The 57,671-nt window shown below is 44.1% G+C and carries 45 protein-coding genes and 3 pseudogenes (1 of these 48 running past the window's edge); 16 read left to right on the top strand and 32 right to left on the bottom strand.

Annotation, left to right across the window (positions count from 1 at the left end):
- Together NI455_RS10290 and NI455_RS10285 are read left to right on the top strand one after the other, a co-directional pair.
- On the top strand, nt 1-453 hold the end of the coding sequence (locus tag NI455_RS10290; RefSeq protein WP_253114014.1) for a type II toxin-antitoxin system HipA family toxin. Its footprint begins 852 nt before the window's first position; only the last 453 of its 1,305 coding nucleotides appear in the window; the start codon falls outside the window, past its left edge; its stop codon occupies nt 451-453.
- The gene (locus tag NI455_RS10285) at nt 446-727 is read left to right on the top strand and encodes a helix-turn-helix domain-containing protein (protein ID WP_004280265.1); all 282 of its coding nucleotides are present in this window, start codon (nt 446-448) and stop codon (nt 725-727) included. Before NI455_RS10290 ends, NI455_RS10285 begins: the two co-directional genes overlap by 8 nt.
- A gap of 204 nt (nt 728-931) precedes the next feature.
- Here NI455_RS10285 and NI455_RS10280 read toward each other — a convergent pair whose 3' ends face one another.
- From NI455_RS10280 to NI455_RS10270, 3 genes are all read right to left on the bottom strand, one after another.
- On the bottom strand, nt 932-2,380 hold the full coding sequence (locus tag NI455_RS10280; RefSeq protein WP_253114037.1) for an NAD-dependent succinate-semialdehyde dehydrogenase: 1,449 nt from the start codon (nt 2,378-2,380) through the stop codon (nt 932-934).
- Nucleotides 2,381-2,396: 16 nt separating this feature from the next.
- Nucleotides 2,397-3,659: a 4-aminobutyrate--2-oxoglutarate transaminase gene (gene gabT / locus NI455_RS10275; protein WP_180087025.1), complete on the bottom strand. Its 1,263-nt coding sequence runs from the start codon at nt 3,657-3,659 to the stop codon at nt 2,397-2,399.
- A 347-nt stretch (nt 3,660-4,006) separates the two neighbouring features.
- A complete protein-coding gene (locus tag NI455_RS10270; RefSeq protein ID WP_253114035.1) occupies nt 4,007-5,278 on the bottom strand; it encodes a Glu/Leu/Phe/Val family dehydrogenase in 1,272 nt (423 codons plus the stop codon).
- A gap of 328 nt (nt 5,279-5,606) precedes the next feature.
- Between NI455_RS10270 and pdxR the strand changes: the two genes are divergently transcribed.
- The 4 genes and pseudogenes from pdxR to NI455_RS10250 all read left to right on the top strand — a co-directional run bounded on the left by pdxR (nt 5,607) and on the right by NI455_RS10250 (nt 10,603).
- On the top strand, nt 5,607-7,109 hold the full coding sequence (gene pdxR / locus NI455_RS10265; protein ID WP_253114012.1) for a MocR-like pyridoxine biosynthesis transcription factor PdxR: 1,503 nt from the start codon (nt 5,607-5,609) through the stop codon (nt 7,107-7,109).
- 417 nt (nt 7,110-7,526) lie between these two features.
- Entirely contained in the window at nt 7,527-8,981 is a 1,455-nt protein-coding gene (locus NI455_RS10260) for an amino acid permease (protein ID WP_004280273.1), read from the top strand.
- Between the two features lie 369 nt (nt 8,982-9,350).
- On the top strand, nt 9,351-10,220 hold the full coding sequence (locus NI455_RS10255) for an SDR family oxidoreductase (protein WP_253101466.1): 870 nt from the start codon (nt 9,351-9,353) through the stop codon (nt 10,218-10,220).
- A gap of 213 nt (nt 10,221-10,433) precedes the next feature.
- Nucleotides 10,434-10,603 (top strand): annotated as a pseudogene (locus NI455_RS10250) (hypothetical protein).
- An 82-nt stretch (nt 10,604-10,685) separates the two neighbouring features.
- Here the strand turns inward: NI455_RS10250 and NI455_RS10245 are convergent.
- From NI455_RS10245 to NI455_RS10220, 6 genes are all read right to left on the bottom strand, one after another.
- A complete protein-coding gene (locus tag NI455_RS10245) occupies nt 10,686-11,747 on the bottom strand; it encodes an enoyl-CoA hydratase/isomerase family protein (RefSeq protein WP_253114010.1) in 1,062 nt (353 codons plus the stop codon).
- Nucleotides 11,748-11,767: 20 nt separating this feature from the next.
- Nucleotides 11,768-12,541 (bottom strand): enoyl-CoA hydratase, encoded by a 774-nt coding sequence (locus tag NI455_RS10240; protein WP_174894412.1) that lies wholly within the window; start codon nt 12,539-12,541, stop codon nt 11,768-11,770.
- A gap of 19 nt (nt 12,542-12,560) precedes the next feature.
- Nucleotides 12,561-13,688 carry an acyl-CoA dehydrogenase family protein gene (locus NI455_RS10235; protein WP_253114008.1) on the bottom strand — a complete coding sequence of 376 codons (1,128 nt, stop codon included), beginning with the start codon at nt 13,686-13,688 and terminating at the stop codon, nt 12,561-12,563.
- Nucleotides 13,689-13,734: 46 nt separating this feature from the next.
- Entirely contained in the window at nt 13,735-15,384 is a 1,650-nt protein-coding gene (locus NI455_RS10230) for an AMP-binding protein (protein ID WP_253114006.1), read from the bottom strand.
- 86 nt (nt 15,385-15,470) lie between these two features.
- Entirely contained in the window at nt 15,471-16,361 is an 891-nt protein-coding gene (mmsB, locus tag NI455_RS10225; protein WP_253114003.1) for a 3-hydroxyisobutyrate dehydrogenase, read from the bottom strand.
- 11 nt (nt 16,362-16,372) lie between these two features.
- Nucleotides 16,373-17,902: a CoA-acylating methylmalonate-semialdehyde dehydrogenase gene (locus tag NI455_RS10220; RefSeq protein ID WP_253114001.1), complete on the bottom strand. Its 1,530-nt coding sequence runs from the start codon at nt 17,900-17,902 to the stop codon at nt 16,373-16,375.
- Between the two features lie 177 nt (nt 17,903-18,079).
- On the opposite strand from NI455_RS10220, the gene NI455_RS10215 reads away from it, so the two are divergent.
- A complete protein-coding gene (locus tag NI455_RS10215; protein WP_253113999.1) occupies nt 18,080-18,964 on the top strand; it encodes a LysR family transcriptional regulator in 885 nt (294 codons plus the stop codon).
- 171 nt (nt 18,965-19,135) lie between these two features.
- On the top strand, nt 19,136-19,813 hold the full coding sequence (locus tag NI455_RS10210; RefSeq protein ID WP_253113997.1) for a type 1 glutamine amidotransferase domain-containing protein: 678 nt from the start codon (nt 19,136-19,138) through the stop codon (nt 19,811-19,813).
- 110 nt (nt 19,814-19,923) lie between these two features.
- On the opposite strand, the gene aliA is transcribed toward NI455_RS10210, so the two are convergent.
- The 4 genes from aliA to NI455_RS10190 all read right to left on the bottom strand — a co-directional run bounded on the left by aliA (nt 19,924) and on the right by NI455_RS10190 (nt 24,426).
- A complete protein-coding gene (gene aliA / locus NI455_RS10205) occupies nt 19,924-21,591 on the bottom strand; it encodes a cyclohexanecarboxylate-CoA ligase (RefSeq protein WP_253113995.1) in 1,668 nt (555 codons plus the stop codon).
- Nucleotides 21,592-21,644: 53 nt separating this feature from the next.
- The gene (aliB, locus tag NI455_RS10200; RefSeq protein WP_253113993.1) at nt 21,645-22,802 is read right to left on the bottom strand and encodes a cyclohexanecarboxyl-CoA dehydrogenase; all 1,158 of its coding nucleotides are present in this window, start codon (nt 22,800-22,802) and stop codon (nt 21,645-21,647) included.
- Between the two features lie 12 nt (nt 22,803-22,814).
- On the bottom strand, nt 22,815-23,597 hold the full coding sequence (badI, locus tag NI455_RS10195; protein ID WP_253113992.1) for a 2-ketocyclohexanecarboxyl-CoA hydrolase: 783 nt from the start codon (nt 23,595-23,597) through the stop codon (nt 22,815-22,817).
- Between the two features lie 64 nt (nt 23,598-23,661).
- Nucleotides 23,662-24,426 (bottom strand): glucose 1-dehydrogenase, encoded by a 765-nt coding sequence (locus NI455_RS10190; RefSeq protein WP_253113989.1) that lies wholly within the window; start codon nt 24,424-24,426, stop codon nt 23,662-23,664.
- A 503-nt stretch (nt 24,427-24,929) separates the two neighbouring features.
- On the opposite strand from NI455_RS10190, the gene NI455_RS10185 reads away from it, so the two are divergent.
- Nucleotides 24,930-25,421, top strand: a complete 492-nt coding sequence (locus NI455_RS10185) for a MarR family winged helix-turn-helix transcriptional regulator (protein WP_253113987.1) — start codon at nt 24,930-24,932, stop codon at nt 25,419-25,421.
- 68 nt (nt 25,422-25,489) lie between these two features.
- On the opposite strand, the pseudogene NI455_RS10180 reads toward NI455_RS10185, so the two are convergent.
- A pseudogene (locus NI455_RS10180) lies at nt 25,490-26,435 on the bottom strand (IS30 family transposase).
- A gap of 109 nt (nt 26,436-26,544) precedes the next feature.
- Nucleotides 26,545-27,800, bottom strand: a pseudogene (locus NI455_RS10175) (MFS transporter).
- Nucleotides 27,801-28,156: 356 nt separating this feature from the next.
- On the opposite strand from NI455_RS10175, the gene NI455_RS10170 reads away from it, so the two are divergent.
- Complete coding sequence (locus NI455_RS10170; RefSeq protein ID WP_253113985.1) at nt 28,157-29,380, top strand: CaiB/BaiF CoA transferase family protein; 1,224 nt, start codon at nt 28,157-28,159, stop codon at nt 29,378-29,380.
- A 70-nt stretch (nt 29,381-29,450) separates the two neighbouring features.
- Here the strand turns inward: NI455_RS10170 and NI455_RS10165 are convergent, their stop codons facing one another.
- The 8 genes from NI455_RS10165 to NI455_RS10130 form a co-directional block, all read right to left on the bottom strand.
- Nucleotides 29,451-31,133 (bottom strand): AMP-binding protein, encoded by a 1,683-nt coding sequence (locus tag NI455_RS10165; RefSeq protein WP_253113982.1) that lies wholly within the window; start codon nt 31,131-31,133, stop codon nt 29,451-29,453.
- A 76-nt stretch (nt 31,134-31,209) separates the two neighbouring features.
- A complete protein-coding gene (locus NI455_RS10160) occupies nt 31,210-32,706 on the bottom strand; it encodes a flavin-containing monooxygenase (RefSeq protein WP_253113980.1) in 1,497 nt (498 codons plus the stop codon).
- A 12-nt stretch (nt 32,707-32,718) separates the two neighbouring features.
- Nucleotides 32,719-33,558, bottom strand: coding sequence for an alpha/beta fold hydrolase (locus tag NI455_RS10155; RefSeq protein WP_253113977.1), 840 nt, complete (start codon nt 33,556-33,558; stop codon nt 32,719-32,721).
- Between the two features lie 128 nt (nt 33,559-33,686).
- Complete coding sequence (locus tag NI455_RS10150) at nt 33,687-35,489, bottom strand: acyl-CoA dehydrogenase C-terminal domain-containing protein (RefSeq protein ID WP_253113975.1); 1,803 nt, start codon at nt 35,487-35,489, stop codon at nt 33,687-33,689.
- Nucleotides 35,490-35,699: 210 nt separating this feature from the next.
- Nucleotides 35,700-36,680, bottom strand: coding sequence for an NAD(P)H-dependent flavin oxidoreductase (locus tag NI455_RS10145; protein WP_005096900.1), 981 nt, complete (start codon nt 36,678-36,680; stop codon nt 35,700-35,702).
- 11 nt (nt 36,681-36,691) lie between these two features.
- Nucleotides 36,692-37,480 (bottom strand): enoyl-CoA hydratase-related protein, encoded by a 789-nt coding sequence (locus NI455_RS10140; protein ID WP_253114028.1) that lies wholly within the window; start codon nt 37,478-37,480, stop codon nt 36,692-36,694.
- A 37-nt stretch (nt 37,481-37,517) separates the two neighbouring features.
- Nucleotides 37,518-38,441: a 2-hydroxyacid dehydrogenase gene (locus NI455_RS10135; protein WP_253113973.1), complete on the bottom strand. Its 924-nt coding sequence runs from the start codon at nt 38,439-38,441 to the stop codon at nt 37,518-37,520.
- Nucleotides 38,438-39,193, bottom strand: coding sequence for a class II aldolase/adducin family protein (locus NI455_RS10130; RefSeq protein WP_253113971.1), 756 nt, complete (start codon nt 39,191-39,193; stop codon nt 38,438-38,440). The genes NI455_RS10135 and NI455_RS10130 overlap by 4 nt, the downstream gene beginning before the upstream one ends.
- A 110-nt stretch (nt 39,194-39,303) precedes the next feature.
- Between NI455_RS10130 and NI455_RS10125 the strand changes: the two genes are divergently transcribed.
- Nucleotides 39,304-39,741 (top strand): PaaI family thioesterase, encoded by a 438-nt coding sequence (locus NI455_RS10125; RefSeq protein ID WP_004730966.1) that lies wholly within the window; start codon nt 39,304-39,306, stop codon nt 39,739-39,741.
- 120 nt (nt 39,742-39,861) lie between these two features.
- Here NI455_RS10125 and NI455_RS10120 read toward each other — a convergent pair whose 3' ends face one another.
- The 3 genes from NI455_RS10120 to NI455_RS10110 are packed head-to-tail and all read right to left on the bottom strand — an operon-like array spanning nt 39,862 to nt 43,395.
- A complete protein-coding gene (locus NI455_RS10120) occupies nt 39,862-41,073 on the bottom strand; it encodes a 3-oxoadipyl-CoA thiolase (RefSeq protein WP_004730968.1) in 1,212 nt (403 codons plus the stop codon).
- A 25-nt stretch (nt 41,074-41,098) separates the two neighbouring features.
- The gene (locus tag NI455_RS10115; RefSeq protein ID WP_253113968.1) at nt 41,099-42,619 is read right to left on the bottom strand and encodes a 3-hydroxyacyl-CoA dehydrogenase; all 1,521 of its coding nucleotides are present in this window, start codon (nt 42,617-42,619) and stop codon (nt 41,099-41,101) included.
- 2 nt (nt 42,620-42,621) lie between these two features.
- Entirely contained in the window at nt 42,622-43,395 is a 774-nt protein-coding gene (locus NI455_RS10110; RefSeq protein WP_253113965.1) for an enoyl-CoA hydratase, read from the bottom strand.
- Between the two features lie 454 nt (nt 43,396-43,849).
- On the opposite strand from NI455_RS10110, the gene NI455_RS10105 reads away from it, so the two are divergent.
- The 3 genes from NI455_RS10105 (at nt 43,850) to NI455_RS10095 (ending at nt 47,745) form a co-directional block, all read left to right on the top strand.
- The gene (locus tag NI455_RS10105) at nt 43,850-45,148 is read left to right on the top strand and encodes an MFS transporter (RefSeq protein ID WP_253113962.1); all 1,299 of its coding nucleotides are present in this window, start codon (nt 43,850-43,852) and stop codon (nt 45,146-45,148) included.
- A gap of 114 nt (nt 45,149-45,262) precedes the next feature.
- The gene (locus NI455_RS10100) at nt 45,263-46,528 is read left to right on the top strand and encodes a DcaP family trimeric outer membrane transporter (RefSeq protein WP_253113960.1); all 1,266 of its coding nucleotides are present in this window, start codon (nt 45,263-45,265) and stop codon (nt 46,526-46,528) included.
- Nucleotides 46,529-46,545: 17 nt separating this feature from the next.
- A complete protein-coding gene (locus tag NI455_RS10095; protein WP_253113958.1) occupies nt 46,546-47,745 on the top strand; it encodes an MFS transporter in 1,200 nt (399 codons plus the stop codon).
- 173 nt (nt 47,746-47,918) lie between these two features.
- On the opposite strand, the gene NI455_RS10090 is transcribed toward NI455_RS10095, so the two are convergent.
- The 6 genes from NI455_RS10090 to NI455_RS10065 all read right to left on the bottom strand — a co-directional run bounded on the left by NI455_RS10090 (nt 47,919) and on the right by NI455_RS10065 (nt 55,996).
- Nucleotides 47,919-50,498 (bottom strand): bifunctional diguanylate cyclase/phosphodiesterase, encoded by a 2,580-nt coding sequence (locus NI455_RS10090; RefSeq protein ID WP_253113956.1) that lies wholly within the window; start codon nt 50,496-50,498, stop codon nt 47,919-47,921.
- 206 nt (nt 50,499-50,704) lie between these two features.
- Nucleotides 50,705-51,364 carry a 3-oxoacid CoA-transferase subunit B gene (locus NI455_RS10085; RefSeq protein WP_005100324.1) on the bottom strand — a complete coding sequence of 220 codons (660 nt, stop codon included), beginning with the start codon at nt 51,362-51,364 and terminating at the stop codon, nt 50,705-50,707.
- Complete coding sequence (locus NI455_RS10080; RefSeq protein WP_005100322.1) at nt 51,364-52,035, bottom strand: 3-oxoacid CoA-transferase subunit A; 672 nt, start codon at nt 52,033-52,035, stop codon at nt 51,364-51,366. The genes NI455_RS10085 and NI455_RS10080 overlap by 1 nt, the downstream gene beginning before the upstream one ends.
- Before the next feature lie 40 nt (nt 52,036-52,075).
- On the bottom strand, nt 52,076-53,356 hold the full coding sequence (locus tag NI455_RS10075) for an MFS transporter (RefSeq protein ID WP_004646972.1): 1,281 nt from the start codon (nt 53,354-53,356) through the stop codon (nt 52,076-52,078).
- 254 nt (nt 53,357-53,610) lie between these two features.
- On the bottom strand, nt 53,611-54,810 hold the full coding sequence (locus NI455_RS10070; protein ID WP_004646973.1) for an acyl-CoA dehydrogenase: 1,200 nt from the start codon (nt 54,808-54,810) through the stop codon (nt 53,611-53,613).
- A gap of 31 nt (nt 54,811-54,841) precedes the next feature.
- Entirely contained in the window at nt 54,842-55,996 is a 1,155-nt protein-coding gene (locus tag NI455_RS10065; protein WP_004730987.1) for an acyl-CoA dehydrogenase family protein, read from the bottom strand.
- 504 nt (nt 55,997-56,500) lie between these two features.
- On the opposite strand from NI455_RS10065, the gene NI455_RS10060 reads away from it, so the two are divergent.
- Both NI455_RS10060 and NI455_RS10055 read left to right on the top strand, forming a co-directional pair.
- A complete protein-coding gene (locus NI455_RS10060; RefSeq protein WP_004280319.1) occupies nt 56,501-57,337 on the top strand; it encodes an IclR family transcriptional regulator in 837 nt (278 codons plus the stop codon).
- Nucleotides 57,338-57,562: 225 nt separating this feature from the next.
- The coding region (locus tag NI455_RS10055) for an FAD-binding protein (protein WP_253114026.1) at nt 57,563-57,671 on the top strand (109 nt) is incomplete at its 3' end.

The raw sequence follows: 57,671 nt of genomic DNA, 5'->3' as shown, positions 1-57,671 counted from the left end.
ATCTGTAGCCTGTTGATGCAATGCTGTACTGAACCAAAACAGGAAATCTTTGAATATTTGAAGCGTGATCTTGCCAATGTCGCTTTAGGCAATAAAGACAATCATACCCGTAATACAGCGATTCAACGTTTCAATAATGGAATCATTCAACTAACCCCATTATTTGATTTTGCGCCGATGTGGCTCCATCCAGATGGTATTGCCCGAACTACACGTTGGGAGCGAGATGATCATGGTGGCATGCCAATTTGGCATTCAGTCATTGAACAGATCGCCGAAAGCACGATGATTGATCCACAAGAAATCAAAGCGGTATTAATCGAACAATTACCACTTTATCAGGGGTTACTCGAGCACATGCAACATCTGCAATTGGCACCTGAAATTCTGGAAAATAGCCAGTATCGAATTGATAATATTTGCCAACAATTGGAGGAGCTGAATTATGGATAAACGCTTCAAGCCACTGACTCCGATTCAACAGATGCAAAAGAGATTGTCTGTACTTGAAACCGTCAGTAACAATCCTGACTGGCCTTTTCATCAGGTTGCTCGCTTCATTCGTACCGAGTTGCACCTCACACTCAACGATATGGCTAAAATTACCAAGATTGCTCCCCAGACTCTACAGAAAATGGAACAACCTGAAGGCAATCCAACACTCAAGTCTATGCAGAAATTACTGGATGCTTTTGGTTTAAAGTTAGAAATCAGGGTTAAATCCTGATGATAATCTGATGCTTTAATTGATATTTAGGGGAATTTTAGAGAAGAAGAATGACTTAACAACTGAAAATATGCCCTCCTCCAATCTGTTTATTGAGTCCTTGCTCCATCGCAGGAATCCCGGTTTAAATTAAACACGGGATTCACTGGAGGCTGATATTTTCTCATCAGTTTTTTAATGAATAAGTTTACTTTTTAAACATCATTATGAAGAAATATCAACACAGAGATATTTCATTTCAAGGTATTCATCCATACCGAATTTAGACCCTTCACGGCCTAACCCTGATTGCTTGACTCCACCAAATGGCGCAACTTCATTAGAGATGGCTCCGGTATTAATTCCCACCATGCCGTATTCTAAGGCTTCGCCTACACGCCACTGACGTGCTGTACTTTGGGTAAATACATACGTGGCCAGACCGAATTCTGTATCGTTCGCCATCTGAATCGCTTCTTCTTCAGTCTTGAAGCGGAATAACGGCGCCAACGGTCCAAAAGTTTCTTCTTTTGCTATACGCATCTGCTGGGTAACTTCAGTCAAAAGCGTAGGTTCGAAGAATGTACCGCCCAGATTTGAACGCTGTCCACCGGTTTTCACCTGTGCACCTTTGCTCAATGCATCGGCAATATGTGACTGCACTTTTTCAATCGCAGCCTCATCAATTAATGGACCCTGAGTAGAGGCTTCATCACGGCCATCACCCACTTTCAGCTTGGCAACGGCAGCCACCAGTTTTTCTACCATTGCATCATAAATACCATCTTGTACATAAATCCGGTTCGCACAAACACAGGTCTGTCCACTGTTCCGGAATTTACTGGCCATGATGCCCTGTACAGCCTGTTCAATATTGGCGTCATCAAAAACCAGAACCGGTGCATTGCCACCAAGTTCTAAAGACAGTTTTTTGATGGTGGGCGCACACTGCTGCATCAGGATACGGCCGACTTGAGTCGAACCGGTAAAGCTTAACTTTTTCACGGTTTCGCTTTCACATAAGACCTGCCCCACTTCAACTGCATCACCACTGACATGCAGCAATACATCTTGTGGTAAACCTGCGCGCAAGGCCAAAACCTCAAGCGCATAGGCGGTTAAAGGCGTTTGTTCAGCTGGTTTAACCAGCATGGAACAGCCAGCAGCCAGAGCTGGCGCGGCTTTACGGGTAATCATCGCCGCCGGAAAATTCCACGGTGTGATCGCAGCTGTTACCCCAATCGCCTGTTTAATGACCAATAAACGTTGATGGGCAAGCGTTGGCGTCAACACGTCACCATCAATACGGCGCGCCTGCTCGGCAAACCAGCGGATAAAGGAAGCGGCATAACCAATTTCACCACGCGCCTCAGCCAGTGGCTTACCCTGTTCAGCAGTCAGAATCTGAGCCAAAGATTCTTTATGTTCCTGCATCAGATTGAACCAGGCCCAAAGCACATCCGCACGTTCGAGGGCTGTCTTGGTTTTCCAGGCTTTTTGGGCTTGCTGAGAACGAGCTATCAGCTGTTCTACAGATGTCCGGTCATGGGATTTTACCCAGGCCAAAGTGGCTTGGGTTGCTGCATCGTTGACTTCAATATATTCACCCGTGGCAGGCTGATCGAAGCTGATATCAGGATGCTGTAATAAATCTCTATATTGCGCTTGAAGCATGATCATTACTCTTTCATTAGGCTGCAACAGACATTGCAAACCCTTGTTTCAAGATAGCCAATCCCGCACGGAACTGTTCTGCCGGAATCGTGAGCGGGTATAGGAAACGGATTACATTACCATAACGACCGCAGGTCAGGATTAACAGACCATTTTGCATGGCATGGTTTTGTACAGCTTTTGCCTGTTCCGCAGTTTCCAGCTCAACCGCCACCATTGAGCCCAGTGCACGAATATCTTTGACCATGCTAGAAGACATTTTCAGTTCATGTAAAACATCAACCAGTTCTGCGCCTAGATCATTCGCTCTTTCACAAAGACCTTCTTCTTCAATGATATCCAGTACCGCATGGGCAGCCGCAACAGCAACCGGGTTACCTGCATAAGTGCCTCCCAATCCACCCGGATTTGGTGCATCCATCACTTCAGCACGACCTACAACACCTGAGATCGGGAAACCGCCACCCAGACTTTTTGCCATAGTGATCAGATCTGGCTTGGTCTCATAATAATCCATCGCAAACAGTTTACCTGTACGCGCAAAACCAGACTGTACTTCATCAGCAATCAGTAAAATGCCGTTTTGATCGCATAATACACGCAAGCGTTTCAGGAATTCTGCTGGCACCACATTAAAACCGCCTTCGCCTTGTACAGGTTCAAGCACAATTGCTGCTACGTCATGCGCAGCAATATCTTCTGCGAAAATGTCTTCGATGCTTTGCATTGCATCATCTACGCTAATGCCTTTGGATTCCACCGGGTAACGGGCATGGAAAACACCACCAGGCATCACCCCAAAGTCGCGTTTATAAGGTGCAGTTTTACCGGTCATAGCCATCGTCATAAATGAACGGCCATGAAAACCATTACCAAAAGTCACAATGCCATGACGGCCAGTATGGGCACGGGCAATTTTAACTGCATTTTCGACAGCTTCAGCACCAGTCGAAAAGAATGAGGTTTTTGCAGCACCTTGGATGGGAGCGCGTGCATTGATACGTTCTGCCAGAGCAACGTAACTCTCGTATGGTACAACCTGATAAGCCGTATGGGTAAATTTGGTTAATTGTTCAGTGACCGCAGCAATAATTTTAGGGTGACGATGGCCAGTATTCAGTACGGCGATTCCGCCCGCAAAGTCAATATATTGATTGCCTTCTGCATCCCAGATGGTCGAGTTTTCTGCTTTCTCTGCGTACCATTGACACATGACCCCAACACCACGTGGTGTTGCCTGCTGTTTACGTGCATTCAGTGCTGAGTGTTTACTGTCCATTTTGTATCCTCATTCTTGATTCATACGTTGTAAATTTTGCTATCCGGATCTTGGGATAGAAATTTGCCAAAGACTGGCTGATATGGTTCATTTTGCGCTTTTATATGTATGAGACGAGAGCCACTTTGCAGCAGATGGAAGGAGCCAATTGGCCTAGTTGAAATGAGTAAAAGAGTCAAAATATAAAATTATTTTATTTATAAACAAATATTTATAATTTTAATAAAAATTGGCTCCTTTTTAAATAAAGAAGCCAATTTAAAAATCCATTGCAAAAATTTAGGATAGGTCATCATGGATTAAATCCATTCATTTTTATGGATTAATCCATCTTGCAAAAACTTCGCTTAACCCGGATAGATGCCGCGTTCCTGACGCGCCATTAAAATCCGCTCACAGGCCAGAATATAAGCGGCTGTACGCAAAGAACATCCGGCCTGGACTGATTTTTGCCATACATCCTGTACCGCATTTTTCATGCTGGCATCCATACGCTGATTAATCTCTTCCTCGGTCCAGAAATAACTGGCCAAATCCTGAACCCATTCAAAATAGCTGACCGTCACGCCACCCGCATTGCAGATTACATCTGGCACCACGGTAATATGACGCTCACTCAGAATTTCATCCGATTCAGTCAAAGTGGGACCATTGGCACCTTCCAGAATCATTTTGGTCTGAATATTTTGCGCGACCTGAGTATTAATCACACCTTCCAGCGCTGCCGGAATAAAGACGTCGGCAGGAATGGTCCAGAAAGCTGATGCAGAAATTTCATCGCTGGTAGAAAATCCCTGAATTTTATGGTGGGCATTTGAGTATTCAAGCAGCTTTTTAATATCAATCCCCTCTTTCTGATACAGGGTGGCAGAATGGTCCTGAACACAGATCACTTTGCTGCCATTTTCCTGGAAAAGCAGCGCAGCTTCACTGCCCACATTACCGAAACCCTGTACACAAACCCGAGCATTTTTTAAATCCAGACCGATTTGCTGGGCAACTTCACGACCGCTAATAAATACGCCGCGACCTGTAGCTTTACTGCGGCCTAAAGACCCCCCTAAATGAACCGGCTTTCCGGTCACTACACCAGTAATCGTAGAACCCGCATTCATGGAAAACGTATCCATCATCCAGGCCATGATTTGCGGATTGGTTCCAACATCCGGCGCCGGAATATCTTTTTGCGGTCCAATAATTAAATTGATTTCTGCCGTATAACGTCGGGTCAAGCGTTCCAGTTCGCGCTTGGAAAGCTGGCTCGGATCAACTCGCACACCGCCTTTGGCACCGCCAAAAGGTAAATTTAGAGCAGCACATTTGATCGTCATCCAGGCCGACAGAGCCATCACCTCATCTAAATTGACATCTGGATGAAAACGCACGCCGCCTTTGCCTGGACCGCGAGTTAAATTGTGCTGAACACGATAGCCTTCAAAATGCTGAACCGTACCATCATCCATGATGACCGGAACATCGACAATCAAACTGCGCTTTGGGCGTCGCAGCATGTCCAGTCGTTCACTCAGCTCACCCAGATAAGGCGCTACTTTATCCAGTTGCTTAAGATAATTGTTCCAGGCCGTTGTACCTTGCTCGGTATAGGTCAATCCTTTCATCATCATGTTCATTCTATGATCCTTTTGTTATATGCAGTCGTATGTCCTGGCGGCTGCAACACATCTCTATTCGGCTGTTATGGCAATCATTGCTTGATTCAGGTCTTAGTTCAGCGAGCTCCAAACAAAATCAGTGTCTAGATTTTCCGCTTTAGTTTTAATCGGTATCTGTGTATATTGCCTGCCCGCCTGTATGCTCGCATTCAAGCCGCAGGTACATGATCAAAACGCATACAAGACACTTTACAATGACTGCCTGATCAGACTATTTTGCACCTAGCAATACCGCTCTCACGAGAGCCATTTCAAATTTGTAGGAGAGAGCCAATTGCGTAGCTTGCTTGGAGATTATTTACTGCAGCGATTGCAGCAAGATGTCACAGGAACATTACAGATGCGCCTGTTCCGCTGCTTGCGTAACGCGATTATTGATAGCGTATTGGCTCCCAAAACCCGCTTGCCTGCATCACGTGATCTGGCTAAAGAGATTCAGGTATCGCGTAATACGGTGTTAAATGCCTATGAACAATTACAGGCACAGGGTTATGTTGATGCCCGTACCGGTCAAGGCACCTGGGTAGTAGAGAAATTACCTGAGTCCTTTTTGGTGAAGGTAGAACAGAATTCTCCTGCCGTTGCAGAAAAAAAAGCACAGCAAAATTACAATCTGTCGCAACGCGGTTCCTACTTGCTCGGCTATTCCGCGGCCTCGCCTTATCAATGGGGAGCCTTTGTACCGGGCGCACCCGATGTAACCGAATTTCCGCATCATATTTTCAGCAAAATCCAAACGCGTTTGAGCCGTGAACCTCAAGTTAATAACCTGATTTACAGCAATGCCGGTGGCTCCCTGGAACTGCGTCAGGAGCTGGCGGAATATCTGAAAATTGCCCGTTCAGTGCAGTGCGATGCTGATCAGATCATTATTACCGAAGGCACCCATCAGGCGATTGATCTGGTCTCGCGTACTTTAAGCGACATTGGTGACGAAGTCTGGATCGAAGATCCGGCCTATTGGGGCGCGCGTAATATTTTACGAATTAATGGCGTCAATCTGCGTTCCTTACCGGTCGATCAGGAAGGGATTATTCCCGATCTGCATCCTAAAAAACCGCCTAAGCTGATTTTTGTGACGCCTTCTCATCAATATCCCTTAGGTTCACACTTAAGTTTGGAACGGCGCAAACAGTTAATTGCACTCGCACGCCAGCATAATAGCTGGATTGTTGAAGATGACTATGACAGCGAGTTCCGGTTCTCGGGCCAGCCTTATCCTTCTTTACAAGGTTTGGAGCCGGATTCTCCAGTGATTTATATGGGGACGTTCAGTAAGACCATTTATCCAGCCCTGCGCATTGGCTATTTAGTGGTACCAAAACAACTGTTTTCTTCGTTGCGAATTGTAGCCTCGGAACTTTATCGCGGTGGTCACTTAATCGATCAGCAAACACTGGCTGAATTTATCCGTGAAGGACATTATGAAGCGCATATCCGACGGATGCGTTTATTGTATGGCAAACGCCACGCTTTTTTAATTGACCTGATTCGCCGACATTTAGGTGAAGATTTTCTGCATGAATACAATACCGCCGCCGGTTTGCATCTGATTTTAAAATTGCCGAGCAGCAGTGATGATGTCTTGATTGCATCCAAAGCACTGGATCAGGGCATCAAGGTCAGAGCCTTGTCGCAATACTATACCAAACATTATTCCACCCGGCAGAAAGGATTATTACTGGGCTTTGCCTGTGTGAGTGAACAGGAAATTCTGGTGGCTTTCGGGATATTGTTAAAGTGCTTGCGCGAGCATGGGATCCGCACTTTAACTTAGTAAAAACTCAGGGATCAATACAATTATATTTTTAAAATCAAAAAGCTTTTAATTTATTTTTAAAGGGAACGTAAACCTGCTTTTAGCCTGATATTTTAGGTAAGCTTTATTTTTCTGTAAATATTGCCTGCTTATATTTTTTATCTCTTAAGCCAATTGGCTCCTTTGAATTGCTCAAAAATGGCTCTCGTCACTTTACAACAAAAAAGAGAAATTAACCGCATACATGAACAGCATGTAACCGTACTTTAATCAAAGTGTGATCCTGTCTATAGGGCTACAAGGATTCATTTTATTAAGATTAACTTAATATTGGTCAAGCACTGATGAATTCGGTTACAGTTTCAAAGGATAAGATAGCGTAAGCCAAATAAGGAATTTTATTGCCGCTACGCTATTGATATTAAGGGAAATTATATGGCAGAACATCAACATTTCTCCAATTCCGAATCATCAAACGGCTTAAAAAACGGACTTAAATCACGCCATCTCACCATGATTTCAATTGCCGGTGTCATTGGTGGAGCACTCTTTGTCGGCTCCGGTAATGTCATCTATTCTGCAGGACCGGCTGCACTCATTGCCTATACTCTAGGTGGAATATTAGTTTTACTCATCATGCGTATGCTGGGAGAAATGGCGGTACTGAATCCCGACAGTGGTTCATTTTCAACCTATGCGGATCGTGGAATCGGGCGCTGGGCTGGATTTTCTATCGGCTGGTTATACTGGTCTTTCTGGACGTTGCTCATGGGCTGGGAAGCCTTTGTTGCCGGGAAAATCCTAAATAGCTGGTTTCCATTTATCCCGATCTGGGGCTATATGCTTCTGGTCACTGTAGCACTGGTCTGGATTAATCTCCGTGACGTAAAAAACTTTGGTGAATTCGAGTTCTGGTTTGCCCTGATCAAAGTTATTGCCATTGTACTGTTTCTGGTGTTTGGTAGTTTGGCCGTGATGCACCTGTGGCCTTGGGGCGATGCCTCTATGCTCGGTGGTACAACTCATCTAACCGCTCAAGGCTTTATGCCTAATGGGTTTTCATCGGTGATCACGGCCTTATTGGGTGTAATGTTTGCTTATATGGGAGCAGAGATTGTCACCGTAGCAGCAGCTGAAACCAAAGATCCAGCCAAGGAAATTCGTAAGGCCGCTAATTCAATTGTATGGCGTATCATTTTATTCTATGTCGGTTCAATGCTAATTACGGTTTGCCTGATTCCACACAATAATCCTTTATTGAAAGATCCGACCTGGGGTACGTATAGCGTAGCGCTTACTGCACTCGGTATTCCAGAAGCACGCCATATTGTTAATTTTGTCGTGCTCACCTCGGTATGTAGCTGCTTTAACTCCGCACTTTATACCTGTTCACGCATGGTCTATTCCCTCTCGAAACGTGGAGATGCACCAAAGAGTTTCGGTTTAACCAACCGCAATAACAGCCCATGGGTAGGTGTCATCTTTTCAAGCCTGTTTTCTTTCGTGGCGATTTATCTGACTGCCACCGAAAGTATGAATATTTATGATGTCTTGATGTTAGCGACTGGTACCGTATCTTTATATGTCTATCTTGCTATTGCCATTTCTCAGCTTAAGTTACGTAAAAAACTGGAAGCTGAAGGACAAAATATTCCATTCAAGATGTGGTTATTCCCATGGCTCACTTATCTGGTCATTATCTTTATTGTCGGCGCTTTAATTACCATGATTATTGAAGGAACCTATTTTAAAGAAGTGGTTTATACCAGTGTGCTTGCATTATTTATTGTGGGCTTAGGCATCTGTGCACAAAAGTTTAACTGGGGTAAAGCCTCAGCCAAAAAGGAAAAGGCAGCACAGGCCAGAATTAATTTAAGTGATAATCTTTAATTTATTTCTATAGAAATTTTTTAAACACATCAGAATGAATAAATAAATGGAGAGTTAGCAAGCTCTCCATTTTTCTTATATATTTCCAGAAAGAGATGCTTATGTATGTCTAGATTTTAAATCTCCGTTGATACCTCACCTTTCCTAATCAAATTTCACCTTTCAAGACCACCTCAGCTATCAAAGTGTAGCCAGAAGCTGTTTCATCAGCTTTTTCTGTTCTGGTTGCTCAACCTGATCCGTTTCAACGAATAATTGATAAATCTCGAATACATTCTGTTATGAAATGTTGAGTCCAGCCTCATTTTGCCCAAAAGCTTCTAATATATTTTTTCTTATATGGCCACAATCATTGGAATTGGAAAAGATATGAATCATTATCCTGAAACCCCAGCTTCAACTGAAACACAAGACCATCAACCGGGTGTGCAAACCAAAATGGACCCTGCACCGGAAATTATTAAACCGCATTATAAAGGCAGTGAAAAATTAAAAGGCAAAGTTGCCTTGATTACCGGTGGTGATAGCGGGATTGGCCGTTCTGTATCGGTCTTATTTGCCCGCGAAGGTGCAGATATCGCCATTTGCTATCTGGATGAAGATCAGGATGCACGGGACACCAAAAAAATGGTGGAAGATGAAGGCCGCTGTTGTCTGCTGATTCAATGTGATTTACAAGATCAAGATGAAATCAAGAAAATGGTGGAAAAGACCCTTCAGGAATTTAAAACGATTAATATTCTGGTCAATAATGCCGGGGTTCAATACCCTCAAGAAAGTATTGCCGATATCTCGCCCGAGCAATTACTTAAAACATTTAATGTTAATATTCTGTCGATGTTCCACCTGACTCAGGCGGTGATTCCGCATATGCAAGAAGGTGACAGTATTATCAATACCACCAGTATCACCAGTTATCATGGACATGACCAGTTGATTGACTATGCAAGTACCAAAGGTGCCATCACCACATTTACCCGAAGCCTTTCCACCAATTTATTGAAAAATAAAACCGGCATTCGTGTCAATGGAGTCGCGCCAGGTCCAATCTGGACACCATTAATTCCAAGTAGTTTTGATGAAGAACAGCTCAAAGATTTTGGTAAAAGTACCCCAATGGGCCGCATGGGCCAGCCAAGTGAAGTAGCACCGGCGTATTTATTTCTGGCCAGTGAAGAAGCCAGCTATATTTCAGGTCAGGTGATTCATGTGAATGGCGGCAGTATTATTAACGGCTAATCAAGCAAAGAAGATGATGGTTCTAGATGACCGTTATCTTCATCTCCTTGATTTTAGGCCCATATATTTTTAAGAAATATTTTTAAAAATCAATGTATAAAACATTTTCTAGATTCTATTTTTCTTTTATAAAATAAGTCAAACAAATACTTACCTGCATAGAAACCAGCCCTTGTTATAGTAATTTAAGCCAAACCTGATGAGGATATTAAGATGCCTAGAGGTGACAAATTAGCCTATACCGATAAGCAAAAACGGCAGGCCGAACATATTGAAGAAAGCGAAAAAAACGTGTTCATTCTGAGGAAGAAGCCGAACGTATTGCCTGGTCGACGGTCAATAAACAAGACGGCGGTGGCAAGAAAAAGAAAACGTCCCACTAAATAGAATTCATGTCGATGAAAGTATGGGACAGATACAAAGACCCTCTATAATTAAATTATGGAGGGTCTTTTAGCATCAAGTTTAAGTGATATTTTCGATACGCTGCTGAGTCCATGCTGGCCAGATCTTTTGCAAGGTCTTTTCAAATTTTGCATTTTCGGTTCGCCATTGTGGATTTTTGTCCTTATCAATAATCAGCGCACGAACCCCTTCAATAAAATCGCCCTGCTCTAACCAGACATCCTGCAAGTCCCGTTCTAGCTGCATACATTTTTCTAGCGACAAATTCTGTCCGGCTTGCTGTAACTTCAGGCTGGTCTGTTTTGCCATCACCGGACGCTGCTGCAAGATCGTCAACATTTTCTTCGCCCAGTCCTGATCTGTGAGATCGATGGCATGTGCCAGACTCTGTTCAATCTCATCCAGGTTTGAATAGCCAAAATGCTGATTAATCAGATCTGCACGTTTTTGCAGCTCACTTTCCACCGGATGCGTAATATAACCACTGATAATTTTCTGGATTTCAATCGGATTTAATACAGGCGCTGCAGTCAATGCTGCTTCTAGTTCAGCAAAACGTTCACTCGGCACATGATAATCGACCAGATCCAGATACAGCGCATCACTGCTACTGATCTGCTCCCCGGTCAATGCCATATAGACACCAACTTCATCCAGTCGGGACAGAAAATGGGTCGCTCCAACATCCGGGAAAAATCCAATCGCAGTTTCTGGCATGGCAAAACGTGATTTTTCACTGGCGACTTTGATATGACAGGCTTGAGCGAGGCCAAAGCCTCCGCCCAGTACATAGCCATCCATCATCACGATCACGGCCTTTGGAAAATTACGCAAGGTGCTCAGCATCTTATATTCAGTGGCAAAAAAATCCTGATATTGGGTATTGCCGGCCTGATAGCTGTCATACAGATAGCGGATATCTCCTCCAGCACAAAACGCCTTGGGACTGTTGGAATTGATCAGGATGGCTTGTACTTCTGGATCATGGCACCATTGATCGAGTTGCGCCTGAATACCCTGAATCATCGGGAGGGTTAAGGCATTTAAATGGCTGGTGCGGTCCAGGCTGATAATGCCCAGACCCCCTGCGACCCGAATCGCTAAATTATTTTCATCACTCATTTTATTTTCCTATTTTTGTTTTATTGATGGGTAAATTTGGCTGGGCGTTTTTCTACAAAGGCCTGCATGCCTTCTTTTTGATCGGAACCGGCAAAAATCGAATGGAAAACCCGGCGTTCAAAGCGCAGGCCTTCAGCCAGGCTCACTTCAAAGGCCCGATTAATTGATTCTTTAATCATCATCACGGCAGTAAGCGACTTTTCAGCAATTTTCTCGGCAGCTTGCAGGGTTTGTTCCAGCAATTCTTCCTTGGCAAAAACCCGAGCGACCAAACCACTTTGTTCCGCTTCCTGCGCCCCCATCTGCCGTGCAGTCAGGCACATTTCCATGGCTTTGGCCTTACCAATCGCCAAGGTTAAACGCTGGGTCCCGCCAATGCCGGGCAACACGCCTAAGGTAACTTCAGGCAAACCAAATTTTGCATTATCAGCGCAGTAAATAAAGTCGCACATCAATGCCAGCTCGCAACCACCACCCAAGGCATAGCCGCTCACTGCGGCAATTAAAGGTTTACGACGCTGCGCAATTCGATCGGCCAGACTAAAAAAATCGTCCAGATAAATTTGCGGAAAATTCAGATCTGCCATTTCTTTAATATCGGCACCAGCGGCAAAGGCTTTTTCCGAACCGGCAATCACAATACAGCCAATTGCCGGATCTTTTTCCAGCTGATCCAGTGCCTGATTCACTTCAACAATCAGCTGGTTATTCAGTGCATTTAAAGCTTGCGGACGATTTAAAGTAATCAGCCCGACACCATTACGTTGTTCTAATAAAATTGTTTGCCACTGCATGAAATAAGTCCTTTTAAAATTAGAGGCTGCGTGCAATCACCAGGCGCTGAATATCGCTGGTGCCTTCATAAATCTGACAAATCCGCGCATCACGATAAATGCGTTCGATTGGAAAATCTTTAAGATAACCGTAGCCGCCAAAAATCTGCAGCGCTTTGGAACAGACCCGTTCTGCCATTTCTGAAGCAAATAGCTTGGCCATGGAGGCTTCGCTTAAACAGGCTTCACCGGCTTCTTTTTTGCGTGCTGCAAAATGCACCAGTTGCCGTGCCGCTTCAATTTCAGTCGCCATACTGGCCAGCCTGAACGAAATCGCCTGCTGTTCAAAAATCGGTTTGCCAAAAGCCACGCGGTCGTGCGCGTAAGCAGTGGCTTCTTCTAAAGCGGCACGCGCCAAACCAACCGCCTGTGCCGCAATACCTATCCGTCCGCCTTCCAGATTGGCCAAGGCGATTTTTAAACCTTCGCCTTCTGCACCGAGTCTTAAACTTTCATGAATGCGGACATCAGTTAGGGCAATCTGACAAGTATCCGAAGCATGCAGGCCGAGTTTTTCTTCCACCCGTATGACTTCATAGCCAGGTGTGTCTCGCGGCACTAAAAATGCACTCATGCCTTTTTTGCCCGCGTCTGGATCAGTCACGGCAAAGACAATAATCATCCCGGCATTGTGGCCTGAAGTAATAAACTGTTTGGCGCCATTCAGAATGTAATGATCGCCGTCCTTGACCGCCCGAGTTTTAATGGCAGCGGCATCCGATCCGGTATGCGGTTCGGTCAGCGCAAAGGCCCCAATCATTTCACCTTGCGCTAAAGGCTTTAAAAATTGCTGCTTTTGCTGTTCCGTGCCGAACTTGAAAATCGGCACACAACCCACCGAGTTATGTACGCTCATAATCGCGGATGTTGCGCCATCGGCCGCAGCGACTTCTTCTAAGGCCAAGACATAAGCCAGCGTGCCTGTGCCCGAGCCGCCCCATTCTTCCGGAATCAGCATGCCTAAAAAACCCAGCTCTCCCATTTGGACCAAGGCCTGTTTAGGAAAAATGCCTTTTTGATCCCACTCGCCGGCAAAGGGTTTAATCTGTTCCTGGGCAAAGCTTTTAGCCATATCCTGAATTAGTTTTTGCTCTTCCGTTAGTTGCATCGATGCTTCCTTCAATCTTCTTATTTAATCTATTGGCTTTATGAGTTTATGCAGTTTTGGATTGCTGTTTGTTGATTTCCTGATTGCGCAGTAAAAAGCGTTGAATTTTACCGCTTGGGGTTTTGGGCAATTCGGTCACAAATTCAATCAGGCGCGGATAGGCATGTGCAGACAAACGCTTTTTCACAAATTGACCCAGTTCTTCTTCCAGATGGGTCGAAGCTGCAAAATTATTCGCCAGAATTACAAAGGCTTTAATCACTTCAGTACGCTCGGGATCAGGCACACCAATGACTGCTGCTTCAATCACGGCATCATGTTCCAGCAAGGCACTTTCCACATCAAATGGGCCGACCCGATAACCTGACGTTGTAATGACATCATCACTACGCCCAACAAAGCTCATACTGCCATCTGCATGAATTTCTGCGGTATCCCCAGTTAAGTAATACTGTCCGACAAATGGAGATTTACGGCTTTCTTCATAGCCAGAGAACCACATCATTGGGGACTGGCTGATATCCACTGCCAAGATGCCCGGGACGTCAGCTGCTAATTCATGCCCCTGTTCATCGACAACGGCAATCCGGTAACCCGGGCTGGCAAAGCCTGCCGAACCTGAACGGACCGGATGTTCCAAGGCATGATGATTACACACCACCATCCCGACTTCGGTCTGGCCATAATGGTCATAAATCGGCACATCCAGTACCTCTTTAAACCAGCGGATCACTTCCGGATTTAACGGTTCTCCCGCACTGCTGACAACACGTAACTTACCGCGTAGTTTTGCCATTTGAGCAGGATCGGCTGCCATCATCATGCGGTAAGCGGTCGGTGCACCGGCCAGATTGGTAATGCCATATTCCTTAACAATTTCGCAGACACTTTCCGCATTAAAACCGCCTTCATAAAACAAGGTCGAGTGTCCAAGCATTAAGGGACCAGTAATCGCGTAATACAATCCGTAGGCCCAGCCGGGATCAGCAATATTCCAGAATGCATCTTCAGGAGTCAGACCAATGGCATTTTGCATATAGCTTGCAAAAGCAATCAGCGCTTTCAACGGGACTTTAAGTGGTTTCGCCAGTCCAGTGGTGCCCGAGGTAAACATCAATAAAAATGGATCATCAACATTCAGGATCTCCAGCTCACAAGCTTCAGCCTGACGGTTTAATACCGTCCAGAAGCTAAGATCGTACGGATAACGTTCCGCTTCGCTTTCGGCATGTACGGTGACGATCTTGGGACAATCGGCAAGATCGGATAATTTCTCTCGATTCGCCAGATCAGTCACCACCAGCTTGCTTTGCGCCAGCTGAATGCGATGTTCAATAGCTTTGGGCCCAAAGGCCGTAAATAAGGGTTGATAGACAGCACCAATCCGCCAGGTCGCTAAAATGGTAATGATCAGCTCTGGGGTACGTGGTAATAGTCCGGAAACACGATCACCTTTACCAATGCCTTGAGACTTTAGAAAGTTGGCAAACTGGCTGGAATATTTTTTGAGCTCGGCAAAGCTATATTGTTCTTTACGGCCATCTTTACCATGCCAGTACAAGGCAATGGCATCGGAATTGGCATGACGGTCACAGCATTCATAACAGGCATTTACTGCCTGCATTGAACCGGAGAGATACTGACTTGCAACCGCATCTAAATCAAAGTTTTGAACTGTTGTTTGATAATTTAACATGTTAAACCTCAGCCTGAATTTATCGTTATTACTGACAAGGTGTAATTATTGAAGCGAATCCTTGCTCCATCTGAATCTTTTAAGTTTTAAGCAGGTGGCGTGGTGTATTGATGCATGATGCTGGAGAAGTCCAGATGGGCATCGCCTTCCTGACACAGTTGTTGATAGAGTTTTTGTACCATGCTGCCCAGAACCACCGGCTGATCCACCTGTTGCGCTGCATCGACAGCCAGGCCCAAATCTTTAAGCATCAGCTGTGCTGCAAAACCATCGGTATAACCCCGTGATGACGGTGCATTGGCACAGATATCCGGCCAAGGATTATAGATTTCAGAACTCCAGCAACGTCCGGTGGAACTATTGATTACCCCGGCTAGTGCTTGCGGATCAATTCCCAGTTTGGCTCCAAGTGCCATGCCTTCTGCAACGGCGGTCATGGAAATACCCAGAATCAGGTTATTGCAGATTTTTGCGACCTGTCCTGTTCCTACAGCGCCACAATGCACCAGATTTTTGCCCATACAGCTGAGAACAGGTTTAACGGCCTCAAAGGTGGCATCATCTGCGCCGACCATAAAGGTTAAAGTGCCATCTTTGGCACCTAAAGTACCGCCGGATACCGGTGCATCACAGACGCGAATCTGCTTGGCCTGAGCTGCTGCAGCAACCTCCTGAATGGTTTGCGGATCAATGGTGCTGCTGTCGATACATAAGCTGCCCGCTTGAAGCACCTCCAGAATACCGTGTTCACCCAAATAGACTTCACGCACATGCTTGGCTGCAGGCAACATGCTGATCACGATCTCCGCCTGCTTCGCGGCAGCTTGTGGACTGTCGCAGACGATACCGCCAGCTTCTGCAAAATGCTGTAAAGCCACTGCACTTAAGTCATAACCAAAAACCTGATGACCGGACTTGAGCAAGTTTTGCGCCATGGAACCGCCCATGTTGCCTAAACCAATAAATGCAATCTTCATGCTGATGCTCCTTAACGCAGACTGATCGTGGTATTGACACCGGTGGTTTCCTGGTCATCTTCAAACCATCGGCTGGTAACGGTTTTGGTCTGGGTATAGAACTGCACCGCCTGTTTGCCATAAGGACCGAGATCACCCAGTTTTGAACCGCGTGAACCGGTAAAACTGAAGAAAGGCACAGGGACAGGAATTGGAATGTTAATGCCCACCTGACCGATATCAATCTGGTTCTGGAAGGTACGTGCCGTATTGCCATTTTGGGTAAACAGTCCAACGCCATTACCAAACGGATTGGCATTAATCAGTGCAATCGCCTGTTCCAAAGTATCGACATGCATGATCGCCAGTACCGGACCAAATACTTCTTCTTTATAAATGCGCATATCGGTCGTGACCTGATTAAAAATCGTTGGTCCGACAAAATTACCCTGTTCATAGCCTGGAACCTGCACATCACGGCCATCCAGCAGCATTTCAGCACCCTGCTCAACACCACTGTTAATTAAATCGATGACACGCGATTTGGCACGGGTTGAAATCACTGGTCCAACATCGGTATTCGGTTCATGCCCGGCATTTACCTTTAAGGTTTTGGTTTTATTGACCAGTTCATCGACCCAGTGCTTGGTCTCACCGACCATTACCGCCACGGAAAGTGCCATACAACGTTGACCTGCTGCGCCAAAAGCTGCACCGACCAAGGCATTTAAGGTCTGTTCTTTATTCGCATCTGGCATCACCACCACATGGTTTTTGGCGCCCATCATCGACTGCACACGCTTGCCGTGTTGGCCTGCAAGGTTATAGACATGCGTGCCGACTGCAGTCGAACCGACAAAAGAAATCGCCTTGATATCGCGGTGGGTACACAGTAGATCGACCACTTCTTTGCCGCCATGCACCACATTCAGTACGCCTGCCGGTACGCCGGCCTGAATCGCCAGTTCAACCAGCATCATGGTCGATAGCGGATCTTGTTCTGAGGGTTTTAATACAAAGGTATTGCCGCAGACAATCGCCATCGGGAACATCCATAGTGGAATCATCGCTGGGAAGTTAAACGGCGTAATTCCTGCACAGACACCCAAGGGTTGCTGCAAAGTATAGGTATCGACACCGCGTGCCACACCTTCAATATACTCACCCATTTGTAGTGAACCGATCGAACAGGCATGCTCCACCACTTCCAGACCGCGCTGAATATCACCTTCGGCATCGGCCAGAGTTTTCCCCTGTTCTGCTGTTAAGACCTGGGCAATACTTTTTAAATTGGTACGAATCAGATCCTGCAGTTTCAGCATGATTCGCATACGGGCCTGAATCGGGATCTGGCGCCAGCTGGCAAAGGCATTTTGCGCAGCCGCAATCGCTGCATTGACTTCTTCAGCAGTGGCAAAAGGCACTTGGCCCAAAACTTCCTGAGTGGCAGGATTGATAATATCTTGCCAATGGCTAGTTTTTGATTCGACAAATTCACCATTAATGAGAAGTTTTGCGGTGGTGAATCCGGTACTTTGCTGTGGATGAGAAATGGCGTTCATGGTCGCTCCGTGCTGGTTTGTTATTGTCGTTGTATCTGCCTTTACTGGCTTTTATTTAACGTATAATTTTTACGCTGTTTCAGCAGACTAACAAAGAACACTTTGACCACCAATAGAAATTGGTGCACGATGGTTGTGCAAATATGCACAGGAATTTAACAGGATGTTAAATAAAAAATGAAAGTGGATTGGGATCATTTACGTTTTTTTTTGGTTTTAGCGCGTGCTAAAACGCTCACCAATGCAGCACGCTTAATCGGAGTTGAACACAGTACCGTAGCGCGGCGAATTCAGGCCTTGGAAAATACTTTAGGTACGCAATTGTTTAAGCGTGAAGCGACCGGTTATGAACTGACCTCGGAAGGTCTGGCACTGGTGCCGCGTGTGGAACAGATGGAACAGTCCTTTATCCAGATTGACAAGCGCCACGACCCTTTGCAGGGTCGGGTCCGGATTGGTGCGCCAGAAGGTTTTGGTACGGCATTTTTAGCCCGTCTTTTGGCAGAATTTTCCCAGCATTATCCTTTGTTGACCATTGACCTGATTCCGGTGCCGAAGGCGATTAAACTTTCACATCGTGAAGCCGATATTGTGATCGCGATTGACCGGCCCAAATCTGGGCCCTATATCATTACTCGTTTGTCTAATTACTGTTTAAAGCTATATGGCAGCCAGCATTATTTACAGCAAAATCCGAAAATTAAAAAACTGGAAGACCTCAAACAGCATCGTTTTGTCGATTATATTGATGATCTGGTCTATAGCACTGCACTGTATTCGCTGGAGCGTCTTCCCTTGCAGGTCAGTGCCTGTTTTCGCAGTAACAGCATTCTGGCGCAGGAAATTGCCGTTCGTGCAGGGGCCGGACTGGCTATTTTGCCGAAATTTCTGGTCAATGATAAAAGCGAACTCAAAGAGGTTTTGGGCGATCAGGTCAGTTTTACCCATACTTTCTGGATGCTGACGCTGGTCGATCTGCAACATGAACCAAAAATTAAACTGGTCTGGGATTTCTTGCGTAAACAAGCCGATCTTCAGCAAGACCTGTTAATGGGCAGATGAATATTGAACACACTGTTCACTTTGCAAGGCTACGTACTTTAGTTAAATCAACTGAAACAACAACGTATCGATACAGCAAATGAACGTATCACAACATTCCTGACGCTCATGACTTGTTAAATTAACAGTCGATCATTCGCGATGTTTTTTAATGAGCTACAGGAAAATAATATGAAAATCTTGATGGTACTGACTTCACATGACCAGCTGGGCGATACTGGCAAAAAAACTGGCTTCTGGTTGGAAGAGCTAGCTGCGCCTTATTACACCTTTGTCGATGCAGGCGCAGAGGTAGTTTTGGCTTCTCCTGCAGGTGGTCAGCCACCATTAGATCCAAAAAGTAATGAGCCGGATGCGCAAACCGAAACCACCAAACGCTTTGAAGCAGATGAGGTGGCCATGCAGGCTCTTGCCAATACACATAAGTTGAGTGAAGTCTTAAATCAGGATTTTGATGCCGTGTTCTATCCGGGTGGTCACGGTCCATTATGGGATCTAGCCAAAGACCAGAATTCTATTTCTTTAATTGAGCAGACTTTACAGGCAGATAAACCTGTTGCGCTGGTCTGTCATGCACCGGGTGTCCTGCGTGATGTGAAAGATGCCGAAGGTCATTCGATTGTAGAAGGCAAGACAGTCACCGGTTTTAGTAATACTGAAGAAGACGGCGTAGGCCTAACCGATGTTGTCCCATTTCTAGTGGAAGACATGCTGAAAGAAAAAGGTGGGGAATATTCCAAAACTGAGGACTGGCAGGTATACGTGCAACAAGATGGTCTGCTCATTACTGGACAAAACCCCGCCTCTTCTGCTGCAACGGCTGAAGCTTTATTAAAATTATTAAAGTAGAAGTTAATCTAAAATTCGTATTAACCTTTTAGATCGCTTCTTTTTGAATAAGAAAAACCCTGAATAAGGCAAGATTATTCAGGGTTTAATTTATCTATTTATTCCCAGATTTAGTTCGCTTCAACTGCCGTTGAGGCAATATGCTGAGCCAGTAATTCTCTGAGTTTAAACTTCTGGATTTTTCCCGATGGGGTCATCGGAATATCCTCCCAGATTTCCAGGCGTTCCGGCAGATACTGCATAGCCAGATTATGGGTTTTCAGGAATTCTATCAGCTCATTAAAACTTAACGGTTGTGTCTGATCTTTCAGCTTGATGATTGCACAGGCACGCTCGCCCATTCGCTCATCTGCATACGCGACTAAAGCTACTGTTGCAATATTCGGATGTTTATATAGTAATGATTCAATTTCTGCGACCGGAATATTTTCTCCGCCACGGATAATTACATCTTTCTTGCGGCCGCAGATCCGGATATAGCCCCGCTCGTCCTGATAGGCAATATCGCCAGTATCAAACCAGCCTTCGGCATCCGTATCATTCAAATGTGGACGTTTTAAATAACCGCCAAAATTTGAACAGGTGCGGATCATCAAACGCCCGGATTCATTCAGGGCTTTGGTCTGACCTTTTTTATCCACGATCTTGATTTCCACACCTGGTAAAGCGATGCCATCAGTATTGAAAGAGCGCTCATCTTCATCTTCAGGTCGAGTCAGCGTCACCGCACCACATTCGGTCATACCCCAGGCTGATATGACTTTAACACCCAGAGTTTCCCGGGCTTTTTGTACCAGTGGTCCAGGAATTGGCGCACCAGCACAAAGGAAAATTTTCAGTGAATCAACTTTGTCATGCTGTTCAGCCACAGTATTGGACAGGTCATTCAAGAATGGTGTGGAAGCCATGGTGAAATTCACCTGATGCTGATGAATCAGATCGACTGCTTTGGATACATCCCAGACATCCTGTAATACCACTTTGGTATTGAGCTGAATTGGCATCATCAGTCCATACATAAAACCGGTCTGGTGTGCCATCGGTGAAGCCATGAGCACCACATCATTTTCAGTTAAATGTAGTCGCTCTGCATAAGGCACAATATTGGAAAACAAGGTATTAGCGGTATGCATCACGCCTTTCGGTTCACCTGTGGTGCCCGAGGTAAAGATCAGTTGGGTAATGTCATCCGGGCCAGATTCCAGTCCATCTAGTGCAGCAACAGCTGCAGCATTCTGTTCCAGACTATGATTGAGCAACAGGCGATCAAAATTATTCTCGCCATCCCCATTAACTACAACTACGTGTTTCAGGGTGTCCAGCTTGTTGTGTAGCTGATTGGCCAACTGTTCATGGCTAAAATTGCGGAAAGTTTTAGGCACAACAAAAACTTCAGATTCATCATGTTTCAGCATGAATTCCAGTTCACGCTCACGGAATATCGGCATGAGTGGATTCAATACGGCGCCAATACGACTACAAGCCAGATACAGCAAGGTAAATTCCCACCAGTTCGGTAACTGGCAAGACACCACATCATTTTTCTCGACACCCAACTGTTTTAAGCCCAGCGCAATTTTATTGGTCATGTCCCAAAGCTGCTGGTAGCTGAAGGTCTGTTCAGTTTGATTCTCGACCTTAAAACTCACTAAAGCGGTTTTGTCCGGATTTTTTTCTACCGCGCTGCGTAAAAAATCGAGAATTGTTTGATTGAGCCAGTGTCCCTGTTTGAGCATGGCCTCTTTTCTTGTCGGGATCAGAACCGCATCGAAATCCATTCGCTTATTCCTCATTTTTTATAATAGTCTTCTTTTGGCGGGACGTACTTTTCTTAAGCCGGTACAGCCTTACGTCCTGCCTTATGCCGAGCGATAATTGTTTTCATGATCTGTGCTGTGCCATCGCCAATCTGGAAGCCCAGTACATCACGCATGCGCTGTTCCATCACACCACGGTCATAACCGGCATGACCAAAGGTCAGCAGGCATTGATGAATCACATCATAGGCCAGCTTTGGTCCCCACCATTTACACATGCCAGCTTCAGAGGTATGTGGCAGATGATTGTCTTTGAGCCATAAGGTTTGCAGACAAAGTAAGCGTGCAGCTTCAACCTGCGTTTCATATTCTGCCAGCGGATGGGAAACACCCTGGAAAGCGGTAAGCGGCTGACCAAAGGCTTCACGTTGCGCCGCATATTCCCAAGCCTCATCCAGACTGACGCGTGCAACCGCCAAAACTTGCAAACCAATCAGGGCGCGCGAGAAATCAAAGCCTTGCATGACTTGAACGAAACCTTTGTTTTCATCACCTAAACGGTGATTTACCGGTACACGGACATTGTCAAAGAAGATCGAACCACGACCAATCGCACGCTGGCCGTGACAGTCAAATCGTATGGTGCTGATGCCCGGTAAATTCATTGGCACCAGTAAGGCGGTTACGCCATGTGCGCCACTTTCATTTGAACCAGTGCGACCGAAGACCACTGAAGCATCGGCCTGATCGGCTGCTGAAATCGAAGTCTTTTCACCGTTAATGACATATTCATCGCCATCACGTTCGATCTTTAAACGTAAGTTGGCAGCATCTGAACCACCACGCGGTTCGGTCAGCGCAATTGAGAAAATCGCTTCACCAGCGGTCAGTTTTTTTAACCATGGCTCCACCACTTCAGGCTGTCCATGTTCTGCCAGAATCTGACCATTTAAAGAAGCCAGCAAGTTGATATAGGAAAAACTTAAGTCTGCTTTGGCAATGGCTTCATGGATAATCCCTGCCGCCAGTCGGCCCATGCCCTGACCGCCGTATTGTTCCGGCAGTTCTGGTGCAATAAAGCCCATTTCACCCATCTTTTTCACCAGATCACGATCAAAGACTCGGCTTTGGTCGCGCTCCAGAAATCCCGGAGCCACATATTTCTGGGCAAACTTTTCTGCCGTTTCAGCTAAAAATTCTAGATCTTCGGCGATATAAGGATTCTTTTTCATTAATGAGTCTCCTTATTTGGCATATTTACGGAATTCAGGCTGACGTTTTTCCTTCAATGCATTCACGCCTTCACGAGACTCTTCAGTATCGTAATAAAGTTTTAGCGCATACATGCCCATGCCAGCGATCCCTGCCTGATGTGCGGTATCCATATTGAAACTGCGTTTGGCAATCGCGATTGCGGTCGGACTACGCTGACAGATTTCTTCGCCCCATGCCTGAACTTCTGCATCGAGTTGATCTGCCGGCACACATTTATTGGCCAAGCCAATTTCAACCGCTTCTTGACCAGAATAACGGCGGCACATATACCAAAGTTCACGGGCTTTCTTCTCACCCACGACGCGCGCTAAAAATGCTGTGCCATAGCCTGGATCAACTGAACCCATCTTTGGTCCGACCTGACCGAAAATAGCTTTGTCTGAACAGATCGTCAGATCACAAATGGTGGCCAGTACATTACCTCCCCCAATTGCATAACCTTGTACACGTGCAATCACTGGTTTTGGTACGTCACGAATGGCGGTATGCAATTCTTCCATCGGTAAACCAATGGTACCGCGACCGTCATAATTGCCATCATGCGCAGACTGGTCACCACCGGTACAGAATGCTTTTTCACCCGCACCAGCCAGTACAATCGCACCAACGTTACGGTCATAACCAGCTTTGTTTAAGGCCTTAATCAGTTCGTCACAGGTTGTACCACGAAAGGCATTCATTTTTTCTGGACGGTTAATCGTGATCCAGGCTACACCGTTTTTAACTTCATATAAGATATCTTCAAAATTCATGTTCATTACTTCCTGTACTATTTTTATCTACTGATTTAATTATTTAGGACTATTCAATAACTATTTAACCGTTCATGGTTAGACCGCCAGAAACACTGAGCACCTGTCCGGTAATAAAGCTGGCATCTTCGCTCAAGAAAAAGGCAATTGCAGAAGCTAAATCATCCGGTTGACCCAAACGGCCCAGTGGAATGGCACGAACAAAGGCTTCACGTAATTTTTCTGGATTTGATGCACCTTCAGTCACGCCTGCAAGTAAAGCTGTATCGGTTGGTCCTGGGCAAATCACATTAATTTTGATGTTATGGCGTGAATGTTCGCGTGCCAGAGTTTTGGAGAAAGATAGCAATCCTCCCTTACAGGCGGCATAAACTGCTTCGCCTGAAGAACCAACACGAGCTGCATCTGAGGCAATATTAACAATGCTGCCAGCATTATGCTCGACCATGCCTTTCAGCACAGCAAAGTGCATATTCAGCATACCAACCAGATTGATCTGGATGAGTTTTTGCCATTCATCAGGCGTACTTTTGATGAAAGGTTTGAAAATGTCCCATCCGGCATTATTCACCAGTCCATCGATCGGACCCAATTCATCTTCTGTTTTTTGAACCGCCTGTTCAACGATGTCACTTTGGGTAATATCACACTGAATTGCTAACGCCTGACCGTATTGATTAATTTCATTTGCCAGCTTCTCGGCAGCTTCCAGATTCATATCAAAAATGGCAACTTTTGCGCCTTCTTCAGCCAGACGTCGGCAGGTTGCGGAACCAATTCCGCCTGCACCGCCTGTCACAATCACGACCTTATCTTTTAATCCTTTCATTGCTCATCCCTACGCTATTTTGTTGTCGAATTTAATTGGCTGTTGTTTTAATTCGGTGTGTTTTATCTAAAATAGAAAGAGATTGAATTTATGTCAATGCATTTACATAAAATAATAATTATAAATTATTATTTATATATTTATCATTAACTTAATATTTTTAATTATTCAATGTATTGACCTACATTGTTTTTTGGCTTTAGATTAATTTGAATCCGACTTCACTCTAGGGCCAAATTATGTCTTTTGCATGACAGATAATTTATTCCTTTAAAATTAGGAAGAAAACCTTAGATATTTGACGAGTGAGCGCAATGGAAGTGAGGAGAAAAAGAGAGATTTCCAAACCATAAAACTGATTGACTCAGAATTTAAATAGGAAAATTTCTGCAAAAACACTATGATTTTTAAATCAAATTATAATAGAAACTGGTTTGTGCGAAAAAGCGATAGGTTATACTCTGCGCGGCTCGGCTATTTCAGTTTTGAGGATGTCCAATATTGTGAGTGATACGTTGTCAAAAAAATATGATCAATCCTTATATTCTGCTCATAACCGGCTTTTTTTCCGGCTGTTTCAGGTGGGCAACAGCCTGGACCGCAAGTGCCTCAATGAGCTAAAAATATCTCCAGTACATTGGGCAGTGCTGGGTGCCCTGTCCCGTCCAAAAGTTAAATCAGGAATGTCTTTTTCTGATCTGACCGAATATCTTGGGGTAAGCCGGCAAAACCTGGACGCAGTATTAAAGCGTCTGGAACGTGATGGTCTGGTGGAGCGGGTCATTAGTGAACAGGACCGGCGCGCTAAAATTGTTGCGCTGACGGCTGAAGGCTTGGAAACATGGGACAACTTGCAAGCTGATTTCTTTGATTTTTATGGTCAGGCCTTAAATAAACTGGCCTTTGATGATGTGGTTACCCTGATTCATCTGCTCAATAAAGTAAATGATGGTTTGAAAAGTATTCATCTGCATAAAGAAACGGATCAGGAATAAACAAATAGAAATACAGCTTTAATTGAAGAATATAAAAAAGAGCCTGAATTCAGGCTCTTTTTTATAACTTAGATTAGCATTTGAAGTGCAACACCATGTTGTTGCCATAATACCTGACTCGGACTTTTAAAGCCGAGTCTTTTTCTTGGGCGATGATTCAAACGTTGAGTGATTTCTGAGATATATTCATCCGTATAGGCATTTAAATTACTGCCTTTTTTAATATATTGTCTGATTAAGCCATTTGTATTTTCATTCGTGCCTCGTTGCCAAGCGCTATAGGGATCAGCGAAATACCAGTCTATTTCTAATGCTTGAGCAGCATACTCATGTAGGCTGAACTCCTTACCATTATCTGCAGTAATCGTCTTTAGCTGATCTTTGATCGGTTCAAGAAGGCTGATGGTTGTTTGGCAAATTTCCTCTGCCTTGCGTGAGCTACACTTTTTCAGCCATAAATAACCTGTCTTCCGATCTACAATAGAGACCAATGATTGCTGATGCTTCTTACCAACAATTGTATCTATTTCCAAATCACCAAAGCGAGTCCGCTGCTCAATCTCAATAGGTCTGTCATGAATGCTTTTACGATTACTCAGCTGACCACGGGTTTCAGGAGAGCCATATTTCCTCTTTCTTTGATTTCTGAAACGTAGGTTATGAAAGAGTGTACCGCCCTTATTTTTATCCTGCCGTATAAAGCGATAAATTGAATGCAAATTGACTGCAACACAAGAAGCGATCTGTTCAGGACTCCATTGAAGATCAAGATAAGAGATGACATGTGTCCACATTTCACAAGGAATTCTTTTAGGGTTAGGACAATGCCGTCTTCGAGCTACTTTATTGGCATGTTTAGCAAAATAGCCATTTCTCGCTCGATTACGTTTGATTTCTCTAGAAATGGTTGAAGGTGAACGATTCAGTCTCCAAGCGATATGACGTTTAGAAAAACCTTCACGTAATAATGTATAAATCTGATATCTTTTCTTGGGTAAGATGAGTATAGTTCATGATGCAACTTTGACTTTGGTCGGTCGGAAGCAAAATGCTAGCTCATCTTGCTTCCTTCCAATAATTTAATCTCTGTTGCACTTCATTTGAGAATCTAAGTAAATTGAAATTATGCCTTTTGTGGATCGTATTGACGGTCTTTAATGAATATCCCGGACACTGCGCCACACAAGAAATAGGCACCCCCCATAATCAGGAAGCCTAAGCCAATTGAACCACCGCTGGCTGCCGCGCCAATAATTGCAGGGGCAAACATGGCGCCGATACGACCTGCATTATAAGCACCGCCTACCGCAGTACCACGAATCGAGGTGGCGAAGCTTTCTGTCATATAAGTGGCATTAATCGCATATGGAATACCATACAGGAATCCAAAGAAAATCAGCAGATAGGCAATATTCTCTGGCATATTGAATAGCACAATCACGGGCAGGAAAATCGCCGTTCCAATTGCTCCAAACGAAAAGACAGCGCGTCTACCCAGACGGTCTGCGGCAAAGCCCGCTAGAATTTTCCCGAAAATCATGGCTACATAGGTACCAATCATATAGCCTGCCATGGATTTAAAATTCATGTGCAATTCAGATTCCAGATATGCCGGCATCCAGTTGTTTACGCCATAGTAGCCAAATTGCAGAAAACCGGCCGTAAAGATCCACAAAATAAACATTCTGCGATTCGCAGGATCCGCGAAAATCTCTTTGACTGTACTTTTTTTGGCGGGTTGCTGTGCTGTGATTTCAGCTGGGGCATATAGACGCTGCAAACGTGCACGCTGCCAGGATTCTGGCTCAGGAACCAGTTTCTGGATAAAAATCGCCATAACCGAGGGAATAATGGCAATAAAAAACAGGGTTCGCCAGCCATATTCTGGAATGATCCAGCCTGCCAGTACAGTGGCCACAATATAACCGACGGTCCATCCTGCCTGTAAGGTACCTAAAACCGTGGTGCGATATTCAGTTGGAACATATTCAGCCATGAGCGTATTGGCTGCAATATATAAAGAGCCTATGCCAAAGGCAGAAAGAAAGCGTAAAACAGCAAATTGTTCAAAGTTCTGTGCAAAGCCTAAGGCTGCGGTCAATATGGAAAATACCAGAATCGAAATGACTACGGTACGTACACGGCCCAGCCACCCATAAAGCCACCAATCGCCATACCTGCTAAGGTAAAACTGCCTAGTGTACCGGCCTGCAGATTACTGAGACCAAACTCTGCTTTCAGGCTATTTAAACTGAAAGACAGCAGCAACATGTCCGCGCCATCTACCAGTAAAGCCAGAAAGGCGAAAATAAAAGCAATTTGCTGCGTTCGTTTGGTCGTAGGTTTAATCTTTTCTAATTCTCTCGCTAAATCCGTCATATTTAAATCTCTGTTTTCCTATCCTTAGGTTTTCATGATCTTTTATATTTAAAGCTATTCCGCTAATGAATATGCTTTAAGGCTAATCCGTTTTTAATTCACTTGATTGACTCCTTTTTTAATCCTGTCTGGGAGATCGCTTTTTCCTTTTTATCAGTGACCTCTTGTTCTTCGTTCATACTTATATTTGCATCAGGCTAAAGAAAATAAGATGAATATTCATCATTTTAGATGTTTTATTTTGTTATACGAAATTTATTACCATAAAGTTGATTGTTCTTTCATTTTCATATAGCTTTAAAAAGAGGGATAAGAACGATATGTCATTTGAATATGATCGAACAGGGAGCGTAATAATGGGTGCCTTAACAGGATTTCGTGTACTGGATTTAAGCCGGATTTTGGCTGGGCCCTGGTGTAGCCAGATTCTGGCTGATCTGGGTGCAGAAGTGATCAAGATTGAAAAACCGGATCATGGGGATGATACCCGTATCTGGGGACCACCTTGGCTTAAAAACAATCAGCAGCAAGATACCCATGAATCGGCTTATTACCTGTCAGCCAACCGTGGCAAGCATTCGGTTGCAATCGATTTATCTACACCTGAAGGTCAACGTATTATCAAAAAGCTTGCTGAACAAAGCGATGTAGTCATTGAAAACTATAAAGCCGGTTCGTTGAAACGATATGGGCTGGATTATGAAAGTCTGAGTCAGCTAAATCCGCGACTGGTATATTGTTCTATTACCGGTTTTGGCCAGAACGGTCCGCGTGCGCAAGAGCCGGGCTATGATTTTATCGTTCAGGGAATGGGCGGCATGATGAGTGTCACTGGCGAACGTGACGATCTGCCCGGTGGTGGCCCGCAAAAAGCAGGTCTGGCCTTTGCCGATTTGACCACCGGCTTATATGCCGCAATTGCCATTCAGGCGGCTTTGTTGTCCCGTGAGAAAACCAGTGAAGGTCAGTATATTGATATGGCGCTGTTAGATACCCAAGTTGCTTCCCTCTCTGTTCTGGCCATGAATTATCTCACCTCAGGCAAAGTACCCGGTCGCTTCGGAAATGCGCATGCCAATATTGTGCCCTATCAGGTGTTTAAAGCCCAGGAAGGTGAATTTATTATTGCCTGTGGTAACGATCTGCAATTTCAAGCTTTGTGTCAGGCCGTTGGTCTGGCTAAGGTGGCAGAAGATCCTCGCTTCTTGAAAAATTCAGGACGTGTTACACATCGTGAAGAATTGACCACAGTTCTACAAGCTCATTTCTATACTCGACCGGCAAAAACCTGGGTGGATTTGATTCATGCGGTTAAAGTACCAGTAGGAATGATTAATGACCTCAAACAGACTTTGCAAGAAGAACAGGTATTGGCACGCGATATGGTGATTCAGATGCCGCATACCTTACGTGAAGATTACACCTCAATCGGTTCACCGATTAAACTCTCCAAGACACCGGTAGAATATAAAAAGGCCCCACCTTGTCTGGGTGAAGATACCGATGCCATTTTGAGTCAATATTTAAGTTCTGCTGAAATGGAAGAACTGAAAAGCAAAAAAGTCATCCAGCAGCGATAAGCCTGCAAGCAGTAAAAAAGGAATCTTTAGATTCCTTTTTTATTTTAAAGATAATGGATTAGATCATTCCTTAGCAGGCTTTTGCACTCGGCTGAACAGTACGAGGCAGTTCACGACGCAGAATTTTTCCTACTGCAGACTTGGGCAATTCAGACACAAACTCAATATATTTGGGCAGTTTATAACTGGTCAGTTGCTGCTTCAGATAAATCATGACTTCATTTTGGCTCAGAGTTTCATCCTGTTTCACAATAAATGCCTTGGGTACCTGTCCAGATTTTTCATCATCAATACCAATCACTGCACATTCCAGTATTTTAGAATGTTTGGACAGTACACCTTCCAGCTCATTGGGATAAACATTAAATCCGGAGACCAGAATCATGTCTTTTTTGCGGTCCAAAATGGTGATATAGCCTTGCTCATTCATACAACCGATATCACCAGTCAGGAAGAATCCATCTTGGGTAAAGACCTGTGCTGTTGCTTCGGGTTGCTGCCAGTATCCTTTCATCACCTGTGGACCACGTATGGCGATTTCTCCAGCCTGATTAAGCTCTACAGGTTTGCCTTTGTCATTCAGAATCAGAATTTCAGTCCCTGCCAATGGCAAGCCAATCGTGCCACTAAATCGCCGGCTTAAAGGCGGGTTAAAAGTTGCAGTCGGTGAGGTTTCAGAAAGTCCGTAGCCTTCATAAATCTGGCAGCCTGTGACCTCATGCCATAACTCTGCCGTATTTTTCAGAATAGATGCCCCTCCGCCGGTTGTGGTTTTCAGGCGTGAATGATCCAGCTCACGAAAACGTGGATGATGTCCTAAAGCATTAAACATGGTATTCACGCCCGGGAAAACGGTCGGTGGATGTTTATGATATTGATCCACCAACGCATCCAGATCTCTCGGATTTGGAATCAGGACATTAGCAAAACCACGACTTAAACCGTAACTGAACAGGCAGATGGTAAATCCATAAATGTGATACAGCGGCAAGGCACAGAAAACATATTCATTTTCAATAGCATAGCGGTCACCAAAATGGCTGATAAATACGGTACTGTTCTGGGCGATATTAAATAAAATATTGCGATGGCTCAGTTCTGCACCTTTAGAAACACCTGTGGTACCTCCCGTGTATTGCAGAATGACCGTATCTTCCTGATGCTGTACAGGTGTTTTGAAATCAATAATTTCTACCTGATTTATTGCCTGCCTAAAGTCAGAAAAATGTTTATCCGGATATTGTCCTGCCTGACTATAAATAGTATTTGGCTGCTCTTGAATAAAATCCAGCGGATGCGTTGAAATGACATATTTGAGTTGAGGACATTCATCTAGTGCTGTTAATTGCTCCAAAGTCTGTCCAAGGATAATCAAGGCTTCTGCACCTGAATCCTGTAGCTGATGATAGAGCTCGCGCTGGGTGTACATGGGGTTGACATTGACCAGCACATAACCGGCCCGAATAATGGCAAAGGTAGCGATTGGATATTGAATAATATTCGGTAACATCACCGCAATACGGCTGCCAGCAGTCAGCCCAAGACTCTGTAAATAGCTAGCCAGTTTCTGGCTATACACATCGATATCGTGATAGCTGAATTTGCGATCTAGATAGATAAATACGGTTTTATCCTGAAATTTTACCAAATTCTCAGCAATTATCGTGCTCAGGGTTTTCTCAGGATCTGGCCGGGTAAACTCCGGATTGATATTCCACTTTTTATATTCTTCCATCCATGGCTGACTGCTCATGACTATACTCCTGTCCTGGATTTACAATTATTTTGTATTATTTAAACCATAAGATTTTGATTTTAATTAAATATTTTTACACCACTTTCTGCTGTCTCGATTCAACATACTGGTAGTGATAACCGCTACGAATAAAATGCTGATTTTTATCCCTAAATGAATGAGCATAATCCGGCCAGACCAAAGTCAGCTTGCGACTGACCGGGTCCAGATACCAGCTTTTACAGCTTTCCGATAACCAGACACTACCTTGCGAAAGCTGCTGTAGCTCCTGCATATAGCTATTTTCAGCTTCTTGATCTGCTTCAAAGACCTGAATCTGTTCCTGCTCAAAAAACTGCAAGGCATCCAGCACCAGATCAAACTGGGTTTCCAGAAAATAAAGTGCTGAATTATGTCCACTGCCTGTATTTGGCCCATTCAGGATGAACAGGTTTGGAAAGTTGTGTACGGTCGTTGACTGATAACCCTGCATACCGCTGGACCATTGCTGCTCCAGGCTTAAACCCTGTTTACCCACCACCTTTGCGGCATAGGGTGGACGTGCCGCTTCAAATCCTGTCGCAAATACGATGATATCTGCAGAAAATTTATTTCCAGCCTGGCTTAATACACCGTCTTTCATAACTTCTGCCAATGCTGAGTCTTCAAGTGTGACATTTGGTTTTAGAAAAGTCGGATAATAATCATTAGAAAGCAATAAGCGCTTACAACCAGGTTCATAATTCGGCGTAAGTTTGCGCTGTAATTCAGGATCTGAAATCTGATGTTTTAAGAATTGCAGGCAGTTTTTCTTGACCCGCTCAATCTGGCTTTTCAGATTACGGCGCTGGGCAAAATTGTATTCATTGCCCCAGAACAAGGAATGTCTGAGGGCCGACATACTGTCCGGATCTTTGCGGAAAAGCTGTTTTTCTGACTCAGAATAAGCTCGGTCTGGTCGGGGCAAAATATATGGCGCACTACGTTGCAAGACGGTCAGGCTTTTGGCTGTTTTGGAAATTTCCGGCACAAGCTGGATGGCAGAAGCACCAGAACCCACCACAACGACATGTTGATTTTCCAGATTCAGCTCGTGGTTCCAGCGCGCGGAATGCATCACCTGGCCTTCAAATTCTTCCAGCCCCGGAATTTGCGGGAGATGCTCATCAGCCAGATGTCCGGTTGCGGTAATTAAAATCTCAGCCTGATACAGACCTTTAGAGGTGTGAATTTCCCAGATGCGTTCTGTTGTATTCCAGCTGGCTTTTTCCAGTTGGGTATGAAAATCGATATGTGGCCGGATATTTTCCTGATCACAGCATTGAATTAAATAGCGCTGAATTTCTGCCCCTTGCGGAAAGACCCGAGACCAGTCCGGATTTTTAATAAAAGAGAAAGAATATAAATGGGACGGTACATCACAGGCGACTCCGGGATAGGTATTGTCACGCCAAGTACCGCCCACTTCTGCTGCACGTTCAATGATTTTAAAATCGTGGATGCCCTGCTGTTTAAGGCGGATTGCCATTCCCAAACCACCAAAACCGCTGCCTACAATTAGAATCTTGCTGCGCTGTCCTTTAGCTTGCATTATTTATCTCCTTTAAGGCATATAAGGCTGGATTTTTTGATTCACCGGATATTGTTCTGGATGCTGGCTAAACTGGTTTACCAGTTGCACCACTTCGGCTGGCGCTTCGACATAGAGCGCATGTCCTGAAGAAATTTCGATATAGCGACTGTTCGAAATTGAAGCAAACAGCAGTTTAGCTTGCGCTACAGGCACCATGCGGTCTTCACGGCAAGCCACAATCAACGTCTCTGCACGAATCTCAGGCAAGATCGATGTAATATCAATGCGATAATTCAGTTCACGCTGTTTGGCTGCATCTTGGGAAGGTTTGACAAAGCGTGCCAGATCCAACACCTGCTGTTCGCTTCGTGCAGACAGATAATCATCGCTATACAGGCAATAATTGACAAAATGAGGCAAGGCCGCAGATTGTTCAGTAAATAATTGCTGCCAAATGACAGTACGTAGTTGTTGCACCGAGCTGGTTTTGGCCCAACCGGCTAACAGGATCAAACGCGCTACGCGCTGTTTTAAACTGGCTGCTACTTGTGCAGCAATCACGGCACCGAGTGAATAGCCGACCACTGTAATGATTTCATCTTCTGCAACCGCATGCTGAATCAGTGCTTCAACCTGCTGGCTAAAATCGGTCACCTTTAGATCAGCTTTATCGGGGGTATGCAAATCAATGGATAAAACCCGCTGATGAATACCCAGCATCGGAAAAATATAGCTGAAATGCTTGTCGGTATTTCCACCGGTGCCATGAATCAGAATAATAGTGGGAAATGCAGAACGCTGTCCGACTTCATGAAAAGTAAGTTGCAGATCAGCATAAGGACACTGTCGAGTAATCATGTCTAAATCCATATAGACTCCTGATCTTGTTGTTTTATGGTTTATTCAATATCCGAGAATAAATCTCAATATTTGAATTGGGTGAGGATGCAAAAATTATTAAAAAAGACCCACGACACGAGTATCGTGGGTCAAAAGGTTTAATCGAATTTGAACTCTTCAGGTTCAAGTAAAAACAGGCTTTCACCGCCCGCCTGAATATTGGCAAAGTGGGTTGAAGTTCTTGGCAAAATACGCGCAAAGAAGAATTGTGCAGTTTTGATCTTGGCTGCATAGAACGGATCAGTATTGCCTTCTTCAATTTTCTGCTGCGCAGTAATTGCCATTTTCAGCCACAAATAAGCGGACACGACATAACCAGAGAAATATAGGTAGTCAACTGATGCTGCCCCAATTTCATTGGCAGACTGTTGAGCCTGCTCCTGAATGGTTCTGGTTAATTTCAGCCATTGTTCAGTCAACTGGCTGACTTGTGCAACTTGCTGGCTGAACTGGACATGTTGCTGATGCTCTTTTACAAAGCCCTGAATTTCATCGGTTAATGCGGTCAGCAAACCCAATTTTGAGCCCAGCACTTTACGCGCCAGCAAGTCAATGGACTGAATTTCAGTAGTTCCTTCATAGAGGCTGGCAATACGTGCATCACGGGCAATCTGTTCCATGCCATGTTCAGCAATATAACCGTGACCACCGAAAATCTGCATACCATGTTTAGCCGCTTCTATGCCGGTTTCGGTCATTAATGCTTTGGCAATAGGGGTTAATAATGCTAGACGGTCTTCAGCTGCTTTCTTTTCTTCCGGGCTGTCAGTGGCTTCAGCGATATCGGCATAGGTCGCCAGATAATATGCAAGTGCACGTGAACCTTCTGCAAACACCTTTTGAGTCAGCAGCATGTTACGTACTGCCGAATGCACGATAATCGGATCTGCAGGTTGGCCTGGCGCTTTCGCACCTTCAAGTGAACGCATCGCCAGACGGTCTTGGGCATAAGCCAATGCCCCCTGGTAAGAAGACTCTGCTGCTGCCAAGCCTTGAATGGCTGTACCGATACGTGCCGAGTTCATAAAGGTAAACATGCAGTTTAGGCCGCGATTTTCAGGCCCAATCAGGAAACCTTTGGCATTATCAAAATTCAGCACACAGGTCGCGTTACCGTGAATGCCCATCTTGTGTTCAAGAGCGCTACATACCACGCCATTACGGGAAGCCACATTACCAGCTTCATCCAGATTGTATTTCGGCACAATAAACAGCGAAATACCTTTGGTTCCCGCAGGTGCATCTGGCAAACGTGCCAATACGATATGCACGATATTTTCAGCCAGACCATGTTCACCGGCTGAGATAAAGATTTTCTCGCCACTGATGCTATAGCTGCCGTCTTCATTTGGCACTGCTTTGGTACGGATTAAACCTAGGTCAGAACCGGCATGAGATTCAGTCAAGCACATGGTTCCAGTCCAGCGGCCTGCAATTAAAGGTACCAGAAACTTCTGTTTCTGTTCATCGCTACCGTGGTGCTCTAAAGTACGCATGGCACCATGGGACAGGCCTGGGTACATGCCCCAAGACCAGTTCGTTGCGGTAATAATTTCAGAAATGGCAATACGGTATAAGGTCGGGAAGCCCTGACCGCCATATGCTTCGTCACCAGTTAATGAGGTAAAGCCGAGTTCTACATATTTGTCATAAGCTGCTTTAAACCCATCCGGGGTAGTTACGACGCCATCCTGCAAACGGCAACCCTGCTGGTCGCCTGTCGCATTAATCGGTAGAAGTTCGTTTTGGCAAAAGTCCGCAGCGACTTCCAGATATTGCTCCATAATATCCATAGAAACCTTGTCTGCGAATTTTGCATAGCCCTGATATTTCTGTTCAACGTTTAACAGGTCTTTCAGGACAAACTTCATGTCTTTTAATGGCGCAATATAATTTCTCATCGTAATTCCCTTGTATGAGTTCTAATTTGTATATTTATGACAATTAATTTCATAATACGAAATTATGTTTTAAATCCACTATAATATAATTTAAAGAATAAAATCTAGTCATTCAATGAAATTTCCCATTTAAAAATAAAAAATATACAGGATGAAAAAAGCCATTCATGGTGGAATGGCTTTTCTATTCAGCCACTTCACTAAAGTTGATTAACGTGGAAAAAATTGAGCTAAACGTTGCTGAACAATCTGCTCTGCCTCCTGCATGATATTTTCGATCAGCGCCTGACAAGTCGGAATGTCATGAATCAATCCCATCACTTGACCTGCAGTCAGTACACCAGCATCAATATCGCCATTTTCTAAAGCGAGCTTGCCTTTTAAACCGCTGACATAGGGACGAATCTGTTCAAATTGCAGGTTTGGATCTTCACTCATTTTCACCACAAGATCAGATACCGCATTTTTGGCAACACGGGCAGTATTCCTGAACTGTCGATACAGCAGATGTGTCGCCCTTTCATCATTATCGACATAGAACTGTTTGATGTTTGAATGGATCGGCGCTTCCTTAGTGGCACAAAAGCGTGTACCCATATTGATGCCTTCAGCACCTAAAGCCAAAGCTGCGACCAGACCACGGCCATCAGCAAAACCGCCACTGGCCACAATCGGCACAGTAAGCTGATCCGCAGCGGCAGGAATTAAAATCAGGCCAGGAATATCATCTTCACCCGGATGGCCCGCACATTCAAAACCATCAATCGAGATGATATCCGCACCGATTCTTTGCGCTGAAAGCGCATGACGGACTGAGGTACATTTATGAATGACAATAATGCCGTGTTGCTTAAACGCCTCAATATGTTCATGTGGCTTGTTGCCTGCTGTTTCTACGATTTTGATACCGCTTTCAATGATCGCCTGTCGGTATTCTGCATATGGCGGCGGATTCACAGCGGGCAATAAAGTCAGATTGACCGCAAAAGGCTGATCGGTCATTTCTCGGCAGCGTGCAATTTCCTTGACCAAGGCTTCAGGCGTCGGTTGAGTCAATGCCGTTAATGTTCCCAAGCCACCTGCATTAGATACGGCACTGGCCATTTCTGCGGTACCGACCCACATCATGCCGCCCTGAATAATTGGATAGCGAATGCCTAAAAGCTCGGTAATACGGGTCTGAATTTTCATAAATACTCTCCTTAGCATCCGGTAAATTGTGCAGGGCGTTTTTCGACAAAAGCCTGGACACCTTCTTTATAGTCCTGACTGCTCAGAGCCAGATATTGCAGGTTTTGTTCCAGCTCCAGTTGCTGGTCTATGTTATTTTCAGCACTGCGTTGCAAGGCCTGTTTGGTTAAAGCCAGCGCATAAGTCGGCTGTTGAGATAATCGCTGTGCAATGTCGTCGATATAAGCATCAAATTCTGTATCTGGAAGCATTTTCCAGATCATGCCCATTTCAGCGGCCTCTTTGGCATGCACCGGTTCGCCCAGAAAAGTGAGTGCCATGGCACGTGCATAACCGATTAAACGTGGCAACATCCAGGTGCCACCGGCATCAGGAATCAAGCCAATTTTAGAAAAAGCCTGAATAAATCGGGCACTTTCCTTGGCAATGACCAGATCACAGGCCAGTGCGATATTGGCACCTGCACCGGCAGCCACACCATTCACTGCTGCAATCACCGGTTTGGGACTCTGGCGGATCAGGTTAATCAAGGGATTATAGTATTTGGCCAGCGAGCCTTGCGGTGGCAAAGGCACATTGCCGAGCTGTCCAGCACGTTCTTTTAAATCCTGTCCCGCTGAAAACGCCCGGCCTCTGCCGCGAATCACAATCACCCGAATATCCGGATCTGTATTCCAGTTTTTCAGTACCTGCTGCACTTCCTCATGCATTTGCCGGTTAAAACTATTGAGTGAATCTGGACGGTTAAAGCTTAAGGTCGCGACGCCTTGCTGAACCTGAGTTTGAATCGTTTCCCACATCATCAATTTCCTTATTTTTTTGCCTGTATCCCTACAATTAATAGCCTTTATTGACATCTACCTGATGGCACAAATCCAGCCCGAGATTTAAGCGTCGGTCATTTTCCAGAATCTGTTCCACTACCACAGACATGGGTGCATGTGAGGCGACATGTGGCGTAACTACGATCTTTTCATGCTGCCAGAATGGATGATCCTGAGTTAAAGGCTCTTCTTCAAATACATCAAGGATTGCACCACGTAAGTGGCCGGAATCCAGTGCATTGAGTAGATCCTGCTCGATTAAATGCTGGCCTCGCCCGACATGAATTAATGCCGCCTGTTCAGGTAACTGCTGAAATAATTCAGCAGAAAGAATGCCGGTATTCTCTTCAGTAAGTGGTAGCAGATTAATCAGGATCTGGCTGTGGGCCAAAAACTCGGAAAGTTGTTCTGATCCCACATAGCTTTTGACCTGAGCAATCTCTTTTGGGGAATTGGACCACCCAGACACCTGATAGCCCATGTCGGCAAAACGTTTTGCCACATAACCACCCATATGGCCAAGGCCCATAATCCCGATCTGGATATGATGGCTATAACTTTGACGATACTGTTTCCATAGCTGCTGCTTTTGCTGCTGGATCATGCGGTCAAAATAACGCTGGAAATACAGCACGCCCCAGAGCAGATAATCAAACATGCCTTTTTGATGATGTGGATCCAGTACCCGGCAAACGGCTTGATCTGAGCGTACAGCATTTAAGTTTAAATGCTCGACCCCGGCAGCAATGGAATGAATCAGGCCAAGTTCTGGAAGTTTTTGGAGTTTTTCCAGATCTGGAAACCAGGCAGCAACTGTCGTTGCCTGATCAGCTTCCGGGCTGTCCACTGTACAGAAACTGCCAGCAGGCGCATATTTCTGAAAAGACTTCACCAGAATTGCTTCAATATTTGGCACAGTACTGGATATCACAATCATGATGCATACTCCGTATATTGATGCTCAATCAAGGATAACGCAGCCTGCCAGGCATGCTGTAAAATCGGTTCAACCAAAGGACTGGCGAACTGCTTGGCGGTTTTAATTCGGACTTCTTCTGCTGGATAATGCAGTTCGGTACCGCCACTTAAGGCTTTCACCTGTGCCTGACAGGCACGCTCAAGGAAATAGATTTCATGAAAGGCCCGTGCAATGGTTTCGCCAGCTGTTAAAAGTCCGTGATTGCGTAAAATCATGGCGCGATGGCCGCCTAGGTCCTGAATCAGGCGTTCCTGCTCATCTGTTGAGAGTGCCACGCCTTCATATTCGTGATAGGCCACCTGCTGATAAAATTTCAGCGCATGCTGGGAAATGGGAAGAAGTCCGTGTTTCTGTGCAGACACTGCTATGCCGTCTGCGGTATGCGTATGAATGACACAGTTCAGATGAGCATGTGCTTCATGAATTGCAGAGTGGATGACGAAGCCCGCCATATTCACCGGCTTGTCCTGTTCATAGCTTTCTACAACCTGCCCTTCATGATTAATCTTCACCAGCGTTGAAGCACACATTTTTTCAAAAGCGACACCATACTGATTAATCAGAAAACAGTCAGGTTGATCGGGAACTCTTAAACTGATGTGAGTATCGATCAGGTCCGTCATCCGGTAATGCGCGATAATGCGATAAAGCGCTGCGAGTTCACAACGTGCCTGCCATTCAGCATCTGTGACGAGATTTTTTATTGTCATCGTTCCATCCTGGAAAAATATAGCATTTCGATCATTATCTGTTATATCATAATTTCAGGAAAACAGAATATTATTTCATAAAGCGAAATAAATCATTACAAGGAGTGGATATGCCCACATCACAATTAAACGGACTTGAATATCTTACCGCAATTAAAAATGGGGAAATCCCCAGCTCAGCCATGAGTGAAATTATTCCCATGCGTCTGACCTTGGTGCGCGAAAACTATGTGGAATATGAGGTGCGTCCTGATCAGCGCCATTATAATTTACAGGGTGGTATTCATGGCGGCTTTTGTGCAACGGTTCTAGATAGTGCCACTGGCGCTGCCGTGCATACGACAGTAGATGCAGGTGTCAGTTTCTCGACCATTGACCTGAATGTAAAAATGCTGAAAGCGATGAAAAGCGGCGAAACCTATACAGCTATTGGTGAAGTCATCCGGATCGGGCGTAATGTACTGACCTCAGAAGGCCGAATTATCGATAAAGAAGGTAAAGTTTATGCTTTTGGTTCAGCGACTTTATTAGTCACTGCCCGTAAGTAAATCATTACAGTGATGTAATCAATCCCTGCATGTGCAGGGATTTTTATTTTGAAAGAAAAATCCCAATAAAGAATGCCATGCATATCATAGATACATGGCATTAAGACTATGACTAAACTGTTATGCAGCTTCAGGGTTTTCAATCACCATCGCCAAGCCTTGACCCAGACCGATACACAGACTAATCACGGCATATTTTTTACCGGTACGCTGTAACTGACGTGCAACGGTTAAAGCCAAACGCGCACCCGAACAGCCCAGTGGATGACCAATGGCAATCGCACCACCATTTGGATTGACACGCGGATCATCCAAAGCGACATCCAGACCTTTCAGGCAAGATAATACCTGACTGGCAAAGGCTTCATTAATCTCGATGATATCCATATCGTCTAGCGTCAAACCAGCACGTTGTACTGCCTTTTTAATCGCTTCAATTGGGCCTGCACCCATGATGCGTGGCTCAATGCCAGCGGCTGCAGAAGACAGGATACGAGCCAAAGGTTTTAAGCCATACTGTTCCTGAACTTTTTCACTGCCGATAATCAGTGCTGCAGCGCCGTCATTGATTCCTGATGCATTACCCGCTGTTACTACACCACCTTCAAATAGCGGTTTTAACTTGGATAAAGCTTCAAATGTTGAAGATGCACGTGGATGCTCATCCTCAGTAATTTGTTTAGGTGGTAATTTGCGTCCTTGAGAAACTTCAATCGGGGTAATTTCACCTTCAAAGAAACCTGCCTCTTTCGCTGCCTGATATTTTGCCTGTGATGCAGCGGCAAAGGTGTCAGCCTGTTCACGGCTAATACCGAACTCTTCAGCCACATTATCACCTGTTTCAGGCATACTGTGCGCGCCAAACTGATCCGTAAATTTACGGTTCGGGAAACGGGTACCAATTGTGGTGTCATAAATTTTGGCATCACGTGAATACGCGCTTTCTGCTTTGCCCATCACAAAAGGTGCGCGGGTCATGCTTTCTACGCCACCGGCAATGTACAACTCGCCTTCACCTGCAGTAATGGCACGTGCCGAATCAATCACAGCACCGAGACCTGATGCACATAAACGGTTTACCGTCTGACCTGGAACTGTTACCGGCATACCCGCTAACAACGCTGCAAAACGTGCCACATTACGGCTGTCTTCACCGGCCTGATTGGTGCTACCAAAGATTACATCTTCTACATCTGCTGCCGGGATACCGGTTTTTTTCAGCAGGTTTTTAATGACTGTAGCTGCCAGATCATCTGGACGTACGCTTGCCAGACTTCCTGCATGGCGACCGATTGGTGAACGTAAACCATCATAAATATATGCATTTAACATGAGTGTTATTCCTTTAACTTTCTAATTAATGAGTTGTATGAACAAGTGGTAGACCAAGCTGAACACGGCGACGCAACCAAGGACTTGAACGGTAACGCTGGTCACGGGTAATCGCAGTCATACGATCCAGAATTTTTAGAATTTTTTCAGCTCCCAGCACATCCCCCCATTCAATTGGTCCATACGGATAACCAAGGCCTAATTTCACCGCGATATTGATATCTTCTACCGTTGCAACGCCTTGCTGGGCAATATCACAGCCGAGATTCACAATCATTGCCAAAGCACGTTGAGCCACAAAGCCGACGCTTTCCTGAATTACGCTGGCGGTCACACCATCCAGATTGAAAATCGATTGGGCTGCTTTTACCAGCTCAGGTTGGGTGACAAAAGTTGGCATCAAGGTACGGTGTTTATGCAGACCATATAGCAGATCGATACACACCACTTGCTGAGGTGCCAGCTGATAACGGACAGCGGCTGAAGTTGCATCTTCACCATAAGTGGCAATCAGGATTAAAGCCTCTGCTGAAGGTGTCTCAGTTTGCTCAATCTGGATATTGAACTGCTGCAGATATTGCTCAAGTGCCTGACGGTCTTCGTCATATTCGGTGCCTAGCCAGACTGATGGATATTGACTTAACTTTTCAACCAATGCTGGAGCAACATCACCTTCTTTGCTACCCGAAGTGTAATCATAGAAACCTTTACCGGTTTTACGACCTAACTGCTTGGCAATAAAACGCTGACGGGTAATCACGCTTGGACGGTAACGTGCTTCTTCATAATACTGATGATAAATCGATTCACTCACCGGGTGCGAGACATCCATACCGGTCAGATCACCTAATTCAAACGGCCCCATTTTGAAACCGATTCCGTCACGGTAGATCCTGTCAATATCATAAAATGGTGTGACATTTTCATTCAAAATTGCATAGGCTTCGCTACCAAAGGCACGGCCGGCATGGTTAATGATAAATCCTGGAGTATCTTTAGCTTTGACCGGACGATGACCCATTTTTGTAGAGAGCTGGGTTAATGCTTCAATAATATCAGCGCGGGTATTGAAGCCTTCAATCACTTCGACCACTTTCATCAGTGGTACCGGATTAAAGAAATGATAACCGGCCACACGTTCTGGCTGCTTACAGTTGGCAGCAATTGCACTGATCGACAGCGAAGACGTATTAGATGCCAGAATCGCTTCTGGTTTTATAATTCCTTCCAGTTGCTGCATCAGTTTTTGCTTGATTTCCAGATTTTCAATAATCGCTTCAACAATCAAGTCACAATCTTTCAGGTCTTCTAGCTGCTGCGCAGTCGACAGATGAGCAATATCTTCAGCGGCTTTTTCATGGCTGAATTTACCTTTATCTGCCAAGGTATTTAATGTTTTGGCCAGTTTGTCCTGTGCCTGTTCAGCTGCCCCATCTTTGGCATCAAACAGTATCACATCATGACCAGACTGAATCGCGATCTGGGCAATACCTGCACCCATCGTGCCTACACCAATAATGCCGATTTTCTGAATCTGAATACTCATGCTTATCGTCCCTGATAATTCGGTTTACGTTTTTCGATAAAGGCCTGCATACCTTCTTTTTGATCTTCGGATGAGAACAGCATCTGGAAAGACTTACGTTCCAGGGTAAGTCCGGCATTAAGCGGCACATCTTCAGCCAATAAAGCCACTTCCTTGATTTGCTCTAGAGCAATTGGCGGCATTTTCGCTAGGCCTTCCGCCATCTTGATAGCTGTAGCAAGGGTTTCACTGTCTTCAGTCACCTGGGACACCAGACCAATTTGATAGGCTTCCGGTGCAGGCACCAGACAACCGGTCATGATCATGCGCATGGCATGAAATTTGCCCACTGCACGGAATAAACGCTGGGTACCACCGGCACCCGGCATAACACCCACTTTTACTTCAGGCTGACCAAACTGGGCACTTTTCCCGGCAATAATAATGTCCGCATGCATGGCCAGTTCACAGCCACCGCCAAGTGCATAACCATTGACTGCTGCAATCACCGGTTTTGAACACTGTGCAATCGCCTGCCAGTAACGTTCAGTCCGACGCTGCATCATTTGAATGGTTTCTGCATTGGCCAGTTCTTTAAGATCGGCTCCTGCTGCAAAATCTGTTTCACCACCGGTAAGAATAATGGCACGAACATTTTCATCGTTATTCAGTTGCAAAAAAGCCGCCGCAAGTTTCTGGCGAACTTCTGTATTCAGGGCATTTTTCGCTTCTGGTCGATGAATTTTAACCATCGCTACATGTGCTGAAACTTGTTCTACTTGAACTACCTGTTCCATTAAAATCTCCATTTATTTTGTATAGCGAAATTTTATTTTATATAAAACTAAGGTTTCTCAAGCTATAAATCAAGGATTTTTAACTCCAGAATGCAAAAAAGTTATTTTTTACTAAAAATAGAGTAAAAACTCTTGTTCATCTGGTTATTTTATGATTAATTGATTTCGCAATACGGAATTAAGTATTTTAAATGCAATCTGATTATTCATTTCAATGAATAATCGCCATAAGGCAGAACTTAAAATTAATTTACGAAATCAAATTTTCCAGCAATGAGATGATTTTGATTTAGCGTAAAGCGTGAAAAATCGAATGTAGCCTGATAAAAAATGCAGCGGCTGTTGTGTGCAGAGCGAGTCTGTTAAATCAGGAAAACTATGTTTCCGTGAGGAAGAAAAATGGATTTAGCGGTAGCAGAGGAAATGCTACTTTGAATATATAGAGGATATAAGAATGACAAGCGATACCATCGTAACAGGAGACAATAAAACCGATGTCTCCTCCACGGATACCATTAAACAGGCACCAAAACGTCTTTGGATGACGGCTTTTATCTTTGCTTTTCTGATTTTGCTCTGTGACGGTGCAGATATCGGGATTCTGGCTTTTAGTCTGACCAGTCTGAAAGCTGAATGGGGCCTGACTTCTGTACAGGCGGGTGCCTTGGGAAGTTATTCTCTTTTAGGTATGGGGATCGGAGGCTTTATTGGTGGATGGGCATGCGACAAATTTGGACGTGTCCGCGTCATTGTACTGGCCACCATCGCCTTCTCGATCTTATCCGCCTACTCAGGTTTTGCACAGTCTTATACTGAATTTGCAATTTTACGTACTCTTTCTTGCTTGGGTTTAGGCTGTTTATATATTGCCTGTAATACTCTGATGTCAGAATACGTACCGACCAAATACCGTACTACTGTACTGGCAACATTGATGACTGGTTTCACTTTAGGTTCATTGGTGATTACCATGATTTCAGGCTGGATTATTCCTGAGTTCGGCTGGCGTATGCTGTACTGGATCACAATTGCTCCATTAGCTTTGGGTATCCTGATGCACTTTATGGTGCCTGAGCCAGAGTCATGGAAACGTGTTCGTGAACTGAAAAGAACTGGTCAGATCGTGGATAACGATGCGAAAAAAGGCAATCCATATATCACCATTCTTAAAGACAAAACCCATGGCAGAATGTTTATCTTATGGTCATTCAGCTCTGGTTTCTTGCTATTCGGTTATTTCGGTGTAAGTAACTGGCTGCCAAGTTATCTTGAAGCTGAATTAGGCATCAAGTTTAAAGAAATGGCCCTGTATATGGTGGGTACGTTTGTCACCATGATTTTTGCCAAAATTATTGCAGGTTATGTTGCTGATAAAATTGGCCGCCGTATTGTATTTGCTTTCGGCACCATGGGAACGGCTCTGTTTATCCCTGTCGTGGTGTATATGCATAATGCCGATAACATTGGCGTACTGATGCTAATCTTCGGCTTCCTGTACGGTATTCCATATGCCATCAATGCAACCTATCTAACCGAAAGTTTCCCGACTGGTGTTCGTGGTACAGCGGTGGGTGGTGCATTCAATATTGGTCGTATCGGTGCAATCTTCGCTCCAATTACGATTGGTTATCTTGCGATGCATGGTTCGATTGGTACAGGTCTGTTGGTAATGGGTGCAGCTTATTTCCTCTGCGGTTTAATTCCGGCCCTGTTTATTAAAGACCGTTTATACGATCCGCAAAAAGCAGAATAAACACTCTCTGGAAGGCAGTCTAACTTGCTGTCTTCTTCTTTCTCCAAATATTGACCATACGTATAGAAAGGTTTCCTTTCATTCAGAATTAAAAGTTTCTTCAGGGATTAAGAAATGAAAAAATTAGTTTTAGCGACACTATGTGGTATTGCTTCAGCACAGGCATTTTCAGCAGAAGCATCTGAAGACCGGATGCAGTTTTTAGAATCACAGTTAAAGCAAATCCAAGCTGAACTGGAACAGCAAAAAGCCGCGCAACTTGCATTAAAGAACCAGCAGGAACAGTCTAAAACTGCAGACTCCAAAAGTTTAAGTAACATGATGGACAATGTTGATGTGTATGGTTTGATCCGCTTTGATGGCGCAGTCGATTTCAAAAGTACTACTGAAGCCCGTGGCCGAACTATTAACCAGATCAATAAAGTGCCTTTTACTGAACCGGATTCTGTCCGTTCCGATTTTACTGCGGCTGCCAGCCGAATTGGTTTTCTAGCCAAAGATCTGGGAGGCAATCCGAATGTTTCTGCTCGTTTAGAAGCCGACTTCTGGACCAATAATGGTAAAGGCGATGGTGGATTACGTATCCGTCATGCACACTTAAAATACTATAACTGGACGTTTGGTCAGGCCTGGTCATTGATGTCTACACCAGAAATTAGCACTGAAGCTGTCGATTACAGCTTGTTCTTGGGTGGATCAGTCTTACGTACACCTCAGGTGAGCTATGCTTTTAAACTTGATCCAGAAAATACCTGGAATGTCGGTCTGGAATATATGGCCGGTGGCGATCGTTCTTCTGCTTTTCCTGCATTAACCACTAAATATGTTCATCAATCAGGCCCTCTTCATTTATTAGCTCAAGGCTTTGTCAATCAAAAGCAGGCACAGATTGCGACAGGCGATATCGAGAAAGTTGGCTGGGGTGTGGGAGTTGGTGGACGTTACCGTTTAGATGATCAAAACTCGATTCAAGGTAACTATTTCCATATGGTCGGTGATCAGCGTATTGCAGCTTTCTTGACTCAAGGTTCAACAACCGATGGTGCTGCCTGGGGTGGCGATTATTCAGTCGATCCAATCAATAATGAACTTTTGCTCAATGAGTTCAATAGTATAAATATTGGCTTCACGCATAAATTTACGCCAAAACTACGGAGTAGTATTAATGCCAGCGTTGTTGATTTTGATGATTCCAGCGACTATGCACGCGCGAATCCTGAAACCAATAAGCGCTTAACCGACTATGTGGCCAACGTGATCTATTCTCCTGTTCCAAAGATTAATCTGGGTGCAGAATATCATCATGGCAAACGTGAAACCTTTGACAATAAGGAAGCAGATATTTCACGTATCAACTTCTCTGCTAACTATAGTTTTTAAAGCCTCAGGAGACAAGGATGTCAGCCCAAGGGCAAATTTCACGCCGTTTCATGTTCATGATGGCAATGACCTGCGCACTCTGCGCAGGTTGTAACTATTTTAACCAGCCCCTGATTTATTCTATTGCAGAGGATCTGCAAATCAGTGTGGCTCAGTCTGGCTGGACTGTAGTACTGACCCAGATTGGCTATGCCACCGGATTATTTTTGTTTGTCCCTCTGGGTGATTTGTTTGAAAAACGGCTGTATATCTGTAGTTTGATGTTGTGTACCGGACTGGCGCTTATTGGGCTTTCAGCCAGTACCAATCTGCATATGTTGTATGGCTTTACCCTGCTCGCCTCTTTTTGTTCGATTACCACCCAGATTCTGATTCCTTTTGCCGCCAGCCTGTCGCAACGTGATAAAAGTGCCGAAGTCGTTGGCCTGCTCATGAGTGGTGTTCTGGTTGGTATTCTGTTTGCCCGTACCGTGGCCGGACTGATTTCTACTTTATGGTCCTGGCATGCGGTATACCTATTTAGTGGTTGTGCAATTCTTCTGCTAAGTCTGGCCATGTGGTTCCAGTTGCCGAGTGCCAAGAGCCAGTTACAGATGAATATATTGCAAATTTATCGCTCACTATTTACCTTTGCCCGAACAGAACCCATGCTGATCAGGCGTAGTATGATCGGCGGCTTGGGCTTTGGCATGCTGAGTATTATCTTTACTACCATGACTTTTATTCTGGCTGAAGCACCTTATCATTTTAATGATTTCCAGATTGGTCTCATGGGTATTGTGGGGGTGGTCGGCATCTGGTCCTCTCAGTGGACCGGTAAAATGATTGGTAGGCATCGGGAAAAATGGATTGCGCACCTAGCCACATGCGGACTGATTCTAGCCTGGATTCCCTTATTCTTTGCTCAGAATTATTTATGGATTTATATCCTGGGCTTGATTCTGGCTTATTTCGGAATTTCCTGTTTGCATGTCTTGAACCAGAATCTGGTCTATCGAATTTCAATGCAGGCTCGCTCGCGGATTAATGCCATCTATATGACCTGTTATTTTTCAGGTGCTGGTCTGGGAGCATTTTTATCGCTGCATTTATGGAAAAGCTATGGCTGGTCTGCCTGCGTCATTTTAGGTTTTATTTTTGCCCTATTGATCTTTATAATTAATTATTATGATCTGAACCAAGAAAGAAATTTAGCCAATATTCAGCCTGAGCCATAAATAATGTCAAAAACCTTTGAGGGTTAAAAATCTTATTTTTTATCCCACTTTCTATGCTGAGCATACATTATAGAACCGATACGCTCATAAAATAGGAAAATTCTTGAAGTCTGTTTGCCATTTCCTTTCTACATGAAGAACGGTTGAAAATATTGATATCTTAACTTTTAGAGTTAATCCAATTTACTATTTTCCATTGCAAGATAAGCAGGCTTCAATTCAGTTAAAGGTGCAGGTTTTGCATAAAAGAAGCCTTGTAGCAGATCACAACCCTGTTGATAGAGCAAGCTGGCCTGGCTTAAGGTTTCGACCCCTTCCGCGACAACTTCCAAATCCAGTTGATGTGCCAAGTGAATAATGGATTGCACAATTGCAGCATCCTGACCATCAAGGGTCAGCTCTTCAATAAAACTACGATCCAACTTGATTTGATTGATCGGCAAGCGACGCAGATAACTGAGACTCGAATAACCTGTGCCAAAGTCATCAATGGCAACCTGTACACCTAAAGCACGCACCGCTTTCAAAATTTCTATGGTTCGATCTGCGCCATTAATGATGACACCTTCCGTAATTTCAATTTTAAGTAATTCCGGTGGTAATTGACTGAGTTCAAGCGCATGTTCAAGTACTTGCAAAAAGCCTGCTCTACGGAATTGCAAAGGAGAAATATTCACCGATACTGTGATCTGGCTATTGTGTGTCTTATTCCACTCGGCAATATCTAGACAGGCCTTTTCCAATACCCATTGACCTACGCTAATAATCTGCCCGGTTCTTTCTGCCAGCGGAATAAAAATCGCTGGGGAAATATAACCCTGCTGTGGATGGCACCAACGGATTAAAGCTTCTACACCTGTTACCAGTCCAGTTTCAGGATGAATCAACGGCTGATAGAACAGGTCAAAATTTTCCTGATTGATCGCTTCCATGAGTTCCAGACGCAGATTCGTATAGTCTATTTCTGCGACAGGCTGCATTCTGGTTTTTTCATACCACTGCCACATATTACGACCTTGTCTTTTGGCTTCCTGCATCGCCAAAACAGACTGATAAATCAATTCAGAAGAATGATGAATTGAACTGTCATCTGCCACGATACCAATACTGGCACTTAAATGTATTTTGTACTGATCGACAATAAACAGCATGGAAAGAAGATCAAGAATTTCTCCGGCGATCGCCTCGACTTCAGTGTGCTCATCTGTCCCTGAGAGCAGTAAAATAAATTCATCTTCAGCAAAGCGGCATAGCACATTATTGCCTTGAACAAATTTTTGCAGCCGCTCGCCCACACTTTTGAGAATCTGGTCACCGACCAGATGACCTAAGCTGTCATTAATATTTTTAAAGTCATCCAGATCTATATAGAGCAAGACTAAAGGTTGGGAGCTCTCGTGCCGTGCTTCAAAAATATTTTCCAGAATCTGTTTGAATGCATGCTGGTTCGGTAAACCGGTTAAATGATCATGAGTATGCTGATGCTGAATATATTCTTCGTGAATACGTTGCTGGGTAATATCTTCCTGAATCCCCAAAAAATGGGTGCAGGTTCCTGTCTGGTCAAAAATAGGACCTATGGTTAAACGATTCCAGAACCAGCTGCCATCTTTACAGTAACTTTTTATAGTCACCTGAATTTCTTTTTGTTCTTTGACCGCTTGCTTGAGTAATGCAATCTGATCCGGATCAGTATCTGGACCCTGTAAGAAAAAACAGCTTTGTCCTAATACTTCTGCTGCTGTATAACCGGTGAGCTTTAGAAAAGCTGGATTCACATACACCATTAGTCTTTCTTCAGAAACATCGGTAATAAAAAGACTATTCGGACTAGCCTCTACCCCACGTTTTAATAATCGTAGAGACTCCTTGTTTTCACGCGATACAGTAATATCTCGGGCAATGCCAATAATACCGGTGACTTTCTGATTTTGAATAATCGGTAAATTGGTCAGATCCAGCCATAAGATATCGCCTGCAACATTATAAATTGGAAGTTCATAATGTTGAGATTTACCTTGCGCTGCTTCTGAAAATGAAACATTCGCAAGTTCATGGAATTCGGGCGGTATGAAGGCACAATAGTGCTGACCATGAATTTGCGCTTTAGAAAAACCTGTAATTTCTTCGCAAGCAATATTGGTATTAAGCACATGTCCCTGCAGGTCAAGTTCAAAAATAATATCTGGATGATAGGTATAAAATGAGCTGTATTTTTCATTAAGCTCATGTCTTTTTTGACGTTCCTGATCAAGCTCGATTGCGAGGGCAACTAATTTTGCCGCTTGCTGTAAAAGCTGAATATGAGGTTCAGTCGGTATTTTGGGTGTTCGATAATAGGTGGCAAACGTTCCGTATAGAATATCTGAAGCATTAATAATCGGCATAGACCAGCAGCTAGACAATTTTTCTGCGTTTACCAAAGCACGGTAAGGCTGCCAGTTTGGGTCTTTCATTAAATTCGGACTAATGACCAACTGACGTAAGAAAGCAGCTACGCCACACGATCCTTGATTTGGCCCAATTTTCAAATCTTGAATAGCATTACAGTACTCTTTTGAAAAGTGCTGTTTGCCACTTATAACATTTAAAGTTTGGGTGTCATCCTGATAGAGCATAATGGTGACAAGCGCATCTGGAATGCGCGATTCAAGCCACTGGCTAATGACATCGAGGATAGGCTTAAGTTCAGTATGGCGACCAATCAGATTAAAAATATGAAAAATTTCTTGATCATCACAATTATTATTCATTCAGACTATCACCTTCCTTAGCTTGTTAACATTTTAGACTTATTATTAAAATAATCATTAGCAAAAGTTTGTATTTATATCTTTAAAATACGGAAATATGGTCAATATTACGTGTATTTGATAATAATTCTAAAATTTAAAAATCACAGCCGAAGCTGTGATCTAAAACTATACTTTTACTTAATCAGAATATTGCGGACTTATTTTTAGGCTGCTTGTTGACGACTGTCCACTAATTTACAGCCTGTCTGCTGTTGTAATTCTTCAAAGCTTAAGCCATCCACTATTTCAATAACCTGAGCTTGTCGGTCTTTTAATTCAATCACACACAAATCAGTATAAATACGGTTGACACAATGTTTACCTGTTAGAGGATAAGTCAGTTCTTCAACAATTTTTGCCTCACCGTTTTTGGTCACATGTTCCATGCAAACATAGACACAGCGAGCACCCACTGCCAGATCCATCGCACCGCCTACAGCAGGTACAGCATCAGCATTACCGGTATGCCAGTTCGCCAGATCACCATTAATAGCGACCTGAAAAGCCCCCATGATACAGATATCCAGATGCCCGCCTCGCATGATATCGAAAGAGTCGGCAGAATTCATAAAACTGCCACCTTGCAACATGCTTACGAGTTCTTTACCGGCGTTAATCAGGTCATCATCTGCCTGTTCGGGATCACTCAATGCAGCAAAACCTAAAACGCCATTTTCCGAGTGCAGAATTACTCCTTGTTCAGGTTTTAAATAACCAGCTACGCGTGTCGGCAAACCAATACCCAAATTTACAAAAGAGCCAGTTGGAATGTCTTGTGCCACTTTAGCTACAATCTGTTCACGTGTACGTTTTTGAATATTCATTATTTAATATCTCCAACTTTGACCACATGCTGTACAAAAATCCCTGGCGTTACAATGATCTCTGGATCAAGCTCCCCCAGTTCCACAACTTGATGGACTTGTGCAATGGTGGTTTTTGCTGCTTTGGCCATGATTGGACCAAAATTCCGTGCTGCCTTACGGTAGGTTAAGTTGCCCCAACGGTCTGCCTGATTGGCATACACCAAGGCATAATCTGCATGAATCGGATATTCCAGCACATAATCTTTTCCATTGATATTACGGGTTTCTTTACCCTCAGCTATTTTGGTACCAAAACCGGTTGGAGTAAAAACAGCTCCTAAGCCTGCACCGGCTGCCTGAATACGGCAGGCCAGATTGCCTTGTGGCACCAGTTCCAGCTCAACTTTTCCGGCTTTATACAGATCTTCAAAGACGGTTGAGTTATTGGCCCGTGGAAATGAACAGATCATTTTTTTAACCAGTCCAGACAACAGCAGATTGGTTAGACCACGATCTCCAGAAGCTGCATTGTTGTTAATAATGGTTAAGTCTCTAGGACCAAAGTCAATTAATGCTTCGATTAATTCTACCGGCTGACCTGCCAGGCCAAAACCACTGGTCATAATGTGTGCACCATCAGGAATTTGCTTAAGTACCGTCTCGATATCCTGCGTGATTTTATTCATCATATTGCTTCCTAGCATGTTCTATCTATATTACGAGTGCAGATTAATCTGCCTTTTGTGGATCAAATAAGCGGTCTTTAATAAAGAAAGCGGGTATCAGGCCGCAAAGAAAATAGGCAATGCCCATAATCAGTAAGCCGGTACCAATTGAGCCTCCTTGAGCAAAATAGCCAATCGTAAGAGGTGCAAACACCGCACCCAGTCGGCCCACGTTATATGCACCACCTACTGCTGTTCCACGTACTTTGGTGGAGAAGCTTTCTGTCATGTAAGTCGCATTAATACCGTATGGAATACCATAGAGAAAACCGAAAAATAACATCAGCCAGAGAATGTTATCTGGCGTATTACCAAAGACAATCACAGGGATAAAAATTGCAGTACCCATAGTGCCGAAAGCAAATACCGCACGACGGCCAATCCGGTCAGCGATAAAACCAGCAATAACTTTGGTACACATCATGATCAGGAAAGTCCCGATCATATACATGGTCATTTCTTTAAACTTGATTCCCAGATCAGTCTCTAAATACGCCGGTAGCCAGTTGCTGACTCCATAATAGCCAAACTGTAAAAATGCGGTACTGAAGGACCAGAGGATAAACATGCGACGGCTAAGTGCATCTTCAAAAATCATTTTAAAAGTATTTTTTGGTTTTTCCTGCAGAATACCACTGGCTTTTGCATCCAGGCGTGCTTTACGCGCATCTAACCAGGCTTTCGGCTCAGGCACCAAGAAGTACATCGCGAAGGCCAGTACAATTGGAATAATGGCAATATAATAGAGGTATCGCCAGCCAAATTCAGGCAATAGCCATCCAGCCAGAACAGTTGCGACCACCGAGCCTAAAGTCCAGCCAGTCATAAGCGTTGCCAATACTGTAGAGCGATATTTGGTGGGTACATACTCTGCCATGAGTGTGTTACAGGCAATATATAGAGCACCTAGTCCAATCGCAGACGTAAAGCGCAGCCATTTGAACTGATCATAACTTTCTACGAATCCTAACCAGAAGGTTAATGAAGAAAATAATGCAATGGCAATGACGATCACACGAACCCGGCCAAAACGGTCACAAGCCCAGCCACCAAAAAAACCGCCGATAGCCATGCCTGCAAGCGTCCAGCTCCCTAAGGCACCGGCCTGCATATTACTTAATGAAAACTCTTGTTTCAGACTGGTCAGACTGTAGGCTAATAACGCAATATCAGCACCATCAACCAATAATGCTAAAAATGAGAAAATAAAGGCCAGAATCCAGACTCTTTGCTTGGGTTCGTTTCCACCTTCCACTGGGTGTTGTTGTGAACTGATCGTATCCATAATGCTCTTTCTACTTTTCGGCACTCCTGTGCCTTTTTAAAACGCATATTTCATTTAATTATTTAGGTGAAATATAGAATATTCGCTGATCATTACCACGCTTTAGCAAGGTGGTATAAAATGATTTTCAAAGTTCTTGATAAATTTTCTCTGCAGAAATCACGTAGCAATACATTGAATGATGTGATTAAGCACAATTCTTAAACCCGTAAAACAATCTAGCCAGCAATGCTGGCTAGAAGTTGATGTCAGGTTTAGTTGCAAAAGGCTGCAATTCCGGTTTGTGCACGACCTAAAATCAGGGCATGTACATCATGGGTACCTTCATAGGTATTTACCACTTCCAGATTAACCAGATGACGGGCTACACCGAATTCATCGCTAATGCCATTTCCACCCATCATGTCACGGGCCAAACGGGCAATATCCAGTGCCTTGCCGCAGTTGTTGCGCTTGATCAGTGATGTACCTTCAACTGAAGCAATGCCTTCATCCTTCATGCGGCCAAAACGTAAAGCCACCTGCAAACCGAGTGCAATTTCAGTTTGCATATCTGCCAGTTTCTTCTGGATCAGCTGATTCGCAGCGAGTGGTCGACCAAACTGTTTACGGTCCATGGTGTATTGATGTGCGGTATGCCAGCAGAACTCTGCAGCTCCCATGGCACCCCAGGCAATCCCGTAACGTGCACTATTCAAGCAGGTAAAAGGCCCTTTTAAACCGCGAACTTCCGGAAATGCATTTTCTTCTGGAACAAAGACGTTATCCATTACAATTTCACCGGTGATTGAGGCACGTAGACCCACCTTGCCGTGAATCGTTGGAGCAGAAAGCCCTTCCCAGCCTTTTTCTAAAATAAAGCCACGAATGTCACCGATATTACCTTCGGCAGAAACTTCTTTGGCCCAAACTACAAATACATCGGCAATCGGACTATTGGTAATCCACATTTTTGCGCCAGTTAAACGGTAACCACCCTCGACTTTTTTAGCACGGCTAATCATGCTGCCCGGATCCGAACCATGATCCGGCTCGGTCAAGCCGAAGCAACCAATATATTCACCGGTTGCTAATTTTGGTAAATACTTCTGCTTTTGCTCTTCAGAACCAAATTCATTAATGGGTACCATCACCAGAGAGCTTTGTACGCTGGCCATTGAACGGTAACCTGAATCGACACGTTCAACTTCACGAGCAATCAGACCATAACTGACATAATTTAAACCTGCACCGCCGTACTGTTCCGGAATGGTTGGACCGAGTAAACCCAGTTCTCCCATTTCACGGAAAATAGCCGGATCGGTTTTTTCATGACGGAACTGTTCCAGTACACGCGGCATCAGTTTGTCTTGACAGTACGCTGCCGCTGCATCGCGAATCATGCGCTCTTCTGATGTCAGTTGCTGTTCTATTAAAAACGGGTCTTGCCAATCAAATCTAATTTTTGTCGTCATTTTAATATTTCCTTATTTTAAAATTATGAGATTAGGCGGTTGCTTGTTTAATCATTTCACGCGCAATAATAATTTGCTGGATTTGTGTGGTTCCTTCATATAAACGGAACAGACGCACATCACGGTAGAAACGTTCAATTGAATATTCACTGATATAACCCGCTCCACCATGAATCTGCAAACAGCGATCAGCAACTCGACCACACATTTCAGTTGCAAACATTTTGGCACAAGAGGCTTCAGTCGTAACATTTTGGCCAGCATCACGTAGACGCGCAGCATCCAGCACCATACATTTGGCTGCATAAATCTCGGCTTTGGAGTCTGCCAACATACCTTGGATTAGCTGGAAATTCGCAATGGGCTGGCCAAACTGTTTGCGTTCCACTGCATAGTTAAGTGCATCTTCCAGCATACGCTCTGCCATGCCGACGCTATAACCGGCAATGTGCAGACGGCCCTTATCTAGAACGCGCATTGCTGTTTTGAAGCCAATCCCTTCTACACCGCCAATCAGCTGATCTTTATGCACTTTACAGTTATCAAAAATTACATCACAGGTATAGGAACCATGTTGGCCCATTTTCTTGTCAATTTTACCTAGGCTTAAACCAAGTGTGCCTGCTTCGACTAGAAATGCTGAAATACCGCTCGCACCTTTAATCTCTTGATTGGTACGTGCCATCACGGTAAATGTCGTGGCACGTGGTGCATTGGTGATAAAGCGTTTAGTTCCGTTTAAAATATAATAATCGCCGTCTTTGACTGCACTGGTTTTTAAAGCAGCAGCGTCTGAGCCGGAATCCGGTTCGGTCAAACAGAATGAACCAATAATTTCGCCCGTTGCATAACGCGGTAAATATTTCTGTTTTTGTTCTTCTGTACCGTCGATAATGATGCCACTTGAGCCAATGCCGTTGTTAGTACCAATTAAAGAGCGGAATGCAGCTGATGTATGACCTAACTCCATCGCGACCAGAATTTCTTCTTCCATGGTAATGCCTAAACCACCATATTCTTCTGGAATCGTCAGGCCAAACAAGCCCAGCTCTTTCATCTGTTCCACAATATGTTCAGGAATGGCATTGTTCTCTTCTACTTCATGCTCAAGAGGCACCAGTTCATTTTTTACAAAATCGCGAATCGTTGACAGAAGTTGGTCTAGCATTTCCGGATCACGAATCATATGAATCTCCATGGATATAATTTAGGTAAATTCCTTTACCCTTATTTTTGTTTCGTATTACGAAATAAATAATCATATAAAATCATTTTGAGCAAGTGAAATTATTAAAAATTTTATGTTTTAACTAAAAAATGAAATTTTTCTGGTATTCCAGTTGATTTATGTTTAAGATTTAATTTCACGATACGAAATATTTTGATGAATGATTGTTTATTTATCAGTTCTTTTGAATAGATGATTAAACCTTTTTTTCTTGCTGTAATACTTATCGATCACTGACTCTTTCGGAGAAATCGAAACTTCTTAAATGTGTTGGCTACGTATTAAACCTAAAAAACTAGATGATTTTTTTATCGTCTTTAAACTTGGGTAACAGGATTCTTTTCGACTACAAATAATTTCGGCACTTTTTCCTATATTTTATCTTTTGTAGAAGTGTTTTATTTTGTATCGTGAAATTATATTGCTATCATATTCATTAATTTAACTTTAATTGCCCTGACCATGACAAAAAATAAAACTGGTGAAATTCCCAACTTTGATGAAATCCGTTTAGATCCGATTTCACATATTCATAGAGAAAACAATCCTCAATTTATTGCGTCTATTGCGCGTGGATTGGAAATCTTGCGTTGCTTTTCAGCGACCAATCAATTACTTGGCAATCAGGAAATTGCACAATTAACCAACTTGCCTAAGCCGACTGTAGCGCGTATTACCAGCACTCTGGTTTCTTTAGGTTATTTAAAACAACTGCCGAATACCACGAAATATCTACTGGATGTTGGGGTATTGGCTTTAGGCTATGCAGCTTTGAGTAATATTTCTGCACGTACTCAGGCCTATCCATTTATGGAAGAAATGTCACGCTATTCCCAAGCCCCTGTGGCAATGGCTACCCGTGACCGTCTCAGCATGATTTATCTGGAAGTAGTACATACAGAATCGACACTGACTATGCGCCGCCCTGTCGGTTCGACTTTACCGATTCATAGTAGTGCCATGGGACGTGCCTGTCTGGCAGCGATGGATGTAAAGGAACGCGAATATTTATTTGACGCGATCAAGAAAAGAAACGAAGATCAATGGCCAACCATCAAGCGTAATCTGGAACGTGCAATCCGTGATTATCAGGATTATGGCTATTGTCTGTCTTTAGGTGACTGGGCAAAAGATGTGAATTCCGTGGCAGTTCCGTTGGTTCACCCCAAACATGGGATATTAACGTTTAACTGTGGTGCCCCAAGTTATCTGTTAAATCAGGAAAAACTGGAAAATGAAATTGGACCGCGTCTGATTCACATGGTGAATAATATTGCAATGAATCTCAATAACATATAAAAAAATTAATTATCAGAGCGACATTAAGTCGCTCTTTTTATTGAATACCCAATCTACACATCTTCTTCCTTTATCCAGAATTCTCAGCAAACCTTTTTAATGCTGCGAAATAGATAAGATTTAAAAAAGATAAAGTCCTATTTCAAATAAAAAGATCAAAAATAAGCTTCATAACCGATTTAGATAATGCTATAAATATCGTATAGCGAAATTGGATTTTATATTATGGAAGATATAACAAGAGAATCGATGGAGTTTGACGTCGTCATCGTAGGCGCAGGCCCTGCGGGTCTTTCTGCTGCGATCAAAATCCGTCAACTTGCAATTGAAAACA

The sequence above is a fragment of the Acinetobacter lwoffii genome (genome assembly GCF_024129435.1).
Lineage (GTDB): Bacteria > Pseudomonadota > Gammaproteobacteria > Pseudomonadales > Moraxellaceae > Acinetobacter > Acinetobacter lwoffii_F.
Note: the sequence above shows the minus strand (reverse complement) of the source record. Positions and strands in the feature narration are given on the sequence as shown.

What these genes read in the sequence shown, in the direction of transcription:
- NI455_RS10060 (WP_004280319.1), top strand. Translation starts at nt 56,501, where the DNA reads ATGACAAAAAATAAAACTGGTGAAATTCCCAACTTTGATGAAATCCGT.
- NI455_RS10190 (WP_253113989.1), bottom strand. Translation starts at nt 24,426, where the DNA reads ATGAAAGGATTAAAAGATAAGGTCGTGATTGTGACAGGCGGTGCAGGC.
- NI455_RS10255 (WP_253101466.1), top strand. Translation starts at nt 9,351, where the DNA reads ATGAATCATTATCCTGAAACCCCAGCTTCAACTGAAACACAAGACCAT.
- NI455_RS10120 (WP_004730968.1), bottom strand. Translation starts at nt 41,073, where the DNA reads ATGTTAAATGCATATATTTATGATGGTTTACGTTCACCAATCGGTCGC.
- NI455_RS10215 (WP_253113999.1), top strand. Translation starts at nt 18,080, where the DNA reads ATGAAAGTGGATTGGGATCATTTACGTTTTTTTTTGGTTTTAGCGCGT.
- NI455_RS10260 (WP_004280273.1), top strand. Translation starts at nt 7,527, where the DNA reads ATGGCAGAACATCAACATTTCTCCAATTCCGAATCATCAAACGGCTTA.
- NI455_RS10140 (WP_253114028.1), bottom strand. Translation starts at nt 37,480, where the DNA reads ATGTGGGAAACGATTCAAACTCAGGTTCAGCAAGGCGTCGCGACCTTA.
- NI455_RS10125 (WP_004730966.1), top strand. Translation starts at nt 39,304, where the DNA reads ATGCCCACATCACAATTAAACGGACTTGAATATCTTACCGCAATTAAA.
- NI455_RS10245 (WP_253114010.1), bottom strand. Translation starts at nt 11,747, where the DNA reads ATGAGTGATGAAAATAATTTAGCGATTCGGGTCGCAGGGGGTCTGGGC.
- NI455_RS10160 (WP_253113980.1), bottom strand. Translation starts at nt 32,706, where the DNA reads ATGCAAGCTAAAGGACAGCGCAGCAAGATTCTAATTGTAGGCAGCGGT.
- NI455_RS10145 (WP_005096900.1), bottom strand. Translation starts at nt 36,680, where the DNA reads ATGAAAATTCAGACCCGTATTACCGAGCTTTTAGGCATTCGCTATCCA.
- NI455_RS10270 (WP_253114035.1), bottom strand. Translation starts at nt 5,278, where the DNA reads ATGAAAGGATTGACCTATACCGAGCAAGGTACAACGGCCTGGAACAAT.
- NI455_RS10095 (WP_253113958.1), top strand. Translation starts at nt 46,546, where the DNA reads ATGTCAGCCCAAGGGCAAATTTCACGCCGTTTCATGTTCATGATGGCA.
- NI455_RS10115 (WP_253113968.1), bottom strand. Translation starts at nt 42,619, where the DNA reads ATGAGTATTCAGATTCAGAAAATCGGCATTATTGGTGTAGGCACGATG.
- NI455_RS10065 (WP_004730987.1), bottom strand. Translation starts at nt 55,996, where the DNA reads ATGATTCGTGATCCGGAAATGCTAGACCAACTTCTGTCAACGATTCGC.
- NI455_RS10235 (WP_253114008.1), bottom strand. Translation starts at nt 13,688, where the DNA reads ATGCAACTAACGGAAGAGCAAAAACTAATTCAGGATATGGCTAAAAGC.
- NI455_RS10170 (WP_253113985.1), top strand. Translation starts at nt 28,157, where the DNA reads ATGGGTGCCTTAACAGGATTTCGTGTACTGGATTTAAGCCGGATTTTG.
- NI455_RS10070 (WP_004646973.1), bottom strand. Translation starts at nt 54,810, where the DNA reads ATGACGACAAAAATTAGATTTGATTGGCAAGACCCGTTTTTAATAGAA.
- NI455_RS10075 (WP_004646972.1), bottom strand. Translation starts at nt 53,356, where the DNA reads ATGGATACGATCAGTTCACAACAACACCCAGTGGAAGGTGGAAACGAA.
- NI455_RS10105 (WP_253113962.1), top strand. Translation starts at nt 43,850, where the DNA reads ATGACAAGCGATACCATCGTAACAGGAGACAATAAAACCGATGTCTCC.
- aliB (WP_253113993.1), bottom strand. Translation starts at nt 22,802, where the DNA reads ATGAAAAAGAATCCTTATATCGCCGAAGATCTAGAATTTTTAGCTGAA.
- NI455_RS10285 (WP_004280265.1), top strand. Translation starts at nt 446, where the DNA reads ATGGATAAACGCTTCAAGCCACTGACTCCGATTCAACAGATGCAAAAG.
- NI455_RS10155 (WP_253113977.1), bottom strand. Translation starts at nt 33,558, where the DNA reads ATGGATTTAGACATGATTACTCGACAGTGTCCTTATGCTGATCTGCAA.
- NI455_RS10085 (WP_005100324.1), bottom strand. Translation starts at nt 51,364, where the DNA reads ATGAATATTCAAAAACGTACACGTGAACAGATTGTAGCTAAAGTGGCA.
- NI455_RS10130 (WP_253113971.1), bottom strand. Translation starts at nt 39,193, where the DNA reads ATGACAATAAAAAATCTCGTCACAGATGCTGAATGGCAGGCACGTTGT.
- NI455_RS10100 (WP_253113960.1), top strand. Translation starts at nt 45,263, where the DNA reads ATGAAAAAATTAGTTTTAGCGACACTATGTGGTATTGCTTCAGCACAG.
- NI455_RS10210 (WP_253113997.1), top strand. Translation starts at nt 19,136, where the DNA reads ATGAAAATCTTGATGGTACTGACTTCACATGACCAGCTGGGCGATACT.
- mmsB (WP_253114003.1), bottom strand. Translation starts at nt 16,361, where the DNA reads ATGAAGATTGCATTTATTGGTTTAGGCAACATGGGCGGTTCCATGGCG.
- NI455_RS10135 (WP_253113973.1), bottom strand. Translation starts at nt 38,441, where the DNA reads ATGATTGTGATATCCAGTACTGTGCCAAATATTGAAGCAATTCTGGTG.
- NI455_RS10165 (WP_253113982.1), bottom strand. Translation starts at nt 31,133, where the DNA reads ATGAGCAGTCAGCCATGGATGGAAGAATATAAAAAGTGGAATATCAAT.
- NI455_RS10090 (WP_253113956.1), bottom strand. Translation starts at nt 50,498, where the DNA reads ATGAATAATAATTGTGATGATCAAGAAATTTTTCATATTTTTAATCTG.
- badI (WP_253113992.1), bottom strand. Translation starts at nt 23,597, where the DNA reads ATGAATTTTGAAGATATCTTATATGAAGTTAAAAACGGTGTAGCCTGG.
- NI455_RS10240 (WP_174894412.1), bottom strand. Translation starts at nt 12,541, where the DNA reads ATGCAGTGGCAAACAATTTTATTAGAACAACGTAATGGTGTCGGGCTG.
- gabT (WP_180087025.1), bottom strand. Translation starts at nt 3,659, where the DNA reads ATGGACAGTAAACACTCAGCACTGAATGCACGTAAACAGCAGGCAACA.
- NI455_RS10280 (WP_253114037.1), bottom strand. Translation starts at nt 2,380, where the DNA reads ATGCTTCAAGCGCAATATAGAGATTTATTACAGCATCCTGATATCAGC.
- NI455_RS10080 (WP_005100322.1), bottom strand. Translation starts at nt 52,035, where the DNA reads ATGATGAATAAAATCACGCAGGATATCGAGACGGTACTTAAGCAAATT.
- NI455_RS10110 (WP_253113965.1), bottom strand. Translation starts at nt 43,395, where the DNA reads ATGGAACAGGTAGTTCAAGTAGAACAAGTTTCAGCACATGTAGCGATG.
- NI455_RS10150 (WP_253113975.1), bottom strand. Translation starts at nt 35,489, where the DNA reads ATGAGAAATTATATTGCGCCATTAAAAGACATGAAGTTTGTCCTGAAA.
- aliA (WP_253113995.1), bottom strand. Translation starts at nt 21,591, where the DNA reads ATGGATTTCGATGCGGTTCTGATCCCGACAAGAAAAGAGGCCATGCTC.
- NI455_RS10220 (WP_253114001.1), bottom strand. Translation starts at nt 17,902, where the DNA reads ATGAACGCCATTTCTCATCCACAGCAAAGTACCGGATTCACCACCGCA.
- NI455_RS10230 (WP_253114006.1), bottom strand. Translation starts at nt 15,384, where the DNA reads ATGTTAAATTATCAAACAACAGTTCAAAACTTTGATTTAGATGCGGTT.